The 57,671-nt window shown below is 68.4% G+C and carries 53 protein-coding genes and 1 pseudogene (1 of these 54 running past the window's edge); 37 read left to right on the forward strand and 17 right to left on the reverse strand.

Annotated elements, in window-relative coordinates; translation table 11 throughout:
- The coding region (locus EJK91_RS06130; RefSeq protein WP_164517895.1) for a DUF732 domain-containing protein at positions 1–359 on the reverse strand (359 nt) is incomplete at its 3' end.
- A gap of 521 nt (positions 360–880) precedes the next feature.
- On the opposite strand from EJK91_RS06130, the gene EJK91_RS06135 reads away from it, so the two are divergent.
- From EJK91_RS06135 to ribD, 6 genes are all read left to right on the forward strand, one after another.
- Positions 881–1,765 (forward strand): universal stress protein, encoded by an 885-nt coding sequence (locus tag EJK91_RS06135; RefSeq protein ID WP_125078496.1) that lies wholly within the window; start codon positions 881–883, stop codon positions 1,763–1,765.
- 70 nt (positions 1,766–1,835) lie between these two features.
- Positions 1,836–3,341, forward strand: a complete 1,506-nt coding sequence (locus tag EJK91_RS06140; protein ID WP_125078497.1) for a bifunctional aminoglycoside phosphotransferase/ATP-binding protein — start codon at positions 1,836–1,838, stop codon at positions 3,339–3,341.
- A 9-nt stretch (positions 3,342–3,350) separates the two neighbouring features.
- A complete protein-coding gene (fmt, locus tag EJK91_RS06145) occupies positions 3,351–4,283 on the forward strand; it encodes a methionyl-tRNA formyltransferase (protein WP_125078498.1) in 933 nt (310 codons plus the stop codon).
- The gene (locus tag EJK91_RS06150; protein ID WP_036458531.1) at positions 4,280–5,686 is read left to right on the forward strand and encodes an RsmB/NOP family class I SAM-dependent RNA methyltransferase; all 1,407 of its coding nucleotides are present in this window, start codon (positions 4,280–4,282) and stop codon (positions 5,684–5,686) included. The genes fmt and EJK91_RS06150 overlap by 4 nt, the downstream gene beginning before the upstream one ends.
- Positions 5,687–5,690: 4 nt before the next feature.
- Positions 5,691–6,368 (forward strand): ribulose-phosphate 3-epimerase, encoded by a 678-nt coding sequence (gene rpe, locus EJK91_RS06155; protein WP_206430389.1) that lies wholly within the window; start codon positions 5,691–5,693, stop codon positions 6,366–6,368.
- Positions 6,369–6,417: 49 nt separating this feature from the next.
- Positions 6,418–7,449, forward strand: a complete 1,032-nt coding sequence (ribD, locus tag EJK91_RS06160; protein WP_125078499.1) for a bifunctional diaminohydroxyphosphoribosylaminopyrimidine deaminase/5-amino-6-(5-phosphoribosylamino)uracil reductase RibD — start codon at positions 6,418–6,420, stop codon at positions 7,447–7,449.
- Positions 7,450–7,462: 13 nt separating this feature from the next.
- Here ribD and EJK91_RS06165 read toward each other — a convergent pair whose 3' ends face one another.
- Both EJK91_RS06165 and EJK91_RS06170 read right to left on the reverse strand, forming a co-directional pair.
- On the reverse strand, positions 7,463–9,001 hold the full coding sequence (locus EJK91_RS06165; RefSeq protein ID WP_125078500.1) for an MFS transporter: 1,539 nt from the start codon (positions 8,999–9,001) through the stop codon (positions 7,463–7,465).
- The gene (locus EJK91_RS06170; protein ID WP_046300473.1) at positions 9,001–9,699 is read right to left on the reverse strand and encodes an LppX_LprAFG lipoprotein; all 699 of its coding nucleotides are present in this window, start codon (positions 9,697–9,699) and stop codon (positions 9,001–9,003) included. The genes EJK91_RS06165 and EJK91_RS06170 overlap by 1 nt, the downstream gene beginning before the upstream one ends.
- Before the next feature lie 52 nt (positions 9,700–9,751).
- On the opposite strand from EJK91_RS06170, the gene EJK91_RS06175 reads away from it, so the two are divergent.
- The 14 genes and pseudogenes from EJK91_RS06175 (at position 9,752) to secG (ending at position 24,350) form a co-directional block, all read left to right on the forward strand.
- Entirely contained in the window at positions 9,752–10,360 is a 609-nt protein-coding gene (locus EJK91_RS06175) for a riboflavin synthase (protein ID WP_024443540.1), read from the forward strand.
- 96 nt (positions 10,361–10,456) lie between these two features.
- A complete protein-coding gene (locus tag EJK91_RS06180) occupies positions 10,457–11,734 on the forward strand; it encodes a bifunctional 3,4-dihydroxy-2-butanone-4-phosphate synthase/GTP cyclohydrolase II (protein ID WP_125078502.1) in 1,278 nt (425 codons plus the stop codon).
- A complete protein-coding gene (gene ribH, locus EJK91_RS06185) occupies positions 11,735–12,217 on the forward strand; it encodes a 6,7-dimethyl-8-ribityllumazine synthase (RefSeq protein WP_125078503.1) in 483 nt (160 codons plus the stop codon). It begins immediately after the preceding gene.
- A 47-nt stretch (positions 12,218–12,264) separates the two neighbouring features.
- Positions 12,265–12,693, forward strand: a complete 429-nt coding sequence (locus tag EJK91_RS06190; protein ID WP_164517899.1) for a PH domain-containing protein — start codon at positions 12,265–12,267, stop codon at positions 12,691–12,693.
- 10 nt (positions 12,694–12,703) lie between these two features.
- Entirely contained in the window at positions 12,704–14,662 is a 1,959-nt protein-coding gene (gene uvrC / locus EJK91_RS06195; RefSeq protein WP_125078505.1) for an excinuclease ABC subunit UvrC, read from the forward strand.
- A complete protein-coding gene (gene rapZ / locus EJK91_RS06200) occupies positions 14,659–15,594 on the forward strand; it encodes an RNase adapter RapZ (protein WP_024443535.1) in 936 nt (311 codons plus the stop codon). Before uvrC ends, rapZ begins: the two co-directional genes overlap by 4 nt.
- A 49-nt stretch (positions 15,595–15,643) precedes the next feature.
- Positions 15,644–16,723: a gluconeogenesis factor YvcK family protein gene (locus EJK91_RS06205; protein WP_125078506.1), complete on the forward strand. Its 1,080-nt coding sequence runs from the start codon at positions 15,644–15,646 to the stop codon at positions 16,721–16,723.
- Positions 16,720–17,697: a DNA-binding protein WhiA gene (gene whiA / locus EJK91_RS06210; protein ID WP_024443533.1), complete on the forward strand. Its 978-nt coding sequence runs from the start codon at positions 16,720–16,722 to the stop codon at positions 17,695–17,697. Before EJK91_RS06205 ends, whiA begins: the two co-directional genes overlap by 4 nt.
- Before the next feature lie 98 nt (positions 17,698–17,795).
- Positions 17,796–19,164: pseudogene (locus EJK91_RS06215) on the forward strand (HNH endonuclease signature motif containing protein).
- A 62-nt stretch (positions 19,165–19,226) separates the two neighbouring features.
- On the forward strand, positions 19,227–20,978 hold the full coding sequence (locus tag EJK91_RS06220; RefSeq protein WP_125078507.1) for a DUF3556 domain-containing protein: 1,752 nt from the start codon (positions 19,227–19,229) through the stop codon (positions 20,976–20,978).
- Positions 20,979–21,025: 47 nt separating this feature from the next.
- The gene (gap, locus tag EJK91_RS06225; protein WP_024443530.1) at positions 21,026–22,048 is read left to right on the forward strand and encodes a type I glyceraldehyde-3-phosphate dehydrogenase; all 1,023 of its coding nucleotides are present in this window, start codon (positions 21,026–21,028) and stop codon (positions 22,046–22,048) included.
- Between the two features lie 7 nt (positions 22,049–22,055).
- Positions 22,056–23,288 carry a phosphoglycerate kinase gene (locus EJK91_RS06230; RefSeq protein WP_024443529.1) on the forward strand — a complete coding sequence of 411 codons (1,233 nt, stop codon included), beginning with the start codon at positions 22,056–22,058 and terminating at the stop codon, positions 23,286–23,288.
- On the forward strand, positions 23,288–24,073 hold the full coding sequence (gene tpiA / locus EJK91_RS06235) for a triose-phosphate isomerase (RefSeq protein ID WP_125078508.1): 786 nt from the start codon (positions 23,288–23,290) through the stop codon (positions 24,071–24,073). Before EJK91_RS06230 ends, tpiA begins: the two co-directional genes overlap by 1 nt.
- A 43-nt stretch (positions 24,074–24,116) precedes the next feature.
- A complete protein-coding gene (gene secG / locus EJK91_RS06240) occupies positions 24,117–24,350 on the forward strand; it encodes a preprotein translocase subunit SecG (RefSeq protein ID WP_024443527.1) in 234 nt (77 codons plus the stop codon).
- A 236-nt stretch (positions 24,351–24,586) separates the two neighbouring features.
- On the opposite strand, the gene EJK91_RS06245 is transcribed toward secG, so the two are convergent.
- Genes EJK91_RS06245 through tkt form a run of 6 tightly spaced genes read right to left on the reverse strand, consistent with a single transcriptional unit; the run spans position 24,587 to position 31,436 of the window.
- Positions 24,587–24,982, reverse strand: coding sequence for an ATPase (locus EJK91_RS06245; RefSeq protein WP_046300466.1), 396 nt, complete (start codon positions 24,980–24,982; stop codon positions 24,587–24,589).
- A complete protein-coding gene (gene pgl, locus EJK91_RS06250) occupies positions 24,982–25,725 on the reverse strand; it encodes a 6-phosphogluconolactonase (protein WP_046300465.1) in 744 nt (247 codons plus the stop codon). Before pgl ends, EJK91_RS06245 begins: the two co-directional genes overlap by 1 nt.
- Positions 25,722–26,633 carry a glucose-6-phosphate dehydrogenase assembly protein OpcA gene (gene opcA / locus EJK91_RS06255; RefSeq protein WP_125078509.1) on the reverse strand — a complete coding sequence of 304 codons (912 nt, stop codon included), beginning with the start codon at positions 26,631–26,633 and terminating at the stop codon, positions 25,722–25,724. Before opcA ends, pgl begins: the two co-directional genes overlap by 4 nt.
- Positions 26,630–28,186 (reverse strand): glucose-6-phosphate dehydrogenase, encoded by a 1,557-nt coding sequence (gene zwf / locus EJK91_RS06260; protein ID WP_125078510.1) that lies wholly within the window; start codon positions 28,184–28,186, stop codon positions 26,630–26,632. Before zwf ends, opcA begins: the two co-directional genes overlap by 4 nt.
- A 4-nt stretch (positions 28,187–28,190) precedes the next feature.
- A complete protein-coding gene (gene tal, locus EJK91_RS06265; RefSeq protein WP_125078511.1) occupies positions 28,191–29,303 on the reverse strand; it encodes a transaldolase in 1,113 nt (370 codons plus the stop codon).
- A gap of 33 nt (positions 29,304–29,336) precedes the next feature.
- A complete protein-coding gene (tkt, locus tag EJK91_RS06270; protein WP_024443521.1) occupies positions 29,337–31,436 on the reverse strand; it encodes a transketolase in 2,100 nt (699 codons plus the stop codon).
- 230 nt (positions 31,437–31,666) lie between these two features.
- On the opposite strand from tkt, the gene EJK91_RS06275 reads away from it, so the two are divergent.
- From EJK91_RS06275 to EJK91_RS06285, 3 genes are all read left to right on the forward strand, one after another.
- Positions 31,667–32,590 carry a heme o synthase gene (locus tag EJK91_RS06275; RefSeq protein WP_036458524.1) on the forward strand — a complete coding sequence of 308 codons (924 nt, stop codon included), beginning with the start codon at positions 31,667–31,669 and terminating at the stop codon, positions 32,588–32,590.
- 246 nt (positions 32,591–32,836) lie between these two features.
- Positions 32,837–34,411 carry a PPE family protein gene (locus tag EJK91_RS06280; RefSeq protein ID WP_125078512.1) on the forward strand — a complete coding sequence of 525 codons (1,575 nt, stop codon included), beginning with the start codon at positions 32,837–32,839 and terminating at the stop codon, positions 34,409–34,411.
- Positions 34,412–34,449: 38 nt separating this feature from the next.
- Positions 34,450–36,141 (forward strand): PPE family protein, encoded by a 1,692-nt coding sequence (locus EJK91_RS06285; protein WP_125078513.1) that lies wholly within the window; start codon positions 34,450–34,452, stop codon positions 36,139–36,141.
- On the opposite strand, the gene EJK91_RS06290 is transcribed toward EJK91_RS06285, so the two are convergent.
- Positions 36,050–37,033, reverse strand: a complete 984-nt coding sequence (locus tag EJK91_RS06290; RefSeq protein WP_046301038.1) for a quinone oxidoreductase family protein — start codon at positions 37,031–37,033, stop codon at positions 36,050–36,052. The genes EJK91_RS06285 and EJK91_RS06290 overlap by 92 nt on opposite strands.
- Before the next feature lie 31 nt (positions 37,034–37,064).
- Between EJK91_RS06290 and EJK91_RS06295 the strand changes: the two genes are divergently transcribed.
- The gene (locus tag EJK91_RS06295; RefSeq protein ID WP_046301046.1) at positions 37,065–37,787 is read left to right on the forward strand and encodes a hypothetical protein; all 723 of its coding nucleotides are present in this window, start codon (positions 37,065–37,067) and stop codon (positions 37,785–37,787) included.
- Here the strand turns inward: EJK91_RS06295 and EJK91_RS06300 are convergent.
- The 4 genes from EJK91_RS06300 to mptB are packed head-to-tail and all read right to left on the reverse strand — an operon-like array spanning position 37,743 to position 42,318.
- Positions 37,743–38,678, reverse strand: coding sequence for a COX15/CtaA family protein (locus tag EJK91_RS06300; protein WP_046301047.1), 936 nt, complete (start codon positions 38,676–38,678; stop codon positions 37,743–37,745). The two genes, EJK91_RS06295 and EJK91_RS06300, sit on opposite strands and share 45 nt — an antisense overlap.
- Before the next feature lie 57 nt (positions 38,679–38,735).
- Positions 38,736–39,524 carry an ABC transporter permease gene (locus tag EJK91_RS06305; protein WP_046301039.1) on the reverse strand — a complete coding sequence of 263 codons (789 nt, stop codon included), beginning with the start codon at positions 39,522–39,524 and terminating at the stop codon, positions 38,736–38,738.
- The gene (locus EJK91_RS06310; protein WP_024444068.1) at positions 39,521–40,459 is read right to left on the reverse strand and encodes an ABC transporter ATP-binding protein; all 939 of its coding nucleotides are present in this window, start codon (positions 40,457–40,459) and stop codon (positions 39,521–39,523) included. Before EJK91_RS06310 ends, EJK91_RS06305 begins: the two co-directional genes overlap by 4 nt.
- Entirely contained in the window at positions 40,456–42,318 is a 1,863-nt protein-coding gene (mptB, locus tag EJK91_RS06315) for a polyprenol phosphomannose-dependent alpha 1,6 mannosyltransferase MptB (protein WP_206430390.1), read from the reverse strand. The genes EJK91_RS06310 and mptB overlap by 4 nt, the downstream gene beginning before the upstream one ends.
- A 139-nt stretch (positions 42,319–42,457) precedes the next feature.
- Here mptB and EJK91_RS06325 point away from each other — a divergent pair, with 139 nt between their 5' ends.
- The 9 genes from EJK91_RS06325 to EJK91_RS06365 all read left to right on the forward strand — a co-directional run bounded on the left by EJK91_RS06325 (position 42,458) and on the right by EJK91_RS06365 (position 51,580).
- Complete coding sequence (locus EJK91_RS06325) at positions 42,458–43,282, forward strand: helix-turn-helix transcriptional regulator (protein ID WP_444850801.1); 825 nt, start codon at positions 42,458–42,460, stop codon at positions 43,280–43,282.
- A gap of 67 nt (positions 43,283–43,349) precedes the next feature.
- A complete protein-coding gene (gene sufB, locus EJK91_RS06330) occupies positions 43,350–44,798 on the forward strand; it encodes a Fe-S cluster assembly protein SufB (RefSeq protein WP_125078514.1) in 1,449 nt (482 codons plus the stop codon).
- Entirely contained in the window at positions 44,799–45,992 is a 1,194-nt protein-coding gene (gene sufD, locus EJK91_RS06335; RefSeq protein WP_125078515.1) for a Fe-S cluster assembly protein SufD, read from the forward strand.
- 34 nt (positions 45,993–46,026) lie between these two features.
- Positions 46,027–46,815, forward strand: coding sequence for a Fe-S cluster assembly ATPase SufC (gene sufC / locus EJK91_RS06340; RefSeq protein ID WP_125078516.1), 789 nt, complete (start codon positions 46,027–46,029; stop codon positions 46,813–46,815).
- Positions 46,816–46,818: 3 nt separating this feature from the next.
- Entirely contained in the window at positions 46,819–48,081 is a 1,263-nt protein-coding gene (locus EJK91_RS06345) for a cysteine desulfurase (RefSeq protein ID WP_024443389.1), read from the forward strand.
- Positions 48,082–48,084: 3 nt separating this feature from the next.
- Positions 48,085–48,582 (forward strand): Fe-S cluster assembly sulfur transfer protein SufU, encoded by a 498-nt coding sequence (gene sufU, locus EJK91_RS06350; protein WP_024443390.1) that lies wholly within the window; start codon positions 48,085–48,087, stop codon positions 48,580–48,582.
- Positions 48,579–48,920, forward strand: coding sequence for a metal-sulfur cluster assembly factor (locus tag EJK91_RS06355; protein WP_024443391.1), 342 nt, complete (start codon positions 48,579–48,581; stop codon positions 48,918–48,920). The genes sufU and EJK91_RS06355 overlap by 4 nt, the downstream gene beginning before the upstream one ends.
- A 2-nt stretch (positions 48,921–48,922) precedes the next feature.
- A complete protein-coding gene (locus EJK91_RS06360) occupies positions 48,923–49,747 on the forward strand; it encodes an MBL fold metallo-hydrolase (RefSeq protein WP_125078517.1) in 825 nt (274 codons plus the stop codon).
- A gap of 99 nt (positions 49,748–49,846) precedes the next feature.
- Positions 49,847–51,580, forward strand: coding sequence for an amidohydrolase (locus EJK91_RS06365; RefSeq protein WP_164517896.1), 1,734 nt, complete (start codon positions 49,847–49,849; stop codon positions 51,578–51,580).
- 28 nt (positions 51,581–51,608) lie between these two features.
- On the opposite strand, the gene EJK91_RS06370 is transcribed toward EJK91_RS06365, so the two are convergent.
- Entirely contained in the window at positions 51,609–52,262 is a 654-nt protein-coding gene (locus EJK91_RS06370) for a DUF5666 domain-containing protein (protein ID WP_125078518.1), read from the reverse strand.
- 177 nt (positions 52,263–52,439) lie between these two features.
- Here EJK91_RS06370 and trxA point away from each other — a divergent pair, with 177 nt between their 5' ends.
- From trxA to EJK91_RS06390, 4 genes are all read left to right on the forward strand, one after another.
- The gene (gene trxA, locus EJK91_RS06375) at positions 52,440–52,814 is read left to right on the forward strand and encodes a thioredoxin (protein ID WP_024443395.1); all 375 of its coding nucleotides are present in this window, start codon (positions 52,440–52,442) and stop codon (positions 52,812–52,814) included.
- A gap of 26 nt (positions 52,815–52,840) precedes the next feature.
- Complete coding sequence (locus EJK91_RS06380; protein WP_125078519.1) at positions 52,841–53,662, forward strand: enoyl-CoA hydratase; 822 nt, start codon at positions 52,841–52,843, stop codon at positions 53,660–53,662.
- Between the two features lie 27 nt (positions 53,663–53,689).
- Entirely contained in the window at positions 53,690–55,324 is a 1,635-nt protein-coding gene (locus EJK91_RS06385; protein WP_125078520.1) for an ABC-F family ATP-binding cassette domain-containing protein, read from the forward strand.
- Positions 55,325–55,399: 75 nt separating this feature from the next.
- Entirely contained in the window at positions 55,400–55,600 is a 201-nt protein-coding gene (locus EJK91_RS06390; RefSeq protein WP_024443398.1) for a helix-turn-helix domain-containing protein, read from the forward strand.
- Positions 55,601–55,676: 76 nt separating this feature from the next.
- On the opposite strand, the gene EJK91_RS06395 is transcribed toward EJK91_RS06390, so the two are convergent.
- A complete protein-coding gene (locus tag EJK91_RS06395) occupies positions 55,677–56,240 on the reverse strand; it encodes a TetR/AcrR family transcriptional regulator (protein WP_046301042.1) in 564 nt (187 codons plus the stop codon).
- 14 nt (positions 56,241–56,254) lie between these two features.
- A protein-coding gene (gene acnA / locus EJK91_RS06400) for an aconitate hydratase AcnA (protein WP_164517897.1) crosses the window boundary here: on the reverse strand, positions 56,255–57,671 show its final stretch. It continues 1,418 nt past the right edge of the window; 1,417 of the gene's 2,835 nt are visible here — the last part of the coding sequence; its start codon lies beyond the right edge, outside the window; it ends in the stop codon at positions 56,255–56,257.

The following is a 57,671-nucleotide window of genomic DNA, read 5'->3' on the forward strand; positions in this document are numbered from 1 at the left end:
ATCTTGCCCTGGTCGCCCGGACAGTAGACCTCGACTGCTGCCGCTATGAATCGGCTCATGGTGGCCGCCAGCCGATCTGACTGCTCGCGTAATGCGGGGTTCATTCCGAAGGCATCGTTGTCCAATCCGTCCAGGACGGTGCGCGCCGGTATACCGTCGTCGAGTTTGCGGCACACGGTGTGGCCGGCGGCGACAACGGTCGAGATGTTTTCCATGGCGGGAATCTGCTTCTCTTGCAGTACCGCCAGAAACTGGTCGTCTTGATTCGGGTCTGCCGCTGCCGCGCCGCAGGGCAACATGGCAGCAGCGAGCGCGGTGATCGCGGCGGTGGTGACGCAGTGGTACGCCGGGTTGAACATGGCACGGCTCTCCGTTTCTTTTCCGGACCGTGCCCGTCGTCGGCCGTGAGGTGGGGGAGGCCGCCACCGTTGCCTGCATTGACAATTGACCCAATCAGAAACGGGCGGGGCGGTGGATGTTGTCTCCGCCGGAGTTGTTTGTCGCTTCTACGCGTGGTTCCCCGTCCGTACCGGAGAGCAGCATGGGCAACTCGCGGGAATACGCAGCGGCGATAGCCAAAGGGTCGCGGTACTCGCGAGAACCTGCGCGTCGCTACCTGTGCTAGCTGCTATTGAACATATGTTGCGCCTCCGTTTGATGGGCGGTGGCTGTCGATTCGGCAGCTGCCATAATAGATCGTATACCGATATTTCATCATCGGAATCGGTGCCGCCGCAAGAGTTTGCAGGCCGTCACGTCAGGACAAAGGGCAGCTGGATCGGCAATTGAGGTCCAACGGCCCCTGCCGAATCATCCCGGGCCGCAGTAGTTTCAAAGGTAAGTCGGCTAGCCGGCTGATCAATATGGTTGGAGGCCTGCGATGTCACAAGTGAGAACGACACCCGGAATCGTGGTGGGTGTGGACGGATCGCCTGAATCCGACGCGGCAGTGACCTGGGCGACGCATGAGGCGATCATGCGCCAGTTGCCGCTCACGCTGCTGCATGTGGTGACACCCCTGGAGACCGGCTGGCCACCCGGGCCGATGTCCGAGGGAATCCCCAGCTGGCAGGCCGACGAGGCGAACAAGATCCTGGCGCGGGCCCGCAACGTCGTCGACGCTAGCCGGGGCGACGCCGCGTCACCGGAGGTGCGCACCGAGATGGCCTACGCCCAGGTGGTCTCGACGCTGATCGGTGTCACCAAGAATTGTTGGCTGACCGTCGTGGGCTCAACGGGATTGGGCGCGATCGGCCGCCTGCTGCTGGGCTCGGTGAGCACCAGCCTGATCCACCACGCAAAGGGTCCGGTTGCGGTCATTCGCACCGATCGCGCTTGCGCGACAGATGCGCCCGTGGTGGTGGGCATCGACGGTTCACCCGCGTCGGAGCGGGCTACGGCGCTGGCCTTTGAGGAGGCCTCCCACCGCGGAGTATCGCTGGTGGCATTGCACGCCTGGAGTGACGTCGGGGTCATGCCCATCCTCAACGTGGACCAGCACGACTACGAAGTCCAGGGCCACGAGATCCTCGCCGAACGCCTGGCGGGCTACCAGGAGCAATATCCGGATGTCGCCGTCGAGCGACGGGTCGTCCGTGACCACCCGGCTCGCTGGTTGGTCAAGGCGGCCGAGCAGGCTCAGCTGGTGGTGGTCGGTAGTCGCGGCCGTGGCGGATTCGCCAGTCAGCTCTTGGGGTCGGTCAGCTCCGCGGTGGTTCAGGCCGCAGGCATTCCGGTGATCGTGGTCCGCCCGGACGGAAGATGACCGTCGGCCAGGCTCGGGGGCGGTCCGTTGCTCGCCCCCGCGCCGGGCCGCGCTGGTAACACTGGACGTCATGGAGTTCACGACACACGGCGACGCGGATGCGCCGGAAGCGGCACCCTACGTCGCGGCCCACGAAACGCACTCCGGCGTGGTGATCTTGGCCGGCGACCGGGCCTACAAGGCCAAGAAGCCGGTGCAGACCGACTTCCTGGACTTCCGTACCGTCGAGCAGCGCGAAGAGGCGTGCGCGCGGGAAGTCCGACTCAACAGCCGAATCGCCCCCGACAGTTACTTCGGGGTGGCCCATCTCAGCGGTCCGTCCGCCGGGGCGCCCGAGCCGATCGTCGTGATGCGCCGCTATCAGGACGACCAGCGGTTGGCTTCGATGGTCAGCAATGGTGCCCCGGTAGAAGGCGTGCTCGACAGCATCGCCCGGACACTGGCAGACTTCCACGACCGTGCCGAGCGCGGCCCGCGAATCAGCCTGCAGGGCAAGCCCGAGGCTATCCACCAACGGTGGTTCGACAACTTCCCCACCCTGCGCCGTCACGCTGACACCGTGGTGCCCGGCGAGACGGTGCGCCTTGTTGAGGACCTCGCCGGCGCATACCTTGCCGGTCGAGCGGATCTGTTCGCTCAGCGGATCGACGCGGGCTGCATTGTCGACGGCCATGCCGACCTGCTCGCCGATGACATCTTCTGGGCGGAGAACCGGCCGGTGCTGCTCGACTGCCTGGAGTTCAGTGACGACTTGCGTTTCATCGACCGCATCGACGACGCCGCCTTCCTTGCCATGGACCTGGAATTCCTGGGCCGCAAGGATCTCGGCGACCACTTCCTGAACCGCTACGCCACCTATGCGGGCGACACGGCGCCGTCCTCGTTGCGGGATTTCTATATCGCCTACCGCGCCACGGTGCGGGCGAAAGTGGACTGCGTGCGGCTGACCCAGGGCAAGGCCGGGGCTGACGCCGCCGCGGCGCGCCACCTGGCGATCGCGGTGAGCCACCTCGAGCGCGGCGCGATCCGGCTGGCGCTGGTCGGGGGCGGTCCCGGAACCGGTAAGTCGACGCTGGCCCGAAAGCTCGCCGAACAGATCGGGGCGGTGGTGCTGTCCACCGACGACGTGCGCAAGGAACTGCACGAGTCGGGGCAGCTGAGCGGAGCGGCCGGCTCCCTGGGCGCCGGTTTGTATGCACCGGCCAATGTGGCTGCCGTCTACCAGGCGATCCTGCATCGGGCGGGCCGGTATCTGGCCAGCGGTCAGTCGGTGATCCTCGATGGAACCTGGCGCGATGGGCAGGTCCGTGCCGCGGCCCGCCGCCTGGCCGCCCACAAGCACGCGGCGACCACCGAGATCCAGTGCGTGGTGCCGGTTGAGGTCGCCGCCGACCGAATCAGAAGCAGGGCCCCGGGCAACTCCGATGCGACACCACAGATCGCCGAAGCGCTGGCAGCTCACGACTTCGAGTGGGATACCGCCCATCGCGTCGACACGTCGCAACCGCTCGATGATTGCGTGCGAAAGGCTCAGGAGCTGTGGCGCGCCGCGATCCAGCGGACCCGACTTCCCTAAACTGTCCCGGTGCGCATTGTCTTCGCCGGCACCCCGGACACCGCGTTGCCGTCGTTGCAACGGCTGATCGATTCGCCGCGCCACGAGGTGGTGGCGGTACTGACCCGGCCCGACGCGGCGTCCGGCCGGCGGGGGAGCCCGCAGCCGTCCCCGGTGGCCCGCCTGGCTCTTGACCACGGCATTCCGGTGCTGCGGCCGGCCCAGCCCAATGCGCCCGAGTCGGTCGCGGAGCTGGCCGAACTGGCGCCGGAGTGCTGCCCGGTGGTCGCCTACGGGGCGCTACTGCGCGACGCGTTGTTGGCGGTGCCGACACACGGTTGGGTCAACCTGCACTTCTCCCTGCTGCCGGCCTGGCGGGGCGCGGCTCCGGTGCAGGCGGCCATCGCCGCCGGCGACGAGGTGACCGGAGCGACGACGTTTCGCATCGAGCCGGAACTGGATTCCGGGCCGGTCTACGGGGTCACGACCGAGACCATCCGGGCCGATGACACCGCCGGCGAACTGCTGGCGCGGCTGGCGGTCTCGGGCGCCGAGCTGTTGGCGGCCACCCTCGACGGCATCGATGACGGAGCGCTGCACGCAGTGCCGCAACCGCACGACGGGGTCAGCTATGCACCGAAGATCAGCGTGGAGGACGCGCGGGTGCACTGGGAGCTGCCGGCCACGGTGATCGACCGCCGGATCCGCGCCGTCACCCCGAACCCGGGCTCCTGGACCATGATCGGCGACCTGCGAGTCAGAGTCGGGCCCGTCAGCCTCGCCGCGGACGGGCCGGCAGGACTGCCACCCGGCGCCCTACATGTCGACCGCCGGCAGGTGTGGGTCGGCACCGGCACGGATCCGGTGCGATTGGGTCAGATCCAGCCGCAGGGAAAGAAACTGATGGACGCCGCAGACTGGGCGCGCGGCGCTCGGCTCGACCCCGAGGTGCGGGCGTCATGACCGGACCCCAACGCGGCCAGCGCCGGCCGCAGCGCCCCCAGGACGGCTCACGCAAACCCCGCCGCAAGCCCCTGGACCCGGCTCGTCGCGCCGCATTCGATGTGCTGCAGGCAGTCTCCCAGCGTGATGCCTACGCCAACCTCGCGCTGCCGGCGCTGCTGGCCGAACGTGGAATCACCGGCCGTGACGCCGCTTTCGCCACGGAACTGACCTACGGCACCTGCCGGGTGCGGGGCCTGCTCGACGCCATCATCGGCGCGGCAGCGCAGCGCCAACCCGAGACGATCCACCCGGTGCTGCTGGATCTGCTGCGGCTGGGCAGCTATCAACTCCTGCGCACCCGAGTCGAGCCGCACGCCGCGGTATCGACCACCGTCGATCAGGCTGTCCTCGAATTCGACTCCGCACGAGGCGGTTTCGTCAACGGCGTGCTGCGCACCATCAGCACCCGTGATGAGCAGTCCTGGACCGCGGAACTGGCACCGAACGCCGACAGCGATCCGATCGGCCACGCCGCCTTCGTCCGCGCCCACCCGCGCTGGATCGCGCAGGCGTTCGCCGACGCGCTGGGCGCCGCCGCCGGCGAACTCGACGCGGTGCTGGCCGGTGACGACGAGCGGCCCCGCGTGCATCTCGCGGCCCGGCCGGGCGCCTTGACCGCGGCCGAGTTGGCCGCCGCGGTGGACGGCGAAGTCGGCCGGTATTCGCCGTACGCCGTCTATCTGCCCGGTGGTGACCCCGGCAAGCTCGACGCCGTGCGTGCCGGTCAGGCCCTGGTTCAAGACGAGGGCAGCCAGTTGGTGGCCCGCGCCCTCACGCTGGCTCCAGTCGACGGTGACACCGGGCGGTGGCTGGACCTGTGCGCCGGACCCGGCGGCAAGACCGCGCTGCTGGCCGCCCTCGGCGCCCAGACCGGGGCGCGGGTGACCGCGGTGGAGCAGGCCCCGCACCGGGCCGCGCTGGTCGCCGATAACACCCGTGGTCTGGACGTGCAGGTGCTGACGGCCGACGGCCGCGACTCAGGTTTGGAACCCGGCTTCGACCGGGTGTTGGTCGACGCGCCCTGCACCGGATTGGGCGCCCTGCGGCGCAGACCCGAAGCCCGTTGGCGCCGCCTGCCCGCCGATATTCCGGTGCTGGCCAAACTGCAGCGTGAGTTGCTGGCCGCCGCGATCGGGCTGACCCGGCCGGGGGGAGTGGTGTTATACGCGACATGCTCGCCGCACCTGGCCGAGACGGTCGGTGTGGTGGCCGATGCGCTACGCCGGCATCCGGTGCGGGCGTTGGACACCCGGGAACTGTTCGCCCCGGTTGACGCGCTGGGCGACGGACCGCACGTGCAGCTGTGGCCACACCGGCACGGGACCGACGCCATGTTCGCTGCGGCGCTACAAGTAATCTGAGCGCATGTCACGAGCCATGATCGCGCCGTCGATCCTGTCGGCCGATTTTGCCCGCCTCGCCGATGAGGTCGCCGCTGTCAAGGGTGCGGACTGGCTGCACGTCGACGTGATGGACGCCCATTTCGTCCCGAACCTGACCCTGGGTCTGCCGGTGGTGCAGAGCCTGCTGGCGGCCACCGACATCCCGATGGACTGCCATCTGATGATCGAGGACCCGGGACGCTGGGCGCCGCCCTACGCCGAAGCCGGCGCGTACAACGTCACGTTCCACGCCGAGGCCACCGACAATCCCGTCGCCGTGGCACGCGACATCCGCGCCGCGGGTGCCAAAGCCGGACTCAGCATCAAGCCCGGCACGCCGCTGGAGCCCTACCTGGAGATCCTGCGGGACTTCGACACCCTGCTGGTGATGTCGGTGGAGCCCGGGTTCGGCGGGCAGTCCTTCATCCCCGAGGTGCTGAGCAAGGTGCGCACCGTGCGCAAGCTGGTCGATGCCGGGGAGCTGAGCATCCTGGTGGAGATCGACGGCGGCATCAACGCCGACACCGTCGAGCAGGCCGCGGAAGCCGGCGTCGACTGCTTCGTCGCCGGCTCGGCCGTCTACAGCGCCGCTGACCCGGGCGCCGCCGTCGAGTCACTGCGGCGTCAGGCTCTGGCGGCGTCACCGCACCTGCGCGCATGACTATCGAAGGCCACGGCGAGAGAGGAACGAGCGAGCGAGGAGTCGAGGCATGAGCGCTGCGTCGGCCGCCGAGCATGCCGTCGACCATGACGCCGCCATGCTGTTAGCGGTCGAACAGGCGCAGCGGGTCAAAGGCAACACCTATCCCAACCCGCCGGTGGGCGCGGTCATTCTGGATCGCGACGGCCGGGTGGCCGGCGTCGGGGGGACCCGTCCGGCCGGCGAGGCACACGCCGAAGTGGTGGCGTTGCGCCGGGCCGGTGAGCTGAGTGTCGGCGGTACGGCGGTCGTCACCCTCGAGCCGTGCAATCACCACGGCAAGACCCCGCCGTGCGTGGATGCGCTGCTGGCCGCCGGGGTGGCGCAGGTGGTCTACGCCGTCGACGACCCCAACCCGGATGCGGGCGGAGGGGCGGCGCGGCTGGCCGGTGCGGGCGTGCAGGTGCTCTCCGGGGTCCAGGCCGCGGCCGTGAGCACCGGGCCGTTGCGGGAATGGCTGCACAAGCAACGCACGGGCCGCCCGCACGTCACCTGGAAATACGCCACCAGCATCGACGGCCGCAGCGCGGCCGCCGACGGTTCCAGCCAGTGGATCACCAGCGAGGCGGCCCGGGCCGATCTGCACCGCCGTCGCGCAGCCGCCGACGCCATCGTGGTCGGCACCGGCACCGTGCTGATCGACGACCCCACTTTGACCGCCCGGCTGCCCGATGGCACCCTGGCCGACCGCCAGCCGCTGCGGGTGGTGGTGGGCCAGCGGGAGATCTCCGCGGACGCGCACGTGCTCAACGACGACTCGCGCACCATGGTGATCCGCACCCACGACCCGGCCGAGGTACTCCGCGCGCTCTCCGACCGGACCGACGTGCTGCTCGAGGGCGGCCCCACCTTGGCGGGGGCATTCCTGCGGGCCGGAGCGATCGACCGCATCCTGGCCTACGTGGCGCCGATCCTGCTGGGCGGGCCGGTCACCGCCGTCGACGACGTCGGCGTACCCAACATCGCCCGGGCACTGCGCTGGCGATTCGACACCATGGAGCAGATCGGCCCCGACCTGCTGTTGAGCCTGGTCCCGCACTAACGGCTGGCGCCGGTCACCGGGAGATGGCGACCTCCGGCTCGGGCACCTCGGGATCTTCGGCGTGCACATCGTTGCTGCCGATGAACAATCCCAGCACCGCGCCCACCACACAGATGAGGGCGGTGATTCCGAAGATCTCGCCGTACATCATGGCGAAGGCCAGCTTGGAGTTGGCCGCAGTTGCGGCCATCTTCTCGGCCAGGCTGCCGCCGGGCATCTTGGGCAGGCCGGCCAGGATCTGGTTGAACCGGTACAGGCCCCACGCCGACAGCGCCGCCATGCCGACCAGCATTCCCGTCATCCGGGCCACCACCACACCCGCCGCGGCAATACCGTGCTCCCGTGGCGGCACCACGCGCATCACCGCTGAGGTCAGCGGGCCGATCACCAGGCCCAGACCGAAGCCGGCCAGCACCTGGTCGGTATGTGCCGCCGGAAGGCTCAAGCCGAGTACATCGTGGTGATAGGCCATCAGGTCGACCGGCCACTTCGAGATCAGCCAGTAGCCCCCGGCGGCGATGAGCAGCCCGACGAACGTCACCAGTCGGTCACCGGCCACGGTGGCTATCGCCCCGCCCACCACGGCGCCGATGGGCAGCGCGGCCAGGAACCACAGCAGCAGCATCGCCGCCTCGTTCTGGGTCTTGCCGAGCACGCCCTGGCCGAACAGTTCGACGTCAACCAGGGTGACCATCAACGCGGCGCCGGCGCAGAGCGAGGAGCCCAACGCGGCCAGAAACGGGCCGATCCGGGCGCCGGCCGGGTCGAGCAGCTTCGTCGGCGACTTGATCTCCCAGACCACGAACGCCACCAGCGCGAGTGCGGCGAACAACAGGTAGGCCGCACCGTGGTCGGGAAGCGCCTGCTTGGCGCTGGGGTCGGGGTTGTACAAGCCGATCGTCAGCAAGCCCAGGATCACCGCCAGCAGCAGCCCGCCGACCACATCGACCCGCTCCCGTGCGGCGTCCTGAGATTGCGGAGGCAGACTGAAGTGGATCAACACCATGGCCAGCACCGTCAGCGGCACGTTGATCCAGAACACGTCTCGCCAGCTGGTCAGCGCCCAGACGATGAAGATGCCGTACAGCGGACCCAGCACACTGCCCAGTTCCTGGGCGCCGGCGATCCAGCCCAACACCGCCGACCGGCGGCGCTGCGCCCACAGGTCAGCGCCGAGGGCGAACGTCACCGGCAACAGCGCCCCGGCCGCGACGCCCTGGATGGTGCGGCCGACCACCAGCATCGACAGGTCGGTCGACAGTGCGGTCACCACCGATCCGATGGCGAAGGTGGCCAGGCTGACCTGCAGCAACAGCTTGCGGCCGAACCGGTCAGACGCCCGGCCCAACAGCGGCATCGCAGCGATGTAGCCGAGCAGATAACAGGTGATGATCGGGGTCAGCTGCTGGATCTTGTTGATCGGGATGCCGACACCCGCCGGCTGCGGAGCCATGATGTCGCGCATGATCGTGACCACGACATAGGTGTCGAGTGCCCCGAGCAGGACGGCGAGGCTACCTGCGCTGATCGCCAGCGTGCGGTTGACCCGCATTACGCTCCCGCCGGCTTCTCAATCGTGACGGCTGCGTTCCAGTTCGACAGGGTCATCTGGATGGCGTTGCCCGCGCTGGGGTTGAGCTGGGCCTGAACCAGCTGGTGGTCACCATCCTCGGAGATCCACACCGTGGCCGGCGTCGGAGCGGTGGCCTTGAGCTGCGGCGCCAGGGAGTTCACCGCGTCGGCGGGCGCGTTGCCGGTGACCCGAACGGTCTTCTGGCCGTTGATGGTGTCGCGGCCGGCGGACTTCGCGTCGGTCAGGTTGGACAGCATGTTGGCCAAGCCCTTCTCCGGGCTCAGAATCGCGGCCACGTCGTAGATCTTGTCGGCGGAGCCGTAGTTGTCGTAGTCATCGCCGGTGATCGCCGCGTAGAGGTCGCCATCGATCACGACGAACTTGGCGTCGACGTCCGAGCCCAGCATCATGATGGTCGCGCTGCCCTTGGCTGCGGTGGTCGGCTGGGTGGTCAGGTCGCCCTCAAGGGTCTTGACCGGCAGGTTCTTGATCTGGCCGGTCACCGAGAGTGCCAGGTGCGCGCTCTTGAGGTTGGCGGTGGTGGTGGCCGATTCCTTGACCAGCGTCGAAGCGTCGGGCAGCGGCCCGCCGGCATCCTTGGAAGAACAGCCGGCGAACAGCGCGGCGGCAGTGGTCGCGGTGGCCAGGGCGATGAGAAGTCTGCGCATGGGGGACATCGTATAGAGGCCGCCTGGTCGGGGTAGGGCAGCGTAGACATAGCCTGGTGTGATGTTCACCGGAATCGTCGAGGAGCTGGGCGAGCTGGTCGGCCGCGAGGACCTCGCCGACGCTGCGCGCCTGGTCATCCAGGGCCCCACGGTCACCTCCGACGCCCGCCACGGCGACTCGATCGCCGTCAACGGCGTGTGCCTGACCGTTGTCGATGTCGAGCCCGGCGGCCGCTTCAGCGCCGACGTGATGCTTGAGACGCTGGAGCGGTCCAGCCTGGGATCGTTGCAGGTAGGAAGCCCGGTGAACCTGGAACGTGCGGCCGCTCTGAACAGCAGACTGGGCGGCCACATCGTGCAGGGCCACGTCGACGGCACCGGGCGGGTGCTGTCCCGCACCCCGGGGCAGCACTGGGAAGTGGTGCGGATCGAGCTGCCGGCGTCGCTGGCGCGCTACGTGGTGGAGAAGGGCTCGATCACCGTGGACGGAACCTCGCTGACGGTGTCCGGGCTGGGCGCCGACCCCGACGACTTCTTTGAAGTCTCGCTGATTCCGACCACCTTGGAACTGACCACCTTGGGCCGGGCGCCGGTCGGCGCGGTGGTCAATCTCGAGGTGGACGTGATCGCCAAGTATGTCGAGCGGTTGGTGACAAAGCCCACGGAATGACTCCGCGGGGCAAACCGTGGGTCCGGGGTGGTTCATACTGGATGGGCGGGTTGCGCCGACGGGGCGCTTTCCGACGGCGAAACCAAGGTGGCACAGATGACGAAGTTGGACACCGTCGAGCGGGCGGTTGCCGACATCGCGGCCGGCAAGGCCGTCGTCGTCATCGACGACGAAGACCGCGAGAATGAAGGCGACCTGATCTTCGCCGCAGAGAAGGCCACCCCCGAGCTGGTGGCGTTCATGGTCCGCTACACCTCCGGCTACCTGTGTGTGCCCCTGGACGGCGCCATCTGCGACCGGCTGGGCCTGCTGCCGATGTATGCGGTGAACCAGGACAAGCACGGCACCGCCTACACCGTCACCGTCGATGCCAAGAACAATGTCGGAACCGGCATTTCGGCATCTGACCGGGCCACCACAATGCGTCTGCTGGCAGATCCGGGCAGTGTCGCCGACGACTTCACCCGCCCCGGCCACGTGGTGCCGCTGCGCGCCAAGGACGGCGGGGTGCTGCGCCGGCCGGGCCACACCGAGGCCGCGGTCGACCTGGCCCGGATGGCCGGCCTGCAACCCGCCGGCGCGATCTGCGAGATCGTCAGCCAAAAGGACGAGGGCGCGATGGCCCAGACCGAGGAGCTGCGAGTCTTTGCCGACGAGCATGGGCTGGCCCTGATCTCCATCGCCGACATGATCGAGTGGCGGCGCAAGCACGAAAAGCACATCGAACGGGTCGCCGAGGCCCGCATCCCGACCCGGCACGGCGAGTTCCGCGCGGTCGGCTACACCAGCATCTACGAGGATGTCGAGCATGTCGCGCTGGTCCGCGGCGAGATCGCCGGGCCGAACAACGACGGCGACGACGTGCTGGTTCGCGTGCACTCGGAGTGCCTGACCGGCGATGTTTTCGGCTCCCGGCGCTGTGACTGTGGTCCGCAGCTGGACGCGGCACTGGCGATGGTCGCTCAGGAGGGCCGCGGGGTGGTGCTCTACATGCGTGGCCACGAGGGCCGCGGCATCGGGCTGCTGCACAAACTGCAGGCCTACCAGCTGCAGGACGCCGGCGACGACACCGTCGACGCCAACCTCAAACTGGGCTTGCCGGCCGACGCCCGCGACTACGGGATCGGGGCCCAGATCCTCTCGGACCTCGGTGTTCGCTCGATGCGGCTGCTCACCAACAACCCGGCCAAGCGTGTCGGGCTGGACGGCTACGGCCTGCACATCATCGAGCGGGTGCCGCTGCCGGTGCGGGCCAACTCCGAGAACATCCGCTACCTGCTGACCAAGCGTGACCGGATGGGCCATGAACTGACCGGCTTGGAGGACTACGACGACTCCGCGCAGTTGCCGGACGAATTCGGCGGGGCGATGTAGATGAGCCCCGCTGCAGGAGTGCCGGACATGCCGGTGCTCGACGCCTCTGACGTGCGTCTGGCGATCGTGGCCAGCACATGGCACACCCGTATCTGTGATGCCCTGCTGGCCGGAGCCCGCAAGGTTGCCGCCGACGCGGGCATCGCCGAGCCGACGGTGGTACGGGTGCTTGGGGCGATCGAGATCCCGGTCGTGGCGCAGGAAGTTTCCCGAAACCATGACGCCGTCGTCGCGCTGGGGGTCGTGATCCGCGGTGCCACACCGCATTTCGACTATGTATGCGATGCGGTGACGCAGGGCCTGACCCGGGTCTCGCTGGACGCGGCGACCCCGGTGGCCAACGGCGTGCTCACCGTCAACGATGAGGCGCAGGCGCTGGACCGCGCTGGACTGCCCGATTCGACCGAGGACAAGGGTGCTCAGGCGGCTGCCGCAGCACTCAGTACGGCGCTGAGGCTGCGCGAGCTTCGCGCCGCGCTGTGACGCCCCCGGCCGGATCCCCGCGCTGGGATCTTCAGGTACGTCCGCGCATGATGCGCCTCGGCGTATGGATCGTCGCAATCCTGATCGTGACCATCCATGTCGTGGTGAGCGTGTTGCTGACCATCCGCGCCAGCGGCGTGATCTTCCGTACCTATGACCGGGTGGCGGTGGTGGTACTGGGCCTGATCGTCGCCGGCGCGCTGCTGCTGTTGACTCGGGCCCGGGTGCGGGCGGGCGAGTCCGGCGTGTCGGTCCGCAATGCGCTTTCAGACCGGCTGATTCCATGGTCGGAGGTCGTCGGCGTGACGTTCCCGCCGGGCAAGCGCTGGGCCCGGCTGGAGTTGCCCGACGACGAATACATTCCGCTGGTGGCCATCCAGTCCGCCGACAAAGAGCACGCCGTCGAGGCCATGCGGGCGCTGCGGGCCTTATTGTCGCGCTACCGCCCGGCGCAACCACCCCCCGATCGTCGCTAGCCTGGTTAACGTGCCAGACCCCGCGACCTATCGTCCGGCGTCCGGGTCCATTCCCGTCGCGCCCGGCGTCTACCGGTTCGTCGACCCGCACGGCCGGGTCATCTACGTGGGCAAGGCGAAAAGCCTGCGGTCACGACTGACGTCCTACTTCGCCGACATCGCCGGCCTGCACCCGCGGACCCGCCAGATGGTGACCACCGCAGCCAAGGTGGAGTGGACGGTGGTCAACACCGAGGTCGAGGCACTCCAGCTGGAATACAACTGGATCAAGGAGTTCGACCCGCGGTTCAACGTCCGCTACCGCGACGACAAGACCTACCCGGTTTTGGCGGTCACCAGAGGCGAAGAGTACCCGCGGCTGATGGTCTACCGCGGGCCGCGCCGTAAGGGCGTGCGCTACTTCGGGCCCTACTCACACGCCTGGGCGATTCGCGAGACCCTGGATCTGCTGCTGCGGGTCTTTCCGGCCCGCACCTGCTCGGCGGGTGTGTTCAAGCGCCACCAGCAGATCGGCCGGCCTTGTCTGCTCGGCTATATCGGCAAGTGCTCCGCACCATGCGTCGGTCGGGTCAGCACCGAAGAACACCGGCGGATCGTGGAGGACTTCTGCGACTTCCTGGCCGGTAAGACCGACCGGATGGTCCGCAGCCTCGAGCAGCAGATGCTGGCCGCCTCCGATGAGCTCGACTTCGAACGCGCCGCGCGTTTGCGCGACGACGTCGCCGCCCTGAAACGCGCCCTGGAGAAGCAGGCCGTGGTGCTCGGCGACGGGACCGATGCCGACGTGGTGGCGTTTGCCGAGGACGATCTGGAAGCGGCGGTTCAGGTGTTCCACGTGCGCGGCGGGCGGGTGCGCGGGCAGCGCGGCTGGATCGTCGAGAAGCCCGGTGACCCCGGCGACGCCGACAGCTCCCTGGGGCAGCTGGTCGAGCAGTTCGTCACCCAGTTCTACGGTGACCAGGCCGAATTGGAAGGCGCCGCCGACGAGCCGACCAACCCGGTGCCGCGTGAGGTGCTGGTGCCCTGTCTGCCGGCCAACGCCGATGAGCTGACCAGCTGGCTCTCCGAGCTGCGGGGTTCGCGGGTCTCGCTGCGGGTGCCGCTGCGCGGCGACAAACGGGCGCTGGCCGAGACGGTCGAGCGGAACGCCAAAGATGCGCTGCAGCAACACAAGATGAAACGCGCCGGCGATTTCACCGCCAGATCGGCTGCGCTGCAGAATATTCAGGAGTCTCTGGGCCTGTCCGACGCCCCGCTGCGCATCGAGTGTGTCGACATCAGTCACGTGCAGGGCACCGATGTCGTCGGGTCGCTGGTGGTGTTCGAGGACGGACTGCCCCGCAAGTCGGACTACCGCCATTTCGCGATTCGGGAAGCCGCCGGCGAGGGGCGCTCGGACGATGTGGCCTCGATCGCCGAAGTGACGCGTCGTCGGTTCCGCCGGCACTTGGATGCCGAAGTGCTTGCCCCCGAAGGGAAATCACGTAAGTTCGCCTATCCGCCCAATCTCTACGTGGTGGACGGCGGTGCACCGCAGGTCAACGCTGCGGCCGCGGTGCTGGCCGAGCTCGGCATCACTGACGTCGCGACCATCGGCCTGGCCAAACGACTGGAGGAGGTGTGGGTGCCCTCTGAGCCGGACCCGATCATCCTGCCCCGGCAGAGCGAAGGGCTCTACCTCTTGCAGCGAATTCGGGATGAGGCGCACCGGTTCGCCATCACCTACCACCGGAGCAAGCGGTCCAAGCGGATGACGGAGTCGGTGCTGGACGCGGTGCCCGGGCTGGGTGAGCATCGGCGCAAGGTGCTGATCTCCCATTTCGGTTCGGTGGCGCGACTGAAAGGGGCTACCGTCGAAGAGCTCACTTCGATCCCGGGGATCGGCGCGGCGACCGCCGCGGCCGTCCTCGAGGCGCTGGGAGCCGACGGCGCGGCGGGCGCCGCTGAACAGCAACGGATGTCGGGATGACCACGGAATCACCGAAAGGCGTACGGGAACGCGATGTCGCCGGCCCGTCAGACGGCGCCGGTATCGACGTGGTGCTGGTGACCGGACTGTCCGGCGCGGGGCGCGGCACCGCGGCGAAGGTCTTGGAGGACCTGGGCTGGTACGTCGCCGACAACCTGCCACCAGACCTGATCACCCGCATGGTGGACCTGGGGCTGGCGGCGGGATCCCGGATCACCCGGCTGGCAGTCGTGATGGACGTCCGCTCGGCCGGCTTCACCGGCGACCTGGACTCGGTGCGCACCGAACTGGCCACCCGCGGCATCAACCCGCGCGTGCTGTTCATGGAGGCCAGCGACGACGTACTGATCCGGCGCTACGAGCACAACCGCCGCAGTCACCCCCTGCAGGGCCAGCAGACCCTCACCGAGGGCATCACGGCTGAACGGATCATGCTGGCGCCGGTGCGCGCGGTGGCCGACCTCGTCATCGACACCTCAGTGCTCAGCGTGCGCGAACTGCGGGAGAGCATCGAGGGGATGTTCGGTGGTGACGCCGTACTGGCCCCCACGTCGATCACGGTCGAGTCTTTCGGCTTCAAGTACGGCCTGCCGATGGACGCCGACATGGTCATGGACGTGCGCTTTCTGCCCAACCCGCACTGGATCGACGAACTACGCCCGCACACCGGGCAGCACCCGGCGGTACGCGACTACGTGCTGAGCCAACCGGGCGCGGACGAATTCCTGGCCGGCTACCACCGGCTTCTGGCCCTGGTGGTCAGCGGCTATCGGCGAGAGGGAAAGCGGTACATGACGCTGGCCATCGGGTGCACCGGCGGCAAGCACCGCAGCGTGGCTATCGCCGAGGCGTTGGCGCGCCTGTTGGATGCCCAAGACGACAACGACCAACTGTCGGTTCGAGTGCTGCACCGGGATCTGGGTCGCGAATGAGTTGCGCCGGCGGCAGTGCAGTGCGAAGCGATGAGGAGAAGCGGCGCCAATGAGTGTTGAGCCCGCGCAAGGCAATCCGAGCATCGTCGCGCTCGGTGGTGGGCACGGCCTGTACGCGACGCTGTCGGCTGCCCGCCGGCTGACCCCACACGTCACCGCGGTGGTGACCGTTGCCGACGACGGTGGCTCCTCGGGTCGGTTGCGCGGCGAGCTCGACGTGATACCACCCGGGGACCTGCGGATGGCACTGGCGGCGCTGGCCTCCGATACCCCGACCGGCCAGCTGTGGGCGACCATCTTGCAGCACCGCTTCGGTGGCACCGGCGCCCTTGCCGGGCATCCGATCGGCAACCTGCTGCTGGCCGGCCTCAACGAAGTGCTGGCCGACCCGGTCGCCGCACTCGACGAGCTCGGCCGGATGCTGGGGGTCAAGGGGCGGGTGCTGCCGATGTGCCCGATCGCGCTGCAGATCGAAGCCGATGTGTCCGGATTGGAGGCCGACCCGCGACTGTTCCGGGTGATCCGGGGGCAGGTGGCCATCGCGACCACCCCGGGAAAGGTACGCCGGGTACGGCTGTCGCCGGGCAATCCGCCGGCTACCCGCCAAGCGGTGGACGCCATCATGTCCGCGGATCTGGTGGTGCTCGGCCCGGGCTCGTGGTTCACCAGTGTGATCCCACACCTGCTGGTACCGGGTCTGGCCTGGGCGCTGCAGAAGACCACCGCCCGTCGTGCTCTGGTGCTCAACCTGGTGGCCGAGCCGGGGGAGACCGCGGGATTCTCCGTGGAGCGACACCTGCACGTACTGGCGCAACACGCACCCGATTTCACGGTGGACCACATCATCATCGACGCAGGCCGAGTGCCCAGTGAACGCGAGCGCGAACAACTGCGGCGTGCCGCCACATTGTTCGCTGCCGAGGTTCGGTTCGTGGACGTGGCTCGACCTGGTACACCTTTACATGACCCAGGAAAGTTGGCGGCGGCGCTGGACGGGGTTCGGAACATCGACGCATCGACGTTGATCGCTCCGACACCGGTCGCGACGCATGCCGAGGGCGGGGGCCGGCAATCCGGCGTGAGTGGACCGAGCGGGCTCGGGCCGGGAGGTGACAAGTCGTGGCGATGACGGCCGAAGTCAAGGACGAGCTGAGCCGTCTCGTGGTCAGTTCGGTGAGTGCTCGCCGCGCCGAGGTCGCGGCGCTGCTGCGCTTCGCCGGCGGACTGCACATCGTGGCCGGTCGGGTCGTAGTCGAAGCCGAGGTGGACCTGGGGGTCATCGCGCGGCGGCTGCGCAAGGACATCTTCGACCTGTACGGCTATAACGCGATCGTGCACGTGCTGACCGCCAGCGGGATGCGCAAGAGCACCCGCTACGTGCTGCGCGTGACGAAGGACGGGGAAGCTCTGGCTCGTCAGACTGGGCTGTTGGATCTGCGCGGGCGCCCGGTGCGGGGCCTGCCGGCCCAGGTCGTCGGTGGCAGTGTCGCTGACGCCGAAGCTGCTTGGCGGGGAGCGTTTTTGGCGCACGGTTCCCTCACCGAACCGGGACGCTCATCGGCTCTGGAGGTCGGCTGCCCCGGACCGGAGGCCGCCCTGGCGCTGGTCGGCGCGGCGCGCCGGCTCGGGGTCAGCGCCAAGGCCCGCGAGGTGCGTGGAGCGGACCGGGTGGTGGTGCGCGACGGCGAGGCGATCGGGGCGCTGCTGACCCGCATGGGTGCCCAAGACACCCGGTTGGTCTGGGAGGAGCGCCGGATCCGCCGCGAGGTACGGGCAACGGCCAACCGGCTGGCCAACTTCGATGACGCCAACCTGCGCCGCTCCGCGCGGGCGGCCGTGGCGGCGGCGGCGCGGGTGGAACGCGCACTGGCGATCCTCGGCGACACCGTGCCTGATCATCTGGCTTCGGCCGGCAAACTGCGGGTCGAGCACCGGCAGGCCTCCCTGGAGGAACTGGGCCGGCTGGCTGACCCGCCGATGACCAAAGACGCGGTGGCAGGACGCATCCGGCGGCTGTTGTCGATGGCCGACCGCAAGGCCAAGCAGGACGGCATTCCCGACACCGAGTCTGCGGTCACCCCGGAGCTGCTCGAAGACGCCTAGCGGTGTGCTTATCCCCAGTTGGGGGTTGATCCACAGCCCGGGTTGCCGGCGACCTCCGGTTGGGGGTCGGTGTCGGGGGTGGTTTTTAGCGTCGGGGTATGGCAACAGCACTGGGCGTGGTGGCGGCGCGGGAGCAGGTCTGTGCTGCTCTGGATGCCATTGATGCCGCCCAGGACGTGTTGCGGGCGACCTCGACGGATCTGGTGGGCAACGCCTTTCGGGTCGACATCGCCGAGCGGCTGGAAACCCAGGACCGGGTGAATCGCGGGTTGATGTACCGGATCTTCGGCGAGCTCGCCGAGCCGCCCGATGGTTGCGGTTCGATCGCCGCAGCACGGGCCGCCCTATGGAAACGGCTGCGGATCACCCCACGCGAGATCACCCGCCGCTGCCGTGTGGCCGCCCGCATCCGGCCCCGCCGCTCCCTGACCGGTGCGGTTCTGCCTCCTGAGTCACCAGCCCTGGCTACCGCGGTGCAGTCGGGTGCGGTCGGGGAGGACCACATCCGCGCGGTCTGCCAGGCCGTCGACGTGCTGCCCGCCTGGGTGCCACCTGCCGACGTCGCCGATGCCGAAACGGCGTTGGTCTCGCATGCCACCCGAGTCGATGCCGGGGTGGTCACCAAGATCGGGCAGCGCATCGCCGATCACCTCAACCCCGATGGGCTGTTCAGTGACCGCGACCGGGCGCGACGGCGCAGCCTGACCCTTGGTCGCCAAGGTCTCGACGGCATGTCCAAACTCACCGGGCTCCTCGACCCCCAAACCCGCGCCTACTTCGAAGCCGTTGCCGCCGCCGTGCGCCCTGGACGGCATGTGCCCGACGGGATTGCGGGGCGCGATGACCGCAGCCCCGGGCAGCGCTGCCACGACGCGTTCAAACTCGCGATGTCCACCGCCATCGCCTCCGGCAAACTCGGCACCCACCGCGGCCACCCCGTCACCGTCATCGTCACCACCACCCTGGCCGAACTCAACCAAGCCGCCCACGCCGCATGCGACCCCTCGCTGCCCATGCCACCACCAGCCTTGACCGGCGGTGGATCCCGGCTGCCCATGCGCGACCTGATCACCATGGCCGCCCAGGCGATCCACTACCTGGCCGTCTTCGACGACCACACCACACGCCCGCTCTACCTCGGCCGGCAAAAACGCGTCGCGACCGCTGATCAGCGGTTGATCTGCTACGCCCGTGACCGCGGCTGCACCCGACCGAACTGCCTAGAGCCCGGCTACCACTGCGAAGTGCACCACTCCCAGCCCTGGGCACGCGGCGGACGCACCAACGCCGACGAGCTGTTCTTCGCCTGCGGCTGCGACCACACCGACACCACCGACGGCCGCCAACACACCATCATCACCACCACCGGACGCCTCGGCTGGACCGACGGCACCACGCCACCACAGGTCAACCACGCCCACCACCGGAGAAGGACTCCTGCGCGGTGATTCCGACCCGCCCGAATGACCGTCGCACGCCTGCACTTGCCGCTATAACAGAACGGGCACACGGCAGGGAGTGAGGACAGTATGGGGTTCATCAAACCGTCGGTTCCCGACGTCGACCCCGAAACGTGGCGCGCCACCCCGTGGGCGACCCGGATCCAGGTCTGCAGCAGGCACTGGGCCGAACAGGGTTTCGGCACCCCATCGGGGGTCTACCTGATCTACCTGATCAAGATCGCGGCCTACGCCGCAGGCGCCGCAGCGGTCATCGCGCTGACTCCGGGCCTGGGCGAACTCGGCCGCATCGCCGACTGGTGGACCCAGCCGATCGTCTATCAGAAACTCGTCGTCTTCAGTCTGCTGTTCGAGATCCTGGGCCTGGGCTGCGGATCCGGTCCGCTGACCGCCCGGTTCTGGCCGCCCATCGGCGGTGTCCTGTACTGGTTGCGGCCCAACACAATCCGCCTGCCGCCGTGGCCCGGCAAGGTCCCGCTCACCCGCGGCGACACCCGCACCGTGGTCGACATCGCCTTGTATGCCGCCGTCCTGGGCTGCGGTGTCTGGGCATTGTTGTCAGCGGGGCACGGCGATCCCGGCCCGGTGGGTCTGCTGGACCCGATGGTGGTGGCGCCGATGGTCGTCGCACTGGTGCTGCTGGGCCTGCGGGACAAGACGATCTTTCTGGCCGCCCGCGCCGAGCACTACGGCCTGACGCTGCTGGTCTTCTTCTTTCCCTACGTCGACCAGATGGCCGCGTTCAAGCTCATCATCCTCGGGCTGTGGTGGGGTGCGGCCACCTCCAAGCTCAACCACCACTTTCCCTATGTGGTCGCGGTGATGACGAGCAACAATGCCCTGCTGCGCTCCAAGATCTTCACCGGCCTCAAACACCTGATGTACCGCGATCACGTCAACGACCTGCGCCCCACCCGGATTCCGCAGCTCATGGCGCACGTCGGCGGCACCACAGCCGAATTCGTCGTGCCGGCGTTATTGGTGCTCGTCGCCGGTGATCACCCGTGGCGGTGGTTCTTGATCGCGTTCATGGTGATCTTTCACCTCAACATCCTGTCCAACCTCCCGATGGGAGTCCCGTTGGAATGGAATGTTTTCTTCCTCCTCTCGCTGTTCTTCCTGTTCGGACAGCATCCCGAAGTCAGCGTCTACGAACTGCGGTCGCCGCTGTTGATGGCCATTCTGTTCACCGGACTCATCGTTATCCCGGTGGCCGGGAACATGTTTCCGCAGCAGATTTCGTTCCTTCCCGCCATGCGTTATTACGCCGGAAACTGGGCGGCCAGCTTCTGGTGCTTCCGCGCCGGCACCGAGGACATCGTGGAGGCCAACGTGGTCAAGAGCTCCGCACTGGTCACCAACCAGTTGGCGAAGTTCTACGACCAGTCCACCGCCGATCTTGTCGCCGACAAAGTCCCGGGGGCGTTCCGTGCCATGCACCTGCAGGGGCGGGCACTGAACGGCTTGCTGGCCCGAGCGCTCGACAACGTGGCCGACTACAACATCCGCGACGGCGAGATCATCGCGGGCCCGCTGATCGGGTGGAACTTCGGCGAAGGCCACCTGCACAATGAGCAGCTGCTCGCGGCGGTGCAGCGCCGCTGCCACTTCGCCGAGGGCGAGCTGCGGGTGATCGTGCTCGAAGGCCAACCCATCCACCGGAAAGAGCAGGCCTACCGGATTGTCGACGCCAAATCGGGGCTGATCGAAGCCGGTTACGTGGCGGTGGCCGACTTGCTCAGCCGCCAGCCGTGGCCCGAACCCGGCGACGAGTTGCCGGTCCGCCGTACCGAAGGTTCTGTGGGGTCCGTCACGCACTAGGCTGGCTACCACTACACCAGCAAACTGAGAAACACGAGGAGAGACCAGTGACGGTCCGGGTAGGCGTGAACGGCTTCGGCCGCATCGGGCGGAACTTCTTCAGGGCATTGGACGCACAAAAAGCTCTGGGCAACAACACCGACATCGAGATCGTCGCGGTCAACGACCTGACCGACAACGCCAGCCTGGCGCACCTGCTGAAGTTCGACTCGATCCTGGGTCGGCTGCCCCACGACGTCAGCCTCGAAGGCGACGACACCATCGTCGTCGGCAACACCAAGATCAAGGCCCTTGAGGTCAAGGAAGGCCCGGCGGCACTGCCCTGGGGTGACCTGGGCGTCGACGTCGTCGTCGAGTCCACCGGCATCTTCACCAACGCCGCCAAGGCCAAGGGCCACCTGGACGCCGGCGCCAAGAAGGTCATCATCTCCGCGCCGGCCACCGATGAGGACATCACCATCGTGCTGGGCGTCAACGACGACAAGTACGACGGCAGCCAGAACATCATCTCCAACGCGTCGTGCACCACGAACTGCCTTGGCCCGCTGGCCAAGGTCCTCAACGACGAGTTCGGCATCGTCAAGGGTCTGATGACCACCATCCACGCCTACACCCAGGACCAGAACCTGCAGGACGGCCCGCACAGCGACCTGCGTCGCGCCCGCGCCGCCGCGATCAACATCGTGCCCACCGGAACCGGTGCCGCCAAGGCGATCGGCCTGGTGCTGCCCGAACTGAAGGGCAAGCTGGACGGCTACGCACTGCGGGTGCCGATCCCCACCGGTTCGGTCACCGACCTGACCGCCGAGCTGAGCAAGTCGGCGTCGGTGGAAGACATCAACGCCGCCATGAAGGCCGCCGCCGAGGGCCCGATGAAGGGCATCCTGAAGTACTACGACGCCCCGATCGTGTCGAGCGACATCGTCACCGACCCGCACTCGTCGCTGTACGACTCCGGGCTGACCAAGGTGATCGACAACCAGGCCAAGGTGGTCTCCTGGTACGACAACGAGTGGGGCTACTCCAACCGTCTGGTCGACCTGATCGCTCTCGTCGGCAAGTCGCTGTAACGCGATCGTGGCCGTCAAGTCAGTCGAAGACCTGATCGCCGAGGGTGTGGCGGGGCGGGGCGTGCTGGTGCGCTCCGACCTGAACGTCCCGCTCGACGATGGAAAGATCACCGACCTGGGCCGGATCACCGCGTCGGTGCCCACACTGCGCGCGCTGGTCGACGCCGGCGCCAAGGTCGTGGTGACCGCCCACCTGGGCCGGCCCAAGGGCGGTCCGGACCCCAAACTGTCGCTGGCGCCGGTCGCGGCCGCGCTCGGCGAGCAGTTGGGCCGCCACGTCCAGTTGGCCGGTGACGTGGTCGGCACCGACGCGTTGGCCCGCGCCGAGGGCCTGACCGACGGTGACGTGCTGCTGCTGGAGAACATCCGCTTCGACGCGCGGGAGACCAGCAAGGACGACGGCGAGCGACTGGCGCTGGCCCGGGCGCTGGCTGAGCTGGTGGCCGCGCCGGATGGTTCGCCGGGGGCGTTCGTCTCCGACGGATTCGGTGTGGTGCACCGCAAGCAGGCCTCGGTCTACGACATCGCCACGCTGCTCCCGTCGTACGCCGGGACGCTGGTCGCCGCGGAGATCCAGGTGCTGCAGCAGCTGACCGAGTCCACCGAGCGGCCCTACGCCGTAGTGCTGGGCGGTTCGAAGGTTTCCGACAAGCTGGGCGTGATCAAGTCGCTGGCGACCAAGGCCGATTCCATCGTGATCGGCGGCGGGATGTGCTTCACCTTCCTGGCCGCCCAAGGCCTTGCGGTCGGGACGTCGCTGCTGGAGGCCGACATGGTGGACACCTGCCGGCAACTGCTCGATGACTACGCCGATGTGCTGCGGCTGCCGGTGGACATCGTCGTCGCCGACAAGTTCGACGCCGCCGCCACCGGCGAGGTCGTCGCCGCGGACGCCATTCCGGACGGAAAGATGGGCCTGGATGTCGGCCCGGGTTCGGTGGAGCGGTTCGCCGCACTGCTGGGCAACGCCAAGACCATCTTCTGGAACGGGCCGATGGGCGTGTTCGAGTTCCCGGCGTTCGAGGCCGGCACCAGGGGAGTGGCCGAGGCGATCGCAGCCGCCACCGCCAAGGGTGCCTTCAGTGTTGTGGGTGGCGGCGACTCCGCCGCGGCGGTACGGGCGCTGGGTCTGCCGGAGGACGGTTTCTCGCACATCTCCACCGGCGGCGGAGCATCCCTGGAATACCTTGAGGGCAAACCACTGCCAGGCTTGCAAGTTCTGGAAACCGGAGGTTCGTAATGAGTCGTAAGCCGCTGATCGCCGGCAACTGGAAGATGAACCTCAACCACTTCGAGGCCATCGCACTGGTGCAGAAGGTGGCTTTCGCGCTGCCGGACAAGTACTTCGACAAGGTCGATGTCACGGTGCTGCCGCCGTTCACCGATCTGCGCAGCGTGCAGACCCTGGTCGACGGCGACAAGCTCCGGCTGACCTTCGGCGCCCAGGACGTCTCGCAGCACGACGCGGGCGCCTACACCGGCGAGATCAGCGGGGCGTTCCTGGCCAAGCTGGGCTGCACCTTCGTCGTCGTCGGGCACTCCGAGCGGCGCAGCTACCACGGTGAGGACGACGCGCTGGTCGCCGCGAAGGCCGCCGCCGCCCTCAGGCACGGCCTCACCCCGATCATCTGCATCGGCGAGCACCTGGAGATCCGGGAGGCCGGCAGCCACGTCGAGCACTGCCTGGAGCAGTTGCGTGGCTCGCTGGCCGGCCTGAGCGCCGAGCAGATCGGTGCCAGCGTCATCGCCTACGAGCCGGTGTGGGCCATCGGAACCGGCCGGGTGGCCGGTGCGGCGGATGCGCAGGAGGTGTGTGCGGCCGTGCGCGGCGAGCTGGGCAAGCTCGCCTCGCCCAAGATCGCCGACACCGTCCGGGTGCTCTACGGCGGGTCGGTCAACGCCAAGAACGTCGGAGAACTCATCGGCCAGCCGGACGTGGACGGCGGGCTGGTCGGCGGAGCGTCGCTGGACGGTGAGCAGTTCGCGATGCTGGCGGCGCTGGCTGCCGGCGGGCCGCTCCCTTGACCCAGAGCCTTGACGCACCAAGGCGAACGGTAGGGTAACTCCCATGATCTTGACGCTGCAGATTCTCTTGGTGATCACCAGCCTGCTGGTGATTCTGCTGGTGCTGCTGCACCGCGCCAAGGGTGGCGGCCTGTCGACTCTGTTCGGTGGCGGTGTGCAGTCCAGCCTGTCCGGCTCGACCGTGGTCGAGAAGAACCTGGACCGGCTGACTTACTTCGTCATCGCGATCTGGCTGACCTGCATCATCGCGGTCGGCCTGCTCATCAAGTACGCGTGATCTGCCCCCCAGCCCGGCTTAGACCGGCTGGGGCTGGTGGTCGCCGCCCGGAGGCGGCGCCGACAGCGGGGCAGAAGGGCGATGCATAACGGTGTCCTGGTCGGTTTTGAACTGCTCGTAGATCGCGTTGGGTGTCGCGGTTCGGTGGCGGGCAGTCGATCACGGTGCTTTGGTGGGTCGAATTCTCCGACGCCTCTGAATGCGCAGGGAGGCAGGGAGTATGAAACCCTGACGGCTCAGCGCACCCGGTTGCGCATGGCATTGAATATGCCGCGCACCGCGTTTTCGGTCGCTGTCAACGGAGACATCGCCGTCTCGCCGACTTCGACCAGGTAGTCGATGCGATTGACGATGGCCTCCACCGGTTCGATCAGCGTGACTAAGCGGCGGGCCAGGTCATCGAGGCTGGACATGGTGTCCTCAAGGTGATCCAGGCCGCCGCCGAGGCGTTCGATCGTCGCGTTGAGATTGGACAATGAGCTGTTGAGCTCATTCATGGTGCCGCCCAGACCGTCCAGCACATCTTCAAGCTGCCCGACCGTCACGTCGGCGTTCAGGGCAGCCTGAGCCAGGGTCTTGAGTCGCTTACGTTCCGTGCCGGATCCTGAGCTTCTGTCTGCCATAGCGCTCATTATGACGTGGCGGGCAGCAGCGAGGCGGCTGCTTCATCGAGCAACCACACCGTCTGTTCGCGCCCCGTCGCCCCGGCGGCGGGCACCGCGACCGGGTCCGCACCACCGACCGCGGCGGCGACCGCCTCGGCCTTGGGCTCACCGGCCACCACCAGCCACACTTCGCGGGAGCGCTGGATCGCAGGAATTGTCAGGGTGATTCGGCGTGGGGGAGGCTTGGGCGAGTCGTAGACCGGCAGCACCAGCCGGGCGGACTCGGCGACCGCCGGGGTGTCCGGGAACAAGGAGTTGACGTGGCCTTCACCCCCCATGCCCAGTAGGTGCACGTCGAAGTCCGGCGTGCGCTCGCCGGGTTCGGCATGATCGGCCAACACCTGCTCGTAGGCCAGCGCGGCCACATCCAGATCGTCGCCGAACGCGCCGTCGCTGGCCGCCATCGCATGAACATTGCCGGCGGGGATCCCGACGTGGTTCAGCAGAGCCTCGCGGGCCTGCTTCTCGTTGCGTTCGTCGTCGTCGCTCGGCACGAACCGGTCATCGCCGAAATACACCTGCACGCAACCCCAGTCGATCCGCGCAGCATGCTCGCGGAGCCGGCGGAGGATCCCGATGCCGGTACCGCCGCCGGTCAGCACGACCAACGCCCGGCCTCGGGCGGCGATCGCCGATTCGACGGCATCGGCCAGGCGGTCACCGGCAGCGGCGACCAGTGCGTCGGTGTCGGGGTAGGTCGCAACGATCACAGATACTCCACTTCTTCCAGGCCCGTCAGCGCGGCACCGTAAATCACGTCCGCATCCAGCCGGCGCAGATCTTCAGCCAGACACTCCGCGGTCACCCGGCGGGGCAGCGGCACCAGCGCCGCCGGCCTCCCGGTGCGGCTCAAAGTGGCGGTGACCCCGTCCTGGGGGCGGCTCAGCGCCACGGTCTCGCTGTCGCGGGTCAATTCGATCTTCAGTTCGCCGACCGCACGCCGCACCGGACCGTCGATGCGACTGGCCAGCCAGCCGGCCAGGATGTCCAGGGCCGGTTCGGTCGCCAGCCCGGAGACCACCGCCGAGCGGATCGGCTCGAACGGTGGCTGATCCAGTGCGGAGGCGAGCAACGCCCGCCAGTAGGTGATGCGACTCCACGACAGGTCGGTATCGCCGGCGGTGTAGCCGTCTCGGCGACTGTTGATCGCCGCCCGGGGATCGGGGGCGTTGGTGGCGTCGGTGATGCGCCGCAACGCCAGGGCCCCCAGGGGGTCGGTGGCCGGGGCTGCGGGCGCGACGTCGGGCCACCACGCGACCACCGGAATATCGGGCAGCAGGAAGGGCACCACGACCGCGTCAGCATGGCCGGCCAGCGGACCGTAGAGCCGCAGCACCACCACCTCGCTGGCGCCGGCATCGCCGAACATTCGCACCTCGGCGTCCAAGCGCGACTCACCGGTGTCGGGGTCTCCGCCGACCACCGCGATCACCCGGCTCGGGTGTTCTTGGCTGGCGATGTTGGCCGCCGCGATGGACTCATCGAGCAGGGCGTCGGTTTCCAGCGCGATGATCAGCGTCAGCACCCGCCCCGTCGTCGCCGCACCGACTTGCTCGCGGATCGCGTTGAGCTTCTTGTTGATCGCGGTGGTGGTGGTGTTCGGCAACTCGACAATCATGGGCGCCGCCATTCCCGGCCGGAGCGGGTCAGCATCTCGAACGCCGACCGCGGTCCCCAACTTCCGGCCACATACGGCTCGGGCTTGCCGTGCTCAGCCCAGTTCTGGAGGACTGGATCGAGGATCTCCCAAGACAATTCGACCTCGGCGTTGACCGGAAACAGGGAGGGCTCACCCAGCAGCACATCCAGGATCAGACGCTCGTAGGCCTCCGGTGAATCCTCGGAGAACGTCGAGCCGTAGGAGAAGTCCATGTTGACGTCACGGACCTCCATCAGGTGGCCGGGCACCTTGGACCCGAATCGCAGTGTGATGCCCTCGTCTGGCTGCACCCGAATCACCAACGCGTTCTTGCCCAATTCGTCGGTCATGGTGTCGTCGAACGGCAGGTGCGGTGCGCGCTTGAACACCAGTGCGATCTCAGTGACCCGCCGGCCCAGGCGCTTCCCGGTGCGCAGGTAGAACGGGACGCCGGCCCAGCGCCTCGTGTCGACCTCCAGCGTGATCGCCGCGAAGGTCTCGGTCCGTGAATCGTGAGCGAACCCCTCTTCGTCGAGCAGGCCCACGACGCGCTCGCCGCCCTGCCACCCGGCGGCATACTGACCGCGAGAGGTGGTCTCATCCAGCGGCTGCGCCAGCCTGGTGGCCGAGAGCACCTTGATCTTCTCGGACTGCAGTTCGGCAGGGGAGAAGCTCACCGGCTCCTCCATCGCCGTGAGGGCCAGCAACTGCAGCAGGTGGTTCTGGATCACGTCCCGGGCAGCGCCGATGCCGTCGTAGTAGCCGGCTCGCCCACCCAAACCGATGTCCTCGGCCATGGTGATCTGCACGTGGTCGACGTAGTGGGCGTTCCAGATCGGGTCGAACAACTGGTTGGCGAAGCGCAGCGCCAGGATGTTCTGGACGGTCTCCTTGCCCAGGTAGTGGTCGATCCGGAACACCGCTTCCTCGGGGAACACGCTGTTGACCACGCTGTTGAGTTCGACCGCACTGGTCAGGTCGTGACCGAACGGCTTCTCGATCACCACCCGGCTCCACCGGCCATCCCGCGGCCGGGCGAGTCCGGTCGAGTGCAGCTTCTCGCAGACCACCGGGAACGCGCTGGGCGGAATCGACAGGTAGAAGGCGTGATTGCCGCCGGTGCCGCGCTCCGCGTCGAGGTCCTCGAGGGTCTGCGCCAGCCGGGCGAAGGCCTCGTCGTCATCGAAGGTCCCGGTGACGAACCGGAAGCCGGACGCCAGCCGGTCCCACACCACCTGCCGGAACGGGGTCCGGGCGTGCTCTTTGACGGCCTGGTAGACCACCTCGGCGAAATCCTCGTCGGCCCAGTCGCGGCGGGCGAAACCGACCAGCGCAAAGGTCGCCGGCAGCAGACCGCGGTTGGCCAGGTCGTAGATGGCCGGCATGAGCTTGCGCCGGGCCAGGTCGCCGGTGACCCCGAAAATCACCACGCCGCAGGGGCCGGCGATGCGGGGCAAGCGTTTGTCTCGCTTGTCTCGCAGCGGGTTCTGCCACCCCGAGGAGGTGTTTCGCGCTGCCCCGGCGCCGGCCATCAGATCACTTGGCCTCTTCGAGCTGCGTCGCCGTGGCGTCCAGCAGTTCGCCCCAGGACGCTTCGAACTTCTCGACGCCTTCGTTCTCCAGCACCAAGAACACGTCGGTCAGGTCGATGCCTGCTGCGGCGAGTTCGTCGAAGACCTGCTGGGATGCTGCCGCGGTTCCGGCGATGGTGTCACCCGTGATGTCGCCGTGGTCGGCGACGGCGTCCAGCGTCGGTTCCGGCATGGTGTTGACGGTGTGCGCCGCGACCAGCTCGGTGACATACAGGGTGTCCGGGTAGTCGGGGTTTTTCACCCCGGTCGACGCCCACAACGGCCGCTGCACCCGCGCACCGTCGGCCGCCAGCGCGGCGAAGCGCTCGCCGGCGAACACCTCCTCGTAGGCCGCGTAGGCCAGCCGGGCGTTGGCCAGACCTGCCTTGCCGCGCAGCGCCAGAGCCTCGGCCGAGCCGATCTTCTCCAGCCGGGCGTCGATCTCGGTGTCCACCCGCGAAACGAAGAACGACGCCACCGAGTGGATCTTGGCCAGGTCGTGTCCGGCGGCCTTGGCGGCCTCCAGACCGGCCAGGTAGGCGTCCATCACCTCGCGGTGCCGCTCGACGGAGAAGATCAGCGTGACGTTGACCGAAATCCCTTCGGCCAGTACCGCGGTGATAGCCGGCAGACCCGCCTTGGTGGCCGGAATCTTGATGAACAGGTTCGGCCGGTCGACGATCTTCCACAGTTCGACGGCCTGGGCCACGGTCTTGTCGGTGTCATGGGCCAGCCGCGGATCGACCTCGATCGACACCCGCCCGTCCACGCCGTCGGTGGCCTCCCATGCCGCAGCCAGCACGTCGCAGGCGTTGCGCACGTCGTCGGTGGTGACGGTGCGGATCACCGCGTCCACGTCGGCGCCGCGGGCGGCCAGCTCGGCCAGCTGCTTGTCGTAGGCGTGGCCCTTCTCCAGTGCTTTCTGGAAGATGGTCGGGTTGGTGGTCACGCCGACCACGCTGCGGGTGGCGACAAGGTCGGCCAAGTTGCCGGACGTGAGCCGGTCGCGGGACAGATCGTCGAGCCACACCGACACGCCCGCGGCGCTGAGAGCGGCAAGCTGGGGATTCTGAGTCATGTTGCGCTCCTTCTCAATCGGTTTCGATTGACGTCAGTTTTCCAGTGTTCTTTCGGCGGCGGCGACGACAGCCTCCGCGGTCAGACCGAACTCACGGAACAGCGTTTGGTAGTCGGCGGACTCGCCGTAGTGCTCGATCGAGACGATCTCGCCGGTGTCGCCGACGATCTTGTGCCAGCACTGTGCGATACCGGCTTCGACCGCCACCCGGGCCGACACCGACGGTGGCAGCACTGCATCGCGGTAGTCGGCCGGCTGCGATTCGAACCACTCCAGGCATGTCATCGACACCACGCGGGCATTGATGTCCTTGGCCGCCAAGAGTTTCTGCGCTTCGACCGCGAGCTGCACCTCCGAACCGGTGGCGATCAACACCACGTCGGGGTCGTCGGCGCCGACGGCTTCCAGGCCGCCCAGCACGTAGCCGCCGCGGGCGACGCCTTCGGCGTCGGTGCCCTCGATGATCGGCACGTTCTGCCGGGTCAGGATCAGCCCGACCGGACCGCTGCTCGCGCCGCGGGCCAGCACTGTGCGCCACGCGTAGGCCGTCTCATTGGCATCCGCCGGTCGCACCACCGACAGCCGGGGGATGGCGCGCAACGCCGCCAGGTGCTCGATCGGCTGGTGCGTCGGACCGTCTTCGCCGAGCCCGATCGAGTCGTGCGTCCACACGTAGATCGGGTCGATGTCCATCAGCGCCGCCAACCGCACCGCGGGCCGCATGTAGTCGGAGAACTGCAGGAACGTGCCGCCGTAGGCGCGGGTGGGTCCATGCAGCACGATGCCGGACAGGATCGAGCCCATCGCGTGCTCGCGGATCCCGAAGTGCAGGGTGCGGCCGTAGGGGTCGGCGGTGTACTCGCCGGTGGAGATCGACGCCGGCCCGAACGACTTGACGCCGTCCATGGTGGTGTTGTTGCTGCCCGCCAGATCGGCTGAGCCGCCCCACAATTCGGGAAGCTTGGCGCCTACTGCGTTGAGCACCTTGCCGGATGCGGCGCGGGTGGCAACGGCCTTGGAGCCGGGCTCCCAGTACGGCAGCTCGGCGTCCCAGCCCTCGGGCAGCTCGCCTGCGATCAACCGGTCCAGCAGCGCCTTGCGCTCCGGCTCGCGGGCCGCCCACGACTCGAACTGCTCCTGCCAGTCGGCGTGGGCCTGCTTGCCGCGTGCCACCAGCCCGCGGGTGTGGGTGATCACGTCTTCGCGGACGTCGAACGCCTTGTCCGGGTCGAATCCGAGTGCGGCTTTGGTGGCTGCCACCTCGTCGCCGCCGAGCGCGGAACCGTGGATGGCGCCGGTGTTCATCTTGCCCGGGGACGGGTAACCGATGATCGTGCGCAGCGAGATGAACGACGGCTTGTCGGTGACGGCCTTGGCATTGGCGATGGCCTCCTCGATGCCGGTCACGTTCTCGCCGCCCTCGACCTCCTGGACGTGCCAGCCGTAGGACCGGTAACGGGCCGCGGTGTCCTCGCAGAGCGCGATCGCGGTGTCGTCCTCGATGGAGATCTTGTTGTGGTCGTAGAACACGATGAGGTTGCCCAGCTGCTGGACGCCGGCCAGCGAGGAGGCCTCACTGGTGACGCCTTCCTGGATGTCGCCGTCGGAGGCGATCACGTAGACGAAGTGGTCAAACGGGCTCTCGCCGGGGGCGGTGTCGGGGTCGAACAGGCCGCGTTCATAGCGTGCGGCCATCGCCATGCCGACCGCCGAGGCCAAGCCTTGTCCGAGCGGGCCGGTGGTGATCTCCACACCCTTGGTGTGGCGGAACTCCGGGTGCCCCGGGGTCTTGGAACCCCAGGTGCGCAGTGCCTCGATGTCGGCCAGTTCCAGCCCGAAACCGCCCAGGTAGAGCTGGATGTACAGGGTCAGGCTGGAGTGCCCGCAGGACAGCACGAACCGGTCGCGGCCCAACCAGGTGGTGTCGGACGGGTCGTGGCGCATCACCCGCTGGAACAGCGTGTAGGCCAGCGGCGCGAGGCTCATCGCGGTACCCGGGTGGCCGTTGCCGACCTTCTGCACCGCGTCGGCGGCCAGCACCCGGGCGGTGTCGACTGCGACGGAGTCGATCTCGGCCCAGTCAGCGGGGTGGTGCGGGCGGGTAAGGGCGGAGATCTCTGCAGCAGTGGTCACGAACGTCGGGTCCTCATCTTTGAGATAGGTCTTCAAATGCAAGCCAGGTTGCTTCTCACCCTAATGCGGGCACGCGCAGTGTTGCAGGTCCGGTTGCCGTGTGGATTCGCCGTGAATTGACCCTGCGATTCGGACGACCTGGCCAGGCGGTCTACCATCGTCCGTAGTAGAAGCTGGCGTCCGTCCGTAGTAGAAGCTGGCGTCGCAGCTGCCATCCTAGGAGTCATCACGTGAGTATTCGCGAGCGCGCTGAGCCGCGCCGAATACGCGCCGTGCGCAACACGTTGTTGGCGTACCTTTCGCTGACCAAGCCCCGAATCATCGAGTTGCTGCTGGTCACGACCATTCCGGCGATGCTACTGGCCGACCGCGGCACGGTGAATCCGTTGCTGATCTTCAATACGCTGATCGGCGGGATGCTGGCCGCCGCCAGCGCCAATGCGCTGAACTGCGTCGTCGACGCCGACATCGACAAGGTGATGAAGCGCACTGCGCGCCGCCCGCTGGCTCGCGACGCGGTGCCGACCCGCAACGCTCTGGTGTTCAGCCTGGGGCTCGGTGCCGCCTCGTTCGTGTGGCTGTGGCGTACCACGAACTTGATATCGGGCCTGCTGGCCATGGCCACCATCGCGTTCTACGTGCTGGTCTACTCGATGATGCTCAAGCGGCGTACCTCCCAGAACGTGGTGTGGGGCGGAGCGGCCGGTTGCATGCCGGTGGTGATCGGCTGGTCGGCGGTCACCGGCACCATCGGCTGGCCCGCGGTGGTGATGTTCTTAGTGATCTTCTTCTGGACGCCGCCGCACACCTGGGCGCTGGCGATGCGCTACAAGGAGGACTACGCGGCGGCGGGGGTGCCCATGCTGCCGGTGGTCGCCAGCGAGAATGTGGTCACCCACCGGATCGTGGTCTACACCTGGGCGACCGTGCTGGCCACGTTGGCGCTGGTGCCCGCCGCAGGCTGGCTCTACGCCGCGGTCGCGGTACTGGCCGGCGCGTGGTTCCTGGCTATGGCCCACCAGCTGTACGCGGGCGTGCGTCGCGGTGAGCCGGTCAAGCCGCTGCGGCTCTTCCTGCAGTCGAACAACTACCTGGCGCTGGTCTTCTGTGCGCTGGCGGTGGACTCGGCCATCGGCCTGCCGACCCTGTTCTAGGTCTTCCCGCTCCATTCGAACCGGGTTTCCCGGTCGTTGTCGGCGCGCTCCGTGACGCTGAGCCGCGAAGTCTGCATGTGACTGAGCGTGCCGGGCTGGCCATTCACTTCACTTCGTTGTCGGGGCTAACGCGGAGGCGGAGTCTCTTGCGGGGGCGGCCGCAGCGGGTATTCAATTGCCGATAATGAAAACCATGTTCAACAACTTGGTGGACGGCAGTCGGTGACGGCAACGGCGCCGGCATGGATGGCATCTCCGCCCGAGGTGCACTCCGCGTTGCTGAGCGCCGGAGCGGGACCCGGCCCGCTGCTGGCTTCCGCTTCCGCCTGGTCGGCGCTGGAAGCCGAGTACGTTGCCGCCGCGGATGAACTGCAGGGGGTGCTGGCCTCCGTCGGGGCGGGGGCGTGGCAAGGCCCGAGTGCGCAGGCGTATGCGAGCGCTCACTGGCCCTACTTGGCGTGGCTGACTCAGGCCGGCGCGGACAGTGCGGCGACCGCGGCCCAGTATGAGACGGCCGCGGGGGCGTATGTCAGCGCGCTGGCCGCCATGCCGACCTTGCCGGAACTGGCCGCCAATCACGCCACCCACGGGGTATTGGTGGCGACGAATTTCTTCGGCATCAACACCATCCCGATTGCGCTCAACGAGGCCGACTATGTGCGGATGTGGGTGCAGGCCGCCGCGACCATGGCAACGTATCAAGCGGTCAGTGGCGCCGCGGTGGCCGCGATGCCGCACACCCCGGCGGCGCCCCCGATCGTCAAGGCCGACGCGCACCCCGCCGAGGGCGACGATCCCACCGACCCCACGGTCAATGGTCCGCTGGATCAGCTGATCGCCAAGATTCTGCAGACCGCCAGCAACGGGCAGATCAAGTGGGATCCCGCCCACGCGATGGTGAACGGAATTCCCTATGACCAGTACACCGATGCCGGCCAGCCGATGTTCTGGCTGGTGCGGGCGCTGGAACTGTTGGAGGACTTTCAGCAGCTCGGGGTGAATTTCCAGCAGAACCCCGCGCTGGCGTTTCAGTATCTGGTTCAGCTCGCCGAGTTCGACTGGCCGACACACCTCGCCGAGATCGGCTCCTGGCTGGCCCAATCGCCGCAGTTGTTCGCGGCCGCGATCGGCGTGCTGATCGCCCCGGTAGGCGCGGTGGGCGGTTTCGCCGGGCTGGCCGGATTGGCCGGTGTGCCACAGCCGCTCCCGCCGCTGCCGGTGGACGCCACTCCCGATGGCTTCGCCGGGTTCGGATCCGGCTCGGCGGGAGCGCCGGTACCCGCGACGCCGACCACGCCGGCCCCGGCTCCGGCGCCCGCGCCGGGCCCCGCGACGGCCGGCGTCAGCGGCCCCGCGCTGGCGGCGCCACCTCCGCCGCCGGGCGCCGCGCCGTTCTTCCCGCCGTATCTGCTCGGTCCGCCCGGCGTTGGCGCCGGGACCGGCATGCCCGTCGGGGCCGCAGCGTCGCGCAAGGCCTCGCAGCCGAGCGGTAGTGCGACCGCCGCTGCGGCTACCGCGGCCGAGCGCGCTGAGCGGCGGGCCCGGGTCCGCAAGCGCGCTGCGGTGCGCAGGCCCGACGACGCGGTCATGGACCTCAACGTCGGGGTCGCGCCGGAGTGGGCGGAGCCGGCTGAGGTGGGCTTGACCGCGTCGCCGCGCGGAGCGGCCGGATTCGCCGGCACGCTGGCCCGCGACGGCGCCCCGGCCGGGGGGCTGGCAGTGTCGGGCGGCGGCGTTTTCGACGACGCGGCACGCACGCCCGTGCTGCCGGGCAGTTGGCGCACCGAAAACGAGCAGGAGTTCGGCCACCCGAAACTATAGATTCGCTAGAGTGAATCCTTGTGTTCGGGCCGATGTGGATGGCGTCTCCACCTGAGGTGCATGCGACGCTGCTCAGCTCCGGTCCGGGCCCCGGCCCGCTGTTGGCTGCCGCCGGCGCGTGGTCGTCCCTGAGCGTGGCGTACACCGCGGCGGCGCAGGATCTGACCGCAGTATTGGCTTCGGTAGCGGCCGGGCTGTGGCGCGGTGTGGCCGGTGAGCAGTACCAGGCAGCGCACCTGCCGTATCTGGCGTGGCTGGATCGAACCGCCGCCGACAGTGCCCGAATGGCGGCCGCGCATGAACAGACGGCGGCGGCGTATATCGCCGCGCTGGCGGCGATGCCGACGCTGCCGGAACTGGCCGCCAATCACGCCGCCCACGGCGTCTTGGTGGCGACGAATTTCTTTGGGATCAACACCATTCCCATCGCGCTCAACGAGGCGGACTACCTGCGGATGTGGGTGCAAGCGGCCACCGTCATGGCGGCCTACCAGGCTGCCTGCGAAGCGTCGGCGGCAGCGGCCCCGACCGTCGCTCCCGCGGCCCCGATCCACAGGTCAGCAGAGGCCTCGTCACCGTGGTCGCCGCAACCGATAGCCGAGAACCCGCTGCAGGGCCTGCTCGATTTCCTCAAGCCGTACTTGAAAAGCCTCGGTTTAGAAGACGGGGTCGCAGGGGTCGACCGCGTCACCAATGGGGTCACTACCGCCGTCGCGGACTTCCTGCAGAAATTCGGGATCAATTGGAACCCGGCCGCCGGAACAATCAACGGCTTTGAATATGAGCTCTACGCCGATGCCACCAAACCGATCTGGTACCTCGCGCGAACGCTGGAGCTATACCAGGACTTCCTGGCTATCACCCAGGACCCGACTCAGATCATCCCGGCGCTGCAGTATTTCGCGGCCCTGGTGCTGTTCGACTGGCCCACCCATATCGCCCAATTGCTCCAGGCGATAAGCCAACCGGCGGCGATGGCCGCCGCGGCGGGTGCGGTGGTGGCACCTGTCGGCGGCCTAGCCGGCCTGGCCGGGTTGTCTGCGCCGGTGCCCGCGGGTGCCGCTGTGCCGGTGGGTCCGGTAACTCCGGCGGTCGTTGCTGATGTGCCGGCTGTCGCGGTCGGCTCGGCGGTGGCGGCTGCCCCGCCTCCGACCGCCCCGCCGCCGGCTGCCGCACCGGCCGGTGCGGCCTCGGTGCCGTCGGCTGCAGCGCCGCCCGCGCCCGTGCCCGCCGGTCCGCCGCTGTTCCCCTATCTGGTGGGGGGCGGGCCCCGGATCGACTACGGGTCAGGACTCGGCGCCCACGCCTCCGCCGCGGACAGCGCCAAGCGCAAGACGCCCACCCCGGAGTCTGCCTCGGCCGCGGCGGCAGCGGAATCCCGCCGGGCCAAACGTCTCCGGCGGCGCCAAACCAGAACGGGGCACGGTGATGCCGCGATGGGTCTGACCGTCGGGGTGACCCCGGACTGGGGACCGGCACCGGTGTCCGATCACGGTGTGGGGGAACTGGGGCGCTCCGGCAGCGTGCACGGCGCGGGTAGCCGGGCTACCGGGCTCACCCGGCTGGACGGGGCGGAATTCGCCGACGGTCCCCGGGTGCCGCTACTGCCCGACGGCTGGGATCTGGACTCGCGGGCGGTTACGGGTCGAGCACAATCGAGCCCACGGTCTGGCGGCCCTGCAGATCGCGGTGGGCGCGGGCAGCCTCGGCCAGCGGATAGTGCTTGCTGACCGTCACCGTGATCGTGCCATTGCCGATCGCCTCGAAGAGTTCGCCCGCGCGCCAGGCGAATTCCGGTGCGGTACGGGTGAAGTGCGCCAGGTTGGGACGGGTCAGGTAGACCGAGCCCGCCGCATTGAGCCGCTGCGGGTCCACCGGCGGCACCGGCCCACTGGCCGCGCCGAACAGCGCTAAGGTGCCCCGGACGGCGAGACTGGACAGGCTGGCGTCGAACGTCGCCGCACCCACGCCGTCGTATACCGCGACCACCCCGCCGTCGACCAACTCCCGAACCCGGGCGCCGAACGCCGCGGCGTCTTCAGGGGCCGAGCCGGGGTACTCGAGCACTTCCACAGCGCCGGCCTGCCTCGACAATTCGGCCTTGGACGAATTCGAGACCGTGGTGATCACTCGGGCACCGAGCGCGGTCGCCCATTGAGTCAGGATCAGTCCCACCCCGCCGGCGCCGGCATGCAACAACACGGTGTCGCCGGACTGCACGGGATACACCGACGTGATCAGGTAATGCGCCGTCAAGCCCTTGAGCAGCGCGGCGGCGGCCACGTCAGCCTCGATTCCATCGGGGATGAGTGCCGTCAAAGATGCCGGGGCCGTGCAGTATTGGGCGTAGGCGCCGGTCGCGGCCGCCGTCACCACGCGATCGCCCACAGTCAATGCGGTCACTCCCGCGCCGACCTCGGCGACCGTGCCCGCGGCCTCATTGCCCACCACGAACGGCAGCTCGGCCGGGTAGACCCCGGAGCGGAAATACGTGTCGATGTAGTTGACCCCGACGGCCTCGACCCGGATCAACACCTCACCGGAGGCAGGGGAGGGCTGAGGTTTGTCGACCAGGTTCAAAACTTCGGGGCCGCCGGTCGCGGCCACTTCCACGGCGTGCATGGTGACTATCATCTCCGACTATGAGGTCTGCATGAAGCTGGCCCGGCCCGATATCTTCCATCCGCGCATCGTGCTGGCGGTCGATCCGCGGCACGGCCACCACCGTGGCGCCGATACGTCCGGGGCGGTCGACGACGCCGGCGACGATGCCGGCCTGGTGGCGGCGCTGCGCCACCGAGGTCTGCACGCCCGCCGTCTGCCCTGGGATGACCCGGAGACGCTGGCGGCGGACCTGGTGATCCTGCGCACGGCCGGCGGCGCCCCGGCCCGGCACGCCGAATTCTTGAACTGGACAACCCGGGTGGCCCACCTGCTGAACCCGCCGGAAGCGGTGGCCTGGAACGCCGACCGCCGCTACCTGGCCGACCTGCAGTGCGACGGGGTCCCGACGTTGCCGGGACCGCCACCGGCGGAGCTGAGCACGCTGGTTTTCTTCGGTGCCGGCCGATCGCACGCGTTCGGCGCCGCCGGGTCCGACCCGGACTTCGAACTGTGGGATGTCGGGCGTGCCGCCCTGCGTTCGGCCGCCGAACGCTTGAGCATCCGGATCGAAGAGCTGCTCTACGCGCGGGCCGACGTGGCCGGAACCGCCGCGGATCCACGCCTGTTCGGCTTGGATCTGATTGCGCCGCAGTTGGGGTTCAGCGCTCTTGACGCCGGCGAACGAGAGCGAGCGCAGCGCCGCTTCGCCGTCGAGGTCACCGCGGCGCTAGAGCGACTCGGGTTGGGTCCGTTGGCGCAGCGACGCCCATAGCGCCGCCGTCGCGCCGGTGACCAGTACCGCACCCGCCACATGCAGGGTGACCAGTACGGCGGGCACGCCGGTGAAGTACTGGACCACGCCGATCAGTCCTTGCACCAATGTCAGGGCGGTCACCACCGCCAGTCGGCGCATCACCGGTTTGGCCGCCCGCACCGCGGCCAGCCCGAAGGCCAGGCCTATCAATAGACCGAGGAATCCGATCAGCAGCGACTCGTGCAGGTGGGCGAGCGTGGCGACCTCCACCTTGAGGCGGGCCACCGTGCGGGCCGCGCTCTTGTCGCCGGCGTGCGGGCCGGCGCCGGTCACCAGGGTGCCGGTCACCAGCACCGCGGCCAGCGTGACGGCACACAGCGCGGTCAACCCGCGCAACGGTGTCGGGACCCGATAAGTCACCACCGCCGACTCGTCGTCTGTCTGGCCGACTTTCGCATAGAACTGCACCGCCAGCCACACCATCAGCATCGAGACCAGCAGGTGCACAGCCACGGTCCACCAGGCCAGCCCGGTGCGTACCGTGATACCGCCGATCACCGCCTGCAACACCGTGGAGCCGGGCATCAGCCAGGCGTAGACCAGTACCTCGGTACGGCGGTGGGCCCGGAGCACGGCCAGCACGGCTAGCGCCGCGGTGATCACCACCGCGAAGGTGACCATCCGGTTGCCGAACTCGATGGCCTGATGAATCCGCGGAACTTCCGAGACGGCCACCGGGACGTAGCTGCCCGGGAAGCATTGCGGCCAGGTCGGGCAACCCAATCCGGACGCGGTGACCCGCACGATCGCGCCGGTGACGGCGATGAATCCCTGAGTGAAGACGACCGCGGCAGCCAGCCATCGCTGCGTGCGCAGGCCCGGTTCGGGTAGCAGGTCCACCAGGCGCATCAGGAACCGTCCCACGGGCCTGATCGTAGAGGATCGGTAACTACGTCCCGTAGTAGGTCAGCTGAACCGGAACCATCGCACGGCACCGACGGCGGCCAACAGACCCCACACCGTCACCACCGCGAGACCGAACCAGTCGACCGAGACGCTCAGCGCCTGTGCCAGCGCCTCGGTGAGCGCCCCCGAGGGAGTGAGTCGGGCGAGCCAGCGGACCGTGCCGGGCACCAGATCGGTCTCCACGGTCAGTGCGGAGAACCCGCCGAACACGAACCACAGCAGGTTCGCGCCGGCCAGCACGATCTCGGCGCGCAGGCTGCCGCCGAGCAGCAGGCCCAATGCCGCGAAACAGGCGGTACCGAGCGCGATGACCACCGCGCCCAAGCCGAGGCCGGCCAATGTCGGCCGCCAGCCCAGCGCGGCGCCGATCGTGCCGAGCAGCACGGACTGCAACAGCACGACCGTAGCCACCGACAGCGATTTGCCGGCGATGACGCCCCAGACCGGCAGCGCCGTGGCGCCCAGTCGTTTCAGGGCCCCGTAGCGCCGGTCGAACGCCACGGCGATCGCCTGCCCGGTGAACGCGGTAGCGATCACCGCCAGCGACATGATCACCGGCAGCACCGTGGTCGCGCGTTCGGCGTGGCCCTCGCCGAACGGGCCCAGCGGCAACACCGTCAGCCCGACCAGCAGGGTGATCGGAATGAACATCGTCAGCAGCAGCTGCTCGCCGTTGCGCAGCAGCAGGGTCAGCTCCAACCGGTACTGCGCGGCCAGCATCGCGGGCACGCGGGCCGGACGGGGGTCGGGGGTGAAGGTGCCGGGCGCGAAGACCTGCTGAGCACTCATGGGCGTAGCTCCCGTCCGGTCAGCTCCAAGAACACGTCCTCGAGGCTGCGCTGCTCGACCCGCAGCTGGGTGGCCAGCACATCCATCCGGGCGCACCAGGAGGTCACGGTCGCCAGCACCTGGGGGTCGACGGTTCCTTCGACGAGGTATTCACCGGGCAGCACCTCGCTGGCCCGATACCCCTCCGGCAACGCCGCGATCAGCAACGACAGGTCCAGTCGCGGAGGTGCGGTGAACCGCAGCTGGCCCTGGGCGCCGCTGCGGGTCAACTCCGCGGGCGTGCCGGCGGCGACCACCGCGCCGTGGTCGATGATCAGCAGCCGGTCGGCCAGCTCCTCGGCCTCGCGCAGGTGGTGGGTGGTCAGCACCACGGTCACGCCGTCGCGGCGCAACGCATCGATCAGCTCCCACACCAGCAGCCGGGCGTGCGCGTCCATCCCGGCGGTCGGCTCGTCGAGGAAGACCAGTTCCGGCCGGCCGACCAGGGCGCAGGCCAACGCGAGCCGCTGCTGCTGCCCGCCGGAGAGCCGGCGGTAGGTGGTGCGTGCCGCATCGGTCAGGCCCAGGGTGTCCAGCAGCCACTGCGGGTCCAGCGGGTTGGCCGAATACGACGCCACCAGCTTGAGCATCTCGCCGGCACGTGCGGCCGGGTAGCCGCCGCCGCCCTGCAGCATCACCCCGATGCGCTCCCGAAGCCGGTCATTGTCGGCGACCGGGTCCAAGCCGAGCACCTCGATGGTTCCGGCGTCCGGGCGGACGAAGCCTTCGCACATCTCGACCGTGGTCGTCTTCCCGGCGCCGTTCGGGCCGAGGAGGGCGAACACTTCGGCGGTCTGCACGTCGAAATCCAGGCCGGCGACCGCTTCGATCGCAGCAGGACCGGTCCCGTAACGCTTGCGTACCCCGCGCAAGCGCACCGCGACAGCTGAGTTCACGGAGAATCAGCGTAAGCGTCGGTGGCAGCGGCCGGCCGCGGGGTCGGTTCCTCGGCCGGTGCATCGCCCGTCGGGGCGCCGGCTTCGGCCGGTAACTCGCGCCACGGCAGGCGCCGATAGGTCAGCAGGAACAACCCCAACACCACCACGGCGCTGGCCAGGGTGGCGTCCACGATCTGGAACAGCGCGAAGCGGTCGCCGTTGGCGGTCGGTCCAAAGATGCCCACCACCAGGGTTACCGCGATCACCGCGATGCGGAAGTTCGGCCGGGTCGCCCACGCCGCCAGCGGGATGATCGCCCACAGCAGGTACCAGGGCTGGACCACCGGAAACAGCAGGACGGTGATGCCCAGCGCAACGCCGAGCCCCCCGACCGGATGCAGCCGGCCGTTGAACACCACCAGCAACAGCCACACCACCAGGACCGCGATGATCAGGACGCCGATGGCACGGGTCAGCGACAGCACCGCGGTGGTGTGATCACCCAGACCGAGCAGGATCCCCACCTGGCCCGTGCCGAGGGCGATCAGCGTCGGCGGTGACATCCAGCTGCGCACCACATTGGCCGTGCCCAGGGTGAACACCCACCCGAAGCCCAGCCCACTGGCCCAGCCGATCAAGCCCGTCACCGCCGCCGCCAGCGCGGCCATGCTCGTACCGGCCAGCAGAAACGCCCGCACGTCGCCGCCCCACCGCCAGCCCAGCGCCATCGCGACAAACCCGAGCGCCAGCAGCGACGGCAGCTTGACCTGCGATGACAGCGTGATCAGCACCGCCCCGATGAGCAGCCCGGCCAGCGGAGCCCAGTCGTCCCGGCCGGGGCGACTGCGTACATCCGGCCACAGCGGTTTGGCCGCGGTGATCCCGCGCAACGCGAACTCCGTGCCGGTCAGCATGAGTCCGAGCATCAACGCCTCGTTGTGGATGCCGGCCACCAGGTGCATCAGCAACAGTGGATTGGCCGCTCCGAGCCACAGGGCGCTGACCTCGGCGACCCCGCAGCGCGCGGCCAGGCGCGGCACCGCCCACACGATCAAGCCGACCCCGAGCAGCACCACCACCCGGTGGCACAGCACCGCGGTGACGATGTTTTCCCCGGTCAACGCCGAGATTCCTCGACCGATCCACAAGAACAGTGGCCCGTAGGGCGCCGGCGTCTCCCGCCAGAGGCTGGGCACGGACAGCGTGAAGACGTGGTCCAGGCCCAGCGCCGGTGCCGGGCCCACCCGGTAGGGGTCCAGTCCGAGCCGGGAGATCTGACTCTGCGCCAGGTAGGAGTAGACGTCCTTGCTGTACATCGGCGGTGCCACCAGCAGCGGCAGCATCCACAGCAGCAGGGTGCGGTCGAGCTGACTGCGCGACATCCGGCGGTTGCCTTCTGTCGGACGACGATGCGCCGAGGTACGAGGGGCGGAGGAGTCCGGCGATCGGGCTTCTGTCGGACGACGATGCGCCGAGGTACGAGGGGCGGAGGAGTCCGGCGATCGGGCTTCTGTCGGACGACGATGCGCCGAGGTACGAGGTGCGGAGGAGTCCGGTGAAGAAGACAGCGCGAACCGCCCCAGCATGAGCCAGGCCAGCGCCATCATCACCGCGCCGGTGGTGGTCATGGTCAGGGCCACCGTCGCGAGCCGCGACGGCAGGTTCAGCAGCCGGACTCCGAAGGTCGGGTCCTGCACCACCGGGCGTGCACCGGCCCCGAGTGCACCGATGGCCATCAGCACGGTGCCGGTGGCGCCGAACCGGCGGGTTCTCCGCAATGCGACCAGTTCAGCGGCGTTAAGCGGGGAGCCGACGGTGCGCTCGTCGCCGTGCAGGTGCGCGATCGACGAGCTCAGCGAGTGCCGGCGGAGGGCCATCACAGCAGCGTAACGGCCGCTCTTCGAAGCCTGGGGACGCCCGGCGCCGCGCCGGATGTGATCAGCGCAACGGCCGATCCGGGCTGAACTGAGGTAACCCTTTCTAGACCGAGCTCTGGAATTGCGTCACACTGGTGTTGTGAAATTCGAGGCCTCCGAAATGGGGGAGGTGGACACCGCAACCGAAACCGCCGGGCAACGCCCCGGCGGTGCGGTTACGGCGGACACCCCGGCCGAAGTCGCCGGCGGCCACGACACGCGTCACGCGGTGGTACGCCTGCTGATGGAATCCGGATCGATCACCGCGGGGGAGATCGGCGCCCGGTTGGGTTTGTCGGCCGCCGGGGTGCGTCGCCACCTCGATGCCCTGATCGAGATGGGCGACGCCGAGGCACATGCGGCGGCATCCTGGCAGCAGGTGGGACGCGGGCGTCCGGCGAAGCGGTTCCAGCTCACCGAGGCCGGCCGCGGCAAGCTCGGCCACCGCTACGACGACCTCGCGGTGGCCGCCATGCGCCAGCTGCGCGAGATCGGCGGCGAGGACGCGGTGGTCGACTTCGCTCGACAGCGCATTGACGCCATCCTGGCCAAGGTGGCGGCCGTCGCAGCCGGCAGCGGCACGGACGACGACGGCGACCTGGAGGCCACCGCCCAACGCATCGCCGGCGCGCTGACGGAGGCCGGCTATGCCGCCACCACGGCTCGGGTGCAGGGCGGTGTACCCGGGGTGCAGATCCTGCAGCACCACTGCCCGGTGGCCAACGTCGCCAAGGAGTTCCCGGAATTGTGCCGGGCCGAGCGGCAGGCGATGGCCGAAGTGCTGGGCACTCACGTGCAACGGTTGGCGACCATCGCCGACGGCGGCTACGTCTGCACCACCCATGTGCCACTGACCAATCGGAGCGCCAAGATCGCCAAGGCCGGCAAGTCCGGCGCCGCCGCGACCGTCAAAAAACAGCATTAGCAGCACCGACCGACCTTCGGCGCACACCCTGCGCCGAAGCCATCACGAGCACCGAAGGAGTGTCACCATGACACTGACGCCGGAGGCCACCACAGCAGCTGTGGAGCCGACCACCCAGGAAGAGACGATCGCGTCGCTGGGCCGGTACGAATACGGTTGGGCCGACACCGATGCCGCGGGCGCCGCCGCCCAGCGCGGGCTGTCCGAAGCCGTGGTGCGCGACATCTCGGCGAAGAAGAACGAGCCGGAGTGGATGCTCGAAGCCCGCCTGCGGGCCTACCGGACCTTCATGAAGAAGCCGATGCCCAACTGGGGTTCGGATCTGTCCGGCATCGACTTCGACAACATCAAGTACTTCGTGCGGTCCACCGAAAAGCAGGCCCAGACCTGGGACGACCTGCCCGAGGACATCCGTAACACCTACGACCGGCTGGGTATCCCGGAGGCTGAGAAGCAGCGCTACATCGGTGGTGTGGCGGCCCAGTACGAGTCCGAGGTCGTCTACCACAAGATCCGCGAAGACCTGGAAGCCCAGGGCGTCGTCTTCCTTGACACCGACACCGCGCTCAAGGAACACGAGGAGCTGTTCCGCGAGTACTTCGGCACGGTGATCCCGGCGGGCGACAACAAGTTCTCCGCGCTCAACACCGCGGTGTGGAGCGGGGGATCGTTCATCTACGTGCCCAAGGGCGTGCACGTCGACATCCCGCTGCAGGCCTACTTCCGGATCAACACCGAGAACATGGGCCAGTTCGAGCGGACGCTGATGATCATCGACGAAGACGCCTATGTGCACTACATCGAGGGCTGCACCGCGCCGGTCTATACCTCGGACTCGCTGCACTCCGCGGTGGTGGAGATCATCGTCAAGCCGGGCGGCCGGTGCCGCTACACCACCATCCAGAACTGGTCGGTCAACGTCTACAACCTGGTCACCAAGCGGGCCCGGGCCGAGGCCGGAGCCACCATGGAATGGGTCGACGGCAACATCGGCTCGAAGGTCACCATGAAGTACCCGGCGGTGTGGATGACCGGCGAGCACGCCAAGGGCGAGGTGCTCTCGGTGGCGTTCGCCGGCGAGGACCAGCACCAGGACACCGGTGCCAAGATGCTGCACCTGGCGCCCAACACGTCGTCGAACATCGTCTCCAAGTCGGTGTCGCGCGGCGGCGGTCGGTCCTCATACCGGGGTCTGGTGGAGATCCACAAGGGTGCGCACGGGGCGAAGTCGAGTGTGAAATGCGATGCGCTGCTGGTCGACAACGTCAGCCGCAGCGACACCTACCCCTACGTCGACATCCGTGAGGACGACGTCACCGTCGGCCACGAGGCCACCGTGTCGAAGGTCAGCGAAAACCAGCTGTTCTACCTGATGAGCCGTGGGCTGACCGAGGACGAGGCGATGGCGATGGTGGTACGCGGGTTCGTCGAGCCGATCGCCAAGGAACTGCCGATGGAATATGCGCTGGAACTCAACAAGCTGATCCAGCTGCAGATGGAAGGCTCGGTGGGCTAGGTGACTTCGACTGGTTTGACGTCGGCCCCGGCGGCCAACCTGACCGCAGCGGTCGAAGGCGGCACCAAGGGCACCGCGTTCACCTCGTTCGACGTCGAGGCATTCGAGGTGCCGCACGGTCGCGATGAGATGTGGCGGTTCACCCCGCTGCGCCGGCTGCGCGGCCTGCACGACGGCTCCGCGGTCGCCGACGCGTCCGCGGGCATCGAAGTCCGCGGTTCGGACACGGTGCGGATCGAGACGGTCGCACGCGGCGACCACCGGCTCGGTGCGGCTGGCGTGCCCGCGGACCGCATTGCGGCCCAGGCCTTCTCGGCGTTTCGTGAGGCGACGGTGGTCACCGTGCCCAAGGAAGTCAGCGTCGAGGAACCCATCGCGATCACGGTCACCGGCCCGGGGGCCGGAGCGACGGCCTACGGCCATCTGCAGGTGCGCGCTGAGGAACTGTCGCGGGCAACGGTCGTGGTCGACGTGCGGGGCGGTGGGACCTACGCCGACAACCTGGAACTCGTGGTCGGCGACGGCGCTGCGCTGACCGTGGTGTGGATCGCCGACGCCGACTCGGATCTGGTGCACGTCACCATGCATCACGCGGCGCTGGGCAAGGACGCGGTGCTGCGCCACAGCGCCGTGCAGCTGGGTGGCGAACTGGTGCGTCTGACCGGACGGGTCCGCTTCGACGGCCCGGGGGGCGACGCCGAGATGCTCGGCCTGTACTTTGCCGACGACGGCCAGCACCTCGAATCGCGGCTGCTGGTCGACCACGCTCAGCCCAACTGCCGGTCGAACGTGCTGTACAAGGGTGCGCTGCAAGGCGACCCGGATTCGGCCCTGCCGGACGCCCGCACCGTCTGGGTCGGCGACGTGCTGATCCGCGCGACCGGCGTCGGCACCGACACTTTCGAGGTGAACCGCAACCTGGTCCTGGCCGACGGCGCCCGGGCCGACTCGATCCCTAACCTCGAAATCGAGACCGGGGAGATCGTGCAGGCCGGACACGCCAGTGCGACTGGACGATTCGATGACCTGCAGTTGTTCTACCTACAGGCGCGCGGCATCCCGGAAGAGCAGGCCCGACGCCTGATCGTGCGCGGCTTCTTCGGCGAGATCATCGGCAAGATCCCCGTTCCGGCTGTGCAGGAACGCCTCACCGAGGCCGTCGAGCGTGAACTCGCGGTCACCGAGAACCAATAACCCCGAACTCATCATCTAAGGACACGCATCAGCAATGAGCACACTGGAAATCAAGGACCTGCATGTGAGTGTGTCGCCTGCCGGCACCGGCGACGACGGCACGGCCGACATCCCGATTCTGCACGGCGTCGACCTCACGGTGAACTCCGGTGAGACGCACGCCTTGATGGGCCCCAACGGGTCGGGCAAGTCCACCCTGTCGTACGCGATTGCCGGGCACCCCAAGTACACCGTCACGTCCGGGTCGATCACCCTCGACGGCGAAGACGTGCTGGCGATGAGCATCGATGAGCGTGCGCGTGCGGGACTGTTCCTGGCCATGCAATACCCGGTCGAGGTGCCGGGGGTGTCGATGTCGAACTTCCTGCGCACCGCGGTGACCGCCGTGCGCGGCGAGGCGCCGAAGCTGCGGGCCTGGATCAAGGAGCAGCGCGCGGCCTTCACCGAATTGGGCATCGACTCCGCGTTCGCCGAGCGCAACGTCAACGAGGGCTTCTCCGGTGGTGAGAAGAAGCGCCACGAGATCCTGCAGCTGAGCCTGCTCAAGCCGAAGATCGCGGTCCTCGACGAGACCGACTCCGGCCTGGACGTCGACGCGCTGCGGGTGGTCAGCGAAGGGGTGAATCGCTACCAGGAGGCGGAGAACGGTGGCGTGCTGGTGATCACGCACTACACCCGCATCCTGCGCTACATCCAGCCGCAGTTCGTGCACGTCTTCGCCGGCGGCCGGATCGTCGAGTCGGGTGGGCCGGAGCTGGCCGACGAGCTGGAGGAGAACGGCTACGAGCGCTTCACCGCCGAGGCGGCAGTGGCGGAGGCGTAGGACATGACACTTTCGGTCAGTCGTCCGGCGGTGCCGGACCTCGATGCGATTCGGGCGGATTTCCCGATCCTGAACCGTGTCATGCGCGGCGGAAGCCGGCTGGCCTACCTGGACTCCGGGGCCACCTCGCAGCGTCCGCTGCCGGTGCTCGACGCCGAGCGGGAGTTCCTGCTGAACTCCAACGGTGCGGTGCACCGCGGGGCGCACCAGCTCATGGAGGAGGCCACCGACGCCTACGAGGACGGCCGGTCTGCGATCGCGCGCTTCGTCGGCGCCCACCCGGATGAGCTGGTGTTCACCAAGAACGCCACCGAGTCGCTGAACCTGGTGTCCTATGTGCTCGGCGACGACCGCTTCGAGTCGGCCGTCGGCCCCGGCGATGTCATCGTCACCACCGAATTGGAGCACCACGCCAACCTGATTCCGTGGCAGGAGCTGGCGCGGCGTACCGGTGCGACCCTGCAGTGGTACGCGGTGACGCCCGATGGGCGCATCGACCTGGACTCGCTGGAACTCGACGAGCGGGTCAAAGTCGTTGCGTTCACTCATCACTCCAACGTGACCGGTGCACTGGCCCCGGTCGCCGAGCTGGTGTCGCGGGCCCGCGCGGTGGGTGCATTCACCGTGCTGGACGCCTGCCAGTCCGTTCCGCACCAGCCGGTCGACTTCCACGCGCTGGGGGTGGACTTCGCGGCGTTCTCCGGGCACAAGATGCTGGGGCCCAACGGGATCGGGGTGCTCTACGGCCGGCGGGAGCTGTTGGCGACGCTGCCGCCATTCCTCACCGGCGGATCGATGATCGAGACCGTCACGATGGCTTCGAGCACCTACGCGCCGGCGCCGCAACGTTTTGAGGCCGGTACGCCGATGACCTCGCAGGTCGTCGGGCTGGCTGCGGCCGCTCGCTACCTGGACGCGATCGGGATGGAGGTGGTGGCCGCCCACGAAGGTGAGCTGGTGGCCGCCGCGCTCGAGGGCCTCGCCGGCATTCCCGGGGTGCATATCGTCGGGCCGACCACGACGGTCGACCGCGGCTCGCCGGTGTCGTTCGTGATCGACGGGGTGCACGCGCACGATGTCGGGCAGGTACTCGACGACGACGGTGTCGCGGTCAGGGTGGGCCACCACTGTGCCATGCCGTTGCACCGCAAATTCAATGTGGCGGCCACCGCGCGCGCCTCATTCGCGGTGTACAACACCCACGAGGAGGTGGAGCGCCTGCTGGCGGGTGTGCGCCGAGCCGTGGAATTCTTTGGGGGAGTGTGAGACTTGCGTCTTGAGCAGTTCTATCAAGAGGTGATCCTCGATCACTACAAGCATCCGCAGCATCGCGGCCTGCGGGAGCCCTACGGCGCGCAGGTGTATCACGTCAATCCCACCTGCGGTGACGAACTGACCCTGCGGGTGGCGCTGTCGGCCGACGGTACGCAGATCGCCGATGTCTCCTATGACGGGCAGGGTTGCTCGATCTCGCAGGCAGCCACCTCGGTGCTGGCCACCCAGGTGATCGGCTTGACGGTGGAGCAGGCGTGCGCGACATTCGATGCGTTCCACGAAATGGTGTCGTCGCGCGGCAGCGTGGAAGGCGACGAGGAGGTGCTCGGCGACGGTATCGCGTTCGCCGGAGTGGCCAAGTACCCGGCGCGAGTCAAGTGCGCGTTGCTCGGCTGGATGGCGTTCAAAGATGCTTTGGCACAGGCACTCGCGAAGACATCGGAACAAACGCTGGCATCAGTCAGTGGCACAACCCAGGAGATGAATCGATGAGCGAATTGGGACCGGACGAGCTGCTCGCCGAAGTCGAGGAATCGATGCACGACGTCATCGACCCCGAGATCGGCATCAACGTGATGGACCTGGGCCTGGTGTATGACCTGTCGATCCGGCAGGACGAGGACGGGGCGGCCGCGGTCGTCACCATGACCCTCACCTCGCCGGCCTGCCCGCTGCAGGACATGATCGCCGAACAGGTCGAGAACGCCACGGTGGGTGCCGGCCTGGTCAAGAAGGTCGACCTGTCCTGGGTCTGGGAGCCGGCCTGGGGACCGGACAAGATCACCGACGAGGGCCGCGAGATGATGCGCGCAGTCGGTTTCACGGTCTGACCGTGCCGGCATCCGAGTTCTGGCTGTGCCGGACCTGCGGTGTCGAACACGATGCGACGCCGCAGGTGTGTGCGATCTGCGAGGACGACCGGCAATGGGTGCCGCAGGACGGCCAGCACTGGGCCACGTTGGACGGCTTGGTCGCCGAGGGCATGCAGTCCTACGCCTTTGAGCTAGAACCCGGATTGATCGGGATCGGCAGTAACCCGCCCCTGGGTATCGGTCAACTGGGCAAGCTGGTGTGCACGCCCAGCGGCAACATCCTCTGGGATCCTTCGGGATTCATCGATGAGGCCGGGGTCGCTGCGGCGCTCGAGCAGGGCCCGGTGCTCGGTGTGGTAGCCAGTCACCCGCACATGTTCGGCGCCCAGGTGGAATGGGGCCGGCGACTCGGCGGGGTACCGGTGTACGTCAACGCCGCGGACAAAGAATGGGTGATGCGTCCGGATCCGGCGATCCGATACTGGTCCGGGCGGTTGGAGATCGCACCCGGATTGACCCTGATTCAAGTCGGCGGGCACTTTCCGGGCAGCTCCGTCGCCTGCTGGGACGCCGGTGCCGACGGTCGCGGAGTGCTGCTGGTCGGCGACACCGTATTCCCGAACCCGGACCGGCGCACCGTGGCCTTCTTGCGCAGCTACCCGAACCGGATACCGCTGTCGGCCGCTGTCGCCCAGCGGATGGCCGAGACGATGGAACAGTTGCGCTTCGACCGCATTTACGGCCTGCACACCAACACCATCGACACCGATGCGGTGGCCGCGGTCCGGTTCTCGGCGGACCGCCACGCAGCCTGGGCCCGCGGCGACCACGACGACCTCACCTAGCGCGGGACCGGTCAACGTGTCATGTGTCCCGGCCGGCGGCCCGGGAGGCGGGCGCTGCCATACTCGTCGCGTGACTGCGACCGAAAACGAGCGGACACGGTGACGACAAGCAGACGACGGTTTATGGCCGGGATGGCTGCCGCCGCGGCCGGCACAGCCGTCGGTGGGCTCGCCGGGTGCGGATCACGAGGGCCGGGGGCCGACACGATCTTCGTCGGTGGCCCGGTGGTGACAGTGGCACCCGGCGCCCCGGAAGCCGAAGCACTCGCCGTCACCGGCGGACGGATCAGCCAGGTCGGCGCAGCCGACGACGTGCTGCGACTGCGTGGGTCGGACACCACCGTCATCGACCTGCGCGGCCGGGCGCTGCTACCGGCGTTCGTGGAGCCGCATGGGCATCCCTTCGAAATGGGCTCCACCCTGGCCCCACCGGCCATCGACGTGCGGCCCTTCACCGTCCCCACCGCCAACGGGGTATTCGCCAAGCTGGCCGAGGCCGTGGCAGACACCCCCAAGGGCCAGCCGATTCTGCTCAACGGGGTGGATCCGCTGCTGCAGACCGGGCTACAGCCCTTCACCCGGGCCGAACTGTCCCGGCTCGCCCCGAACAACCCCGTGGTGATCATCTCCAACAGCGGCCACGCCGCCTACGGCAACACCGCCGCGTTCACCGCGGCCGGCATCACCAAAACCACCCCCAACCCGGCCGGAGCGCAGTACCTCCACGGACCCGACGGACAGCTGACCGGCGAGGTGCGTGAGGCGGCGGCGGTGATGGCGTTGATCGCGCCGTTCTCCGGGGCGATCATGGCCAACGCCGGGGATAACCTGCGCTGGGCCTACGCGCAACTCGCGCGCGCGGGAATCGCCACGGCCACCGAGCATTCCTATGACGCACGTGCCCAGTCTGAGGTGTTCGGCAAGCTCGCCCAGCAGGCCGACTGCGCGGTGCGGGTGCGGGCCTATGAGATCGGCACCGCAGATCTGGCTGCGGATTCGAAGAATGTTCGCGGCAAGCGAGCCCGCGCCGACGTCCTGTTCGACAAGATCGGGATGAAGATGTGGGCGGACGGTTCGCCCTGGCAGGGCAACATCTTCACCACCTTCCCGTATCTGACCAACGGCACCACCGCGAACATGGGGCTGGGACCCGACCACCGCGGCAGGATGAACTACTCGCCCGAGCAGATCCAGGAACTGACCAAAGCCTTCGTCGATCAGCATTGGCAGGTCTCCTGCCACGTCCACGGCGATGCCGCGATCGACGTGGTGCTGGACGCCTTCGAACAGGCGCGCACACCGCCGGCGCTACGACCCCGGCTCGAACACGTCGGGGCCATGCGACCCGATCAGTTCGCGCGGGCCGCCAAGCTGGGAATCACCCCCAGCCTGTTCATCGAACACCTCTATTTCTGGGGAGATGTGTTGGTGGACAAGTTGTTCGGCCCCGATCACGGCTCGCACTGGATGTCGGCGCGTTCCGCTGTCGACGCCGGCCTGCGGCTGTCGTTCCACAATGACGGCACCGTCACCCCGCCCAATCCGATCGGCAACATCGCCACCGCGGTGAACCGGATCGCCAAGGGCAGCGGCCGGGTGCTGGCCCCCGAGCAGCGCATCGGCGTCGATGCGGCGATCAGGGCGCAGACCCTCAACGCCGCCTGGCAACTGCGGCTGGACACCGAGATCGGCAGCCTGGAACCCGGCAAGTACGCCGACCTCGTGGTGCTGTCGCACAACCCTCGCCGGATTCCGCCGGAAGACCTGCGCGACGTGGCTGTGGAGGCCACTTATCTGATGGGTCGGCAGACCTACGGGAAGGTGCTGGGGTAGGGGTTGGCGAGCGGGCGCCTGGGGCCCGCTACGCGGGCCGCTCGAGGCAATCGCCGTTGGCCGCCCACACGGTGACCCGGCGTGCCTGCAGCACACCGTCGCCGTCGGTGGTCCCGCCGGCGGCGACACACTTTCCGGGGCTGATCGACGGCGCGCTGACGGCGACCATCCGGCGGAAGCGGGTGCTGTCGTTGAGCGTGACGGTGGTCGGGCCGGACGGGCCGCTGACGGTCAGGGTGTCGCCGGAGACCGACTCGACCACACCGCGTACGCCATGGTACGGCTTCGCCGGCGCCGGAGCGTCGGCCGCGGCGGCGGGCCGCTGCGGGCACTGGCCGTCGACCGTGGTGCTGATCGCCACGAACTTCGCGGTGATGGCGCCGTCGTCGGCCGGGGCGCTGTCGCGACCGGCACCGGCCTTGATGCAGGTGCCGGCGGTGATCTCGCCGCGCTGGGCGGGCACCGATTCGAAAATCCGGGTGTCATCGGCCAACGAAACGGTGGTGGTGCCGGCCGAGCGGGCCACCTCGAAGGTGTCGCCGGACACCGAGGAGACCGAACCCATCACGTGGTCGCCCTGGGCGTGCGCCAATGCCGGGACGAACATCCCGGCCGCGAACAGTGCGGTCACTCCGGTCAGGGCGCGGATCGTGTGGGTGGGTGTGCTCGGGCGGGGGGACATCGGCAGTCTCCGTTCGTTGATATCGGCGACGGTGGATACCGCCGACCGGTGCTACCACCGTCGATGGTCGAGTTAGCGGGCAGCTAGCTCTGAGCTGTGAGCCCGCTGTGTAGACCACTCGGCACCTGCGCGACGGCCGCCGGGAACACCGGGAGGCGTCCGGGCGTTACCCCAATCATGGCAACCCAAGACCTCACCGCAGCGAAGTTCGAAGAAACCATCGCCGACAACGACATCGTGCTCGTCGACTTCTGGGCGTCCTGGTGTGGACCGTGTCGATCGTTCGCGCCGACGTTCGCGGCTGTCTCCGAGAAGCACCCCGACGTGGTGTTCGCCAAGGTCGATACCGAAGCCGAGCAGCAGCTGGCCGCTGCCGCCCAGATCCGCTCCATTCCCACCCTGATGGCGTTCAAGAAGGGCACCCTGGTGTTCAACCAGGCCGGCGCCCTACCCGCTGCGGCGTTGGAGAACCTGGTCCAGCAGGTCAAGGACCTCGACGTCGAGGCCGCCCTGGCCGAGCAGGCCGCTGCCGGCAAGCCCGAGCAGGTCTGAGTGCGCGCACGCGATAGCGTGCATCCGTGTCTTCCGAATCCGAATTCGTCCTGGTCGAGCGCCCACGCCCGCACGTCGCCCTGATCACGCTGAACCGCCCGGAGCGGATGAACTCCATGGCGTTCGACGTCATGGTTCCGCTACGCGACGTGCTGGCAGAAGTCAGCTACGACAACTCGGTGCGGGTGGTGGTGCTGACCGGGGCGGGCCGCGGGTTCTCCTCGGGCGCTGACCACAAGTCCGCGGGTTCGGTGCCCAATGTGGCCGGCCTGACCCGGCCCACATTCGGGCTGCGCTCGATGGAACTCCTCGACGACATCATCCTGGGCCTACGGCGCCTGCACCAGCCGGTGATCGCCGCGGTCAACGGGGCGGCCATCGGGGGCGGGCTGTGCCTGGCGCTGGCGGCCGACATCCGGGTCGCCGCGTCGGGCGCCTACTTTCGGGCGGCCGGCATCAACAACGGGTTGACCGCCAGTGAGCTGGGCCTGAGTTACTTGTTGCCCCGAGCGATCGGGGCGTCGCGGGCGTTCGAGATCATGCTCACCGGCCGCGACGTCGACGCCGCCGAGGCCGAGCGAATCGGCCTGGTCTCGCGCGTGGTGGAGCAGCCGGACCTGCTGGACACCTGCTACGACATGGCCGAGCGGATCGCCGGCTTCTCCCGGCCGGGGGCCGAATTGACCAAGCGGACGCTCTGGAGCGGACTCGACGCCGGTAGTCTGGAGGGGCACATGCAGGCCGAGGGGCTCGGACAGCTCTACGTGCGCCTGCTGACCAGCAACTTCGAGGAAGCCGTCGCTGCGCGCGCCGAGAAGCGCCCGCCTGCCTTCACTGACGATAAGTAGCAATAACCACGACAGGAGTACGCGCGCGTGATTACCGCAACGGGCCTGGAGGTCCGCGCCGGAGCGCGCACCCTGCTCGACTCGGTGGACTCGGTGCTGCGGGTGCAACCCGGCGACCGGATCGGTCTGGTCGGCCGTAACGGCGCCGGCAAGACGACGACGCTGCGCATCCTGGCCGGTGAAGGTGAGCCCTACGCCGGCACCATCACCCGCACCGGCGAGGTGGGCTACCTGCCGCAGGACCCTAGGGAAGGCAACCTCGACGTCCTGGCGCGCGACCGGGTGCTGTCAGCCCGAGGCCTGGACGCCATCCTGGCCGACCTGGAGAAGCAGCAGGTACGGATGGCCGAGGTCGTCGACGAGACCGAGCGCGACCGTGCCATCCGCCGCTACGGCCAGCTCGAAGAGCGCTTCTCCGCCCTGGGCGGCTACGCCGCCGAGAGCGAGGCGGGCCGGATCTGCACCAGCCTGGGCCTGCCCGACCGGGTGCTGACCCAGCCGCTGCGCACTCTGTCCGGCGGACAGCGCCGCCGCGTGGAACTGGCCCGGATCCTGTTCGCCGCCTCAGAAGCGGGAGCGGGCGGCTCGAACCAGACCACCCTGCTGCTCGACGAACCGACCAACCACCTCGACGCGGACTCCATCGGCTGGCTGCGGGACTTCCTGAAGAACCACAGCGGGGGACTGGTCCTGATCAGCCACGACGTGGACCTGTTGGCCGACGTGGTCAACCGGGTGTGGTTCCTCGATGCGGTGCGCGGCGAGGCCGACGTCTACAACATGGGCTGGCAGAAGTACCTCGACGCCCGAGCCACCGATGAGCAGCGTCGCCGCCGGGAGCGGGCCAACGCCGAACGCAAGGTCGCCGCGCTGCGCAACCAGGCCGCGAAGCTGGGCGCCAAAGCCACCAAAGCCGTTGCCGCGCAGAACATGTTGCGTCGCGCCGACCGGATGCTGGCGGCGCTGGATGAGGAACGGGTCGCCGACAAGGTCGCCCGGATCAAGTTCCCCACCCCGTCGGCCTGCGGGAAAACCCCATTGATGGCATCTGGGCTGACCAAGGTCTACGGCTCGCTGGAGATCTTCACCGGTGTCGACCTGGCCATCGACCGGGGCTCGCGCGTTGTCGTGCTGGGCCTCAATGGGGCCGGCAAGACCACCCTGCTGCGACTGCTCGCCGGCGTCGAAACCCCCGACGCGGGTCAGTTGGAGCCCGGATACGGCTGCAAGATCGGCTACTTCGCCCAGGAGCACGACACCATCGACAACGCCGCGACGGTGTGGGAGAACATTTTGCACGCGGCCCCCGACACCTCCGAGCAGGATCTGCGGGGACTGCTGGGCGCGTTCATGTTCACCGGGCCGCAGCTGGAGCAACCGGCCGGCACGCTGTCCGGCGGTGAGAAGACCCGACTGGCGCTGGCCGGTCTGGTGGCATCCACCGCGAACGTGCTGCTGCTCGACGAGCCGACCAACAACCTCGACCCGGCGTCACGTGAGCAGGTACTCGACGCGCTGCGCAGCTATGCCGGTGCGGTGGTGCTGGTCACCCACGACCCGGGCGCGGCCGAGGCGCTCGACCCGCAGCGGGTGGTGTTGCTGCCCGATGGCACCGAGGATCACTGGTCGGCGGACTACCGGGATCTGATCGAGCTCGCCTGATTCCCTCAAAGTCGCCCGGTGGCGGCACCGTCTTCTTACGCTGAACCCGTTGGGCCGGCGAGGGGATGGTGGGACGTGGCGACAACGACGAAACCGAACAAGCAACGCGATCGTCAACTGGTCGAGTTGCGGAGCGCCTACGAGGGCGGGGCGAGCATCCGGACCCTGGCGGCCTCGACCGGCCGATCGTACGGATCCGTGCACAGCATGCTGCGCGAGTCGGGTGTGGCGATGCGCAGCCGCGGTGGGCCCAACCACCGCACCCGATCTCGCTAGCCACTGCGCAGCCGCGCGGCCGACCGCGAGCGCGGCGAAGCCGGGCGTAGCGGGTCGGCGTCACTGCGCAGCGAAATCAGCTCTGCCGCACCGAATCCTCGACCAGGTCGAGGACCGCTGACAGTCGCTGTGGATCTTCGCCCGAGGCCAGTCGCGCGACCAGGCCGTCGAGTACCAGATCCAGATAGCAGTGCAACACGTCGCCGGGGACGTCGTCGCGCACCCGGCCGGCTTGCTTCTGTCGATGCAGCCGATCCGTTGCGGCAGCAGCCAATTCGGCCGATCGCTCCGCCCAGCCCTGGCTGAACTCCGGGTCGTGACGCAGTTTGCGGGCGATCTCCAGTCGGGTGGCCAGCCAGTCGAACTGCTCCGGCGCCGCGAGCATGTCCCGCATCACGCCGATCAGGCCCTCGCGCGAGGCCAGATCAGCCATCCGCTGCGCGTCCTCGCGCGCCAACTCGAAGAACAGTGTGTCCTTATCGCGGAAGTGATGGAAGATCGCCCCGCGCGACAGCCCGATCATCTGCTCCAGTCGTCGTACCGTCGCCTGGTCGTAGCCGTAGGCGGCGAAGCAGCGCCGCGCGCCATCGAGGATCTGGCGGCGCCGGGCCGCCAGATGATCCTCGCTGACCCTGGGCATCGAGTGATCGCCGTCTACGCGGTCTGAGCCGACTTCAACATGTTGCGCAGCACGTACTGCAAGATGCCGCCGTTGCGGTAGTAGTCGGCCTCACCGGGGGTGTCGATGCGCACCACCGCGTCGAATTCGACCTTGTCACCATTCTCCTTGGTGGCGGTGACCTTGACCGTCTTCGGCGTCTTGCCGGCGTTGAGTTCTTCGATGCCGACGATGTCGAAGGTCTCGGTGCCGTCCAGGCCCAGTGACTGGGCGCTCTCACCGACCGGGAACTGCAGCGGGATCACGCCCATACCGATCAGGTTCGAACGGTGGATGCGCTCGAAGGACTCGGTGATGACGGCCTTCACACCCAGCAGCGTGGTGCCCTTGGCCGCCCAGTCACGCGACGAGCCGGAGCCGTACTCCTTGCCGCCGAGCACCACCAGCGGAATGCCGGCCTTCTGGTAGTTCACGCAGGCGTTGTAGATGAACTCCTTCGGGCCGCCCTCCTGGGTGAAGTCGCGGGTGTAGCCGCCCTGGGTGCCCTCCAGCCCGATGGTGTCGAGCACCCGGTTCTGCAGCCGGATGTTGGCGAAGGTGCCGCGGACCATGACCTCGTGGTTGCCGCGACGGCTGCCCAGCGAGTTGTAGTCCTTGCGCGCCACGCCGTGGGAATCCAGGTAGTCCGCAGCCGGGGTGCCGGGCTTGATCGGGCCGGCCGGGCTGATGTGGTCGGTGGTCACCGAGTCGCCCAGCAGGGCCATCACCCGGGCGCCCTTGATGTCGGAGACCGGCTCGGGCTCGAGCCCCATACCGTCGAAGTACGGCGCCTTGCGCACGTAGGTCGACGCGTCGTCCCAGGCGAAGGTGTCGCCGTCCGGGGTGGGCAGGTTGCGCCAGTTCTCGTCGCCCTTGAACACGTCGGCGTAGGACTTGCGGAACATGTCCTGGTTGATCGCGGACTTGATGGTGTCGTCGATCTCCTGGGCCGACGGCCAGATGTCGCGCAGGAAGACGTCGTTGCCGTCCGAGTCCTTGCCCAGGGAATCGGTCTCGAAGTCGAAGTCCATGGTGCCGGCCAGGGCGTAGGCGATCACCAGCGGCGGCGAAGCCAGGTAGTTCATCTTGACGTCGGGGGAGATGCGGCCCTCGAAGTTGCGGTTACCCGACAGCACCGCGGTGACGGTCAGGTCTTCCTCGTTGACCGCCTTGGAGATCTCCTCGGGCAGCGGGCCGGTGTTACCGATACAGGTGGTGCAGCCGTAACCGCCGAGGTAGAAGCCGAGCTTCTCCAGGTAGGGCCACAGGCCGGCCTTCTCGTAGTAGTCGGTCACGACCTGGCTGCCCGGCGCCATGTTGGTCTTCACCCACGGCTTGGACGACAGGCCCTTCTCGACGGCGTTGCGGGCCAGCAGGGCCGCACCGATCATCACCGAGGGGTTGGAGGTGTTG

The sequence above is a fragment of the Mycobacterium sp. P7213 genome (genome assembly GCF_900604305.1).
In the GTDB taxonomy this organism is placed as follows: Bacteria; Actinomycetota; Actinomycetes; order Mycobacteriales; family Mycobacteriaceae; genus Mycobacterium.

What these genes read in the sequence shown, in the direction of transcription:
- EJK91_RS06135 (WP_125078496.1), top strand. Translation starts at nt 881, where the DNA reads ATGTCACAAGTGAGAACGACACCCGGAATCGTGGTGGGTGTGGACGGA.
- EJK91_RS06140 (WP_125078497.1), top strand. Translation starts at nt 1,836, where the DNA reads ATGGAGTTCACGACACACGGCGACGCGGATGCGCCGGAAGCGGCACCC.
- EJK91_RS06150 (WP_036458531.1), top strand. Translation starts at nt 4,280, where the DNA reads ATGACCGGACCCCAACGCGGCCAGCGCCGGCCGCAGCGCCCCCAGGAC.
- rpe (WP_206430389.1), top strand. Translation starts at nt 5,691, where the DNA reads ATGTCACGAGCCATGATCGCGCCGTCGATCCTGTCGGCCGATTTTGCC.
- ribD (WP_125078499.1), top strand. Translation starts at nt 6,418, where the DNA reads ATGAGCGCTGCGTCGGCCGCCGAGCATGCCGTCGACCATGACGCCGCC.
- EJK91_RS06165 (WP_125078500.1), bottom strand. Translation starts at nt 9,001, where the DNA reads ATGCGGGTCAACCGCACGCTGGCGATCAGCGCAGGTAGCCTCGCCGTC.
- EJK91_RS06170 (WP_046300473.1), bottom strand. Translation starts at nt 9,699, where the DNA reads ATGTCCCCCATGCGCAGACTTCTCATCGCCCTGGCCACCGCGACCACT.
- EJK91_RS06175 (WP_024443540.1), top strand. Translation starts at nt 9,752, where the DNA reads ATGTTCACCGGAATCGTCGAGGAGCTGGGCGAGCTGGTCGGCCGCGAG.
- EJK91_RS06180 (WP_125078502.1), top strand. Translation starts at nt 10,457, where the DNA reads ATGACGAAGTTGGACACCGTCGAGCGGGCGGTTGCCGACATCGCGGCC.
- ribH (WP_125078503.1), top strand. Translation starts at nt 11,735, where the DNA reads ATGAGCCCCGCTGCAGGAGTGCCGGACATGCCGGTGCTCGACGCCTCT.
- EJK91_RS06190 (WP_164517899.1), top strand. Translation starts at nt 12,265, where the DNA reads ATGATGCGCCTCGGCGTATGGATCGTCGCAATCCTGATCGTGACCATC.
- rapZ (WP_024443535.1), top strand. Translation starts at nt 14,659, where the DNA reads ATGACCACGGAATCACCGAAAGGCGTACGGGAACGCGATGTCGCCGGC.
- EJK91_RS06205 (WP_125078506.1), top strand. Translation starts at nt 15,644, where the DNA reads ATGAGTGTTGAGCCCGCGCAAGGCAATCCGAGCATCGTCGCGCTCGGT.
- whiA (WP_024443533.1), top strand. Translation starts at nt 16,720, where the DNA reads ATGACGGCCGAAGTCAAGGACGAGCTGAGCCGTCTCGTGGTCAGTTCG.
- EJK91_RS06220 (WP_125078507.1), top strand. Translation starts at nt 19,227, where the DNA reads ATGGGGTTCATCAAACCGTCGGTTCCCGACGTCGACCCCGAAACGTGG.
- tpiA (WP_125078508.1), top strand. Translation starts at nt 23,288, where the DNA reads ATGAGTCGTAAGCCGCTGATCGCCGGCAACTGGAAGATGAACCTCAAC.
- secG (WP_024443527.1), top strand. Translation starts at nt 24,117, where the DNA reads ATGATCTTGACGCTGCAGATTCTCTTGGTGATCACCAGCCTGCTGGTG.
- EJK91_RS06245 (WP_046300466.1), bottom strand. Translation starts at nt 24,982, where the DNA reads ATGAGCGCTATGGCAGACAGAAGCTCAGGATCCGGCACGGAACGTAAG.
- opcA (WP_125078509.1), bottom strand. Translation starts at nt 26,633, where the DNA reads ATGATTGTCGAGTTGCCGAACACCACCACCACCGCGATCAACAAGAAG.
- zwf (WP_125078510.1), bottom strand. Translation starts at nt 28,186, where the DNA reads ATGGCCGGCGCCGGGGCAGCGCGAAACACCTCCTCGGGGTGGCAGAAC.
- tal (WP_125078511.1), bottom strand. Translation starts at nt 29,303, where the DNA reads ATGACTCAGAATCCCCAGCTTGCCGCTCTCAGCGCCGCGGGCGTGTCG.
- EJK91_RS06280 (WP_125078512.1), top strand. Translation starts at nt 32,837, where the DNA reads ATGGCATCTCCGCCCGAGGTGCACTCCGCGTTGCTGAGCGCCGGAGCG.
- EJK91_RS06285 (WP_125078513.1), top strand. Translation starts at nt 34,450, where the DNA reads ATGGCGTCTCCACCTGAGGTGCATGCGACGCTGCTCAGCTCCGGTCCG.
- EJK91_RS06290 (WP_046301038.1), bottom strand. Translation starts at nt 37,033, where the DNA reads ATGCACGCCGTGGAAGTGGCCGCGACCGGCGGCCCCGAAGTTTTGAAC.
- EJK91_RS06295 (WP_046301046.1), top strand. Translation starts at nt 37,065, where the DNA reads ATGAAGCTGGCCCGGCCCGATATCTTCCATCCGCGCATCGTGCTGGCG.
- EJK91_RS06300 (WP_046301047.1), bottom strand. Translation starts at nt 38,678, where the DNA reads ATGCGCCTGGTGGACCTGCTACCCGAACCGGGCCTGCGCACGCAGCGA.
- EJK91_RS06305 (WP_046301039.1), bottom strand. Translation starts at nt 39,524, where the DNA reads ATGAGTGCTCAGCAGGTCTTCGCGCCCGGCACCTTCACCCCCGACCCC.
- mptB (WP_206430390.1), bottom strand. Translation starts at nt 42,318, where the DNA reads ATGGCCCTCCGCCGGCACTCGCTGAGCTCGTCGATCGCGCACCTGCAC.
- sufB (WP_125078514.1), top strand. Translation starts at nt 43,350, where the DNA reads ATGACACTGACGCCGGAGGCCACCACAGCAGCTGTGGAGCCGACCACC.
- sufC (WP_125078516.1), top strand. Translation starts at nt 46,027, where the DNA reads ATGAGCACACTGGAAATCAAGGACCTGCATGTGAGTGTGTCGCCTGCC.
- EJK91_RS06345 (WP_024443389.1), top strand. Translation starts at nt 46,819, where the DNA reads ATGACACTTTCGGTCAGTCGTCCGGCGGTGCCGGACCTCGATGCGATT.
- EJK91_RS06355 (WP_024443391.1), top strand. Translation starts at nt 48,579, where the DNA reads ATGAGCGAATTGGGACCGGACGAGCTGCTCGCCGAAGTCGAGGAATCG.
- EJK91_RS06370 (WP_125078518.1), bottom strand. Translation starts at nt 52,262, where the DNA reads ATGTCCCCCCGCCCGAGCACACCCACCCACACGATCCGCGCCCTGACC.
- trxA (WP_024443395.1), top strand. Translation starts at nt 52,440, where the DNA reads ATGGCAACCCAAGACCTCACCGCAGCGAAGTTCGAAGAAACCATCGCC.
- EJK91_RS06395 (WP_046301042.1), bottom strand. Translation starts at nt 56,240, where the DNA reads ATGCCCAGGGTCAGCGAGGATCATCTGGCGGCCCGGCGCCGCCAGATC.